Here is a 57,303-nt window from a genome sequence, read left to right on the forward strand (position 1 = left end):
TTAAGAGGCAGGTAACTACGCTTCACACCCTCAAAGGTTCGCTGCAGTTTTTCCGCTCCTGGATCCACCACCACTCGCGACGCATCGTCAAAGACAAACTCCTCGACTTCAATAAAGCCCCAGAGTTCGCTCTGAAAGATCTCTCTGACGTATAAATCCCAAATTTCACCCTGCTGGTGAACCACCACACGGTAGATCGGCTTGGCCGCCATCTTGGCCTATTCCTCTTGCCACTTGAACGTAATGTTAAGCAGCAAGCCTACCATACTCGCGGGTTGCCCTTTAGCAGACATCGCCAAACGGCGCTAATTCCCTGCCATTTTCGCTTCAGAGTGTGCTAATTAGCCGATGATACCCCTGGTCGTGTATGGTGAAGTGAGTGGTTGGCAAGAAAATTCATCTACCCATAGGAGTCACCATCATGCAAAAGGATCCCAATAAGGGCTATATCGCCCTCTTAGGCTGGAGCCTCAATGCGATCGAAGCTGCGGAGAATTTTGACCGCCGCTACATCGTGGTTGCACCCGACTGGGCGGAAGAGTACTGCCAAAAGCACGATATCCCCTACGTACCCTGGAATTTCGAGCGTCTGAATGACCGCTCCATGGAGATCGCGGAAACGCTGAAAGATAAAGGCGTCGACGTTGCCATCCCCTTATTCGAGGAAACCGTTGAGTGGGCAGGTGCCATTAACTCGGTGCTGCTGGACAACCCACGCCTTTACGGCCAGTCACTGCTGCTGCGTGACAAAGCGCTAATGAAGCGCCGCGCCCAGCTTGGCGGCATTCGCGTGGGTATTTTTGAAGAAGCCCACGATAAAGAGGACGTGATTCGCTTCCTCAAGCGGGTCAACCAGACGCTGCTGAAACTCGATGGCGACCCCAACGATCCCATCCACCTAAAAGCGTTTGATAAAGCGGGCTGCCTGGGCCACCGGGTCATTCGTACCCCCGATGAAGTCGATACCATCCCGGATGAAGAGTTTCCGGTACTGATGGAGTCGCACCTGGATGGCTGGGAATTTGCGGTAGAAGCGTGGATTCACGATGGCAAAATCGCCTTCCTGAACATTTCAGAGTACGTCACGCTGGGCTACTCGGTGTTTGTGCCTGCCTCTCCGGAGCTGGAAAAATACCGTGAGCAGATCACCGCACAGATCGAAAAACTGATCAAGGCGTTTGATATTGAGTTTGGCCTGATCCACCCAGAGTACTTCGTCACCAGCGACGGCGAAATGTACTTTGGCGAAGTGGCCTATCGTCCGCCGGGCTTCAAAGTGTTTGAGCTACTGGAGCGGGTCTACGGCTTCAATGCTTATCAAGCCTCCATGCTGGTCTTCGATCCGAAAAGCACCAAAGAAGAGGTGGCTGCGTTCTTCCCGAAAGAGATCGTCGATGCCGACGGCTTCGCGGGCTGCTTTGGCGTTTATCCGCGCCGTCGGGTAGTGAGCCGCTTAGAGATTCCAGAAGAGACAGAAGATCACCCTTACTTCGAGTCTCACGAACTGACCTCGCCGGTGGAAGAGACCGTCACGAAACGCACCGCCTTTGGCACTCACTGGGGGTTGATCTATTTTAAAGGCGAGGATGCGCATACGATTCGCGATCTGCTAAAACGCCAAGAAGATCTCGACTTCTATGTATAATCCTTGCCAAGGCTGGGATAAGGAGTCACCGTGACGACCAAGCAAGAGGCCTCTTCCACTGAAGATGGCAAGCTCAATGGATTGCTGAGCAAATTTGATGATGCGGTGCGCCTGCTTTCGCAGGCGCCTGCCTTTTCTAAACCGGCAAAGCTGCCACGCGTACTTGATACTGCCCGTCGCGTACTCATGCAAGCGGGCGGCTGCGCCGCTCTTGAGCAGCGCGCGGCGGATTTTGAATCCGCTGGCATTTTTGCCGGGTCGGATTGGGAAACCCCACAGTACCTAATCCCCACATTGACGACCTACTCGCTTAAAAGCGCCGATGCCAATGTGGTGGTGATTGAAGCGCTGAGCGAACTGCGGCTGTTGGCCGTGGCAAAAGACAATTACGCCCACACCTTAATTTCTCAAGAGCATGCCCACCACTACCTGACCCAGGTAATGGCGATCAACCTATGGCTGCTTTTCAATGCGCCCAGCGAAGCCGAGCGGGAAACCCAAGGGCGCTTGGCGAATATCTCCCGCCAACTGTTTCAGCACTTAGCCGAGCGCATCGGCTATGAGCACGTTATCGACCAGCTGATTGATGAGATCTGGCGCATTCTCAAGCAGCGCCCCATCCAGGTCGATGCGATTAAACAAATGATCACCCAGATCGCGCTGTGCCAGGCCAACCCGGAGATTGACCTGGGAGCCAGCGGACAAGGAGCTGACAGGTTAGTTAGCTCGCTGTATGGCCCCACCCAGGCCTGCCGCGAAGATCCAGGCCTTGAGGTGTATCGCGCCCGCTTAGAGCGCATGGATAGCGCCACGCTCCAGGCGGAATCCACCGGCTTTGCCCGTGCCATGCACGACACCGGCTTAGTATCCCCCTACCATGCCGTGCTCTTACGCTACCTGCTGGAAGAGGGCGACCATCTGCTCTCAGAGGCGCTGGGGCTCTCCTCTACTGGCCGCGACTGCCTGCTGTGCTACCGCGAGTTGGTGCATGCGCTGATTCGCAGCGGCGTCTACCCGGCGACGGCACAAGCGGTGTATGGGCTGGCCTTATTGTTAGAACGCGGCATTCTTTATCAGCCACCTGTGGCACCGGCCATGTGGCGTCAGCTCAACCTTCAGCTCTCTGAGTGGGCAGAAGGACGCCTGACGCTTGCCTATGGCGAGGTTGCCTCACCCCGCGCCCGACTCATCGAAGGAGTGCTGTGCATGCTGGGCCTGCCGCTGGGCGTGGGCCAGGGCAACAACCCGACCTGCCAATCAGCCCGGGCGCTCTCCACGTGGGCGTATAACGACCCCGACTATCTGTTACAGATGGTCACCTGGGCGGCGCGGGATGATGAAATCATCATGCATTTTGAAGGCCAGCCGATCTCCTCTAACGAGAGCGTATCTGGCGTGGCTGCCCAGTTGCCGATGGATCTTGATCCGGTATCGCTTATCGTCGTGCCTCATCTGGACCGTATTTATGCAGAAATGGGCAGACGCTGCATCGGCCGTGAAGGCGATCCCCACCGCTGGGTGAATCCCGAATTTCACGGCTGGTGGTCTGGCCGCGGGTTCAGTATTAACGTCGATGTCGCCACCGGTAAGCTCTGTGAAGTGGATACATTCATTCGTCACTTCTACGCCAGCTACCACCCCTACTACAACGGCAACCAGCCGCTGATTCATCCGCAGCCTGCCGGTATCGCAGTCACCGATAGCGCTGCGCGGTTTATCGGCTGGCATGCCATTACGATTTTGCGGGCCTCCCTCGACCCCAACAACGTGATGCGGGTCTACTTCTACAACCCCAATAACGACAGCGGTCAGGATTGGGGCGACGGCGTTAAGGTCAGCACGTCCGGCAACGGCGAGCGCTTTGGCGAAGCCTCTCTTCCATTTGAGCAGTTCACTTCGCGTCTCTATATCTACCACTACGACCCGTTGGAAAGAGGCGAGCTAGCCACAGTGACCGATGAAGAGCTAGCGCGCGTAAAAGGGTTTCTGCACCGCAGCTGGGGGGCGACCCGCATTCCACCGACCGACCTGCAAGCCGACCAAGGGCCCCGTTAACACGGGGCCTTCCAAACACTACAGACACGACCAAGATGATACGACTCGATCAACTGCTGGTCAGCCAAAGGCTGGCCAGTTCTCGTACCCGTGCCCAGCGGCTGATCAAAAACGGGCGCGTTTTTTTAAGCGACGGCACCTTGCTGAGCAAACCCTCTGAAAAATGGCCGACCGATGCCCCGCTCCGCGTGGAAGAGGACCCAGAAGAGCGCTACGCCTCACGCGCAGGGCTAAAGCTAGAAGGCGTTCTACAGGCGTTAGCCATGCGCTTAGAGGATAAAGGCGTGCTGGATATTGGCCAGTCCACGGGCGGGTTTACCGACTGCGCCCTGCATTTTGGCGCACGCCACGTAATAGGCGTGGAAGTCGGCCACGACCAGCTGGCAAGCCACTTACGCAGCGACCCACGAGTAACCTGCCTGGAAGGACTCAATGCCCGTCATATGAGCACCTCAGAGGCACTTTTGAGCACGCTTGCCGAACGGCCGATTGATCTTGCGGTGATGGATGTATCGTTTATATCCCAGACGCTGATTCTGCCTGAGATTGCCGCCCTACTGCCGCCTAGCGGGCAGCTGCTTTCGCTGGTAAAACCACAGTTTGAGCTAGACCCCGGTGCGCTGGATAAACGCGGCGTCGTGCGCGACCCTCGTCGCTACGCGGAGGTGGAGCAAAAAATACGCACCGCCTGCGAGCAGTGCGGGCTCGCCATCAGCCACTGGCAAGAGAGCCCGATTACCGGCAGCGACGGCAATCGGGAGTTTCTTCTTCTCGCCAGCAAGCCCTAGCGGTTAGCTCAACGTAGCAGGCGGGAGGGTCGGCTTGGACTGCACTTTCACCGACTCCCCTTGCTCACGATGCAGCCATACATCGAGCTGTTCAAAGGCGATCTTCACTCCCGCCTCCTTGAACAGCTCATCCACCCGGCAATTCACCTCATCGGCCGCAAACAGGCGGTCTAACAAGTCATTGACGAAAATACGCAGTTCGAAATTGAGGCTGTGAGGGCCGTAACTTAGGCAGAACACCTGCGGCTCAGGGTCATCCAGCACGCGGGCATTTTCATCGGCCGCTTGACGCAAAAGCTTATGCACCAGAGGCAAATCTGAACCGTGTGAGACCCCGTAAGTGAGCACCACGCGGGTCACATTGTCGGAGAGCGACCAGTTAATGAGCTGATCCGTGACGAAAGTCTTGTTGGGAATAATGATCTCTTTGCGGTCGAAATCGGTCACCGTGGTGGCCCGAATACGAATCTGACTCACCGTGCCGTGCAGGTTGCCTATGGTAATGGTGTCACCAATACGAATAGGGCGCTCAAACAGAATAATTAGGCCGGAAATAAAATTGGCAAAAATTTCCTGTAAACCAAAGCCTAACCCGACGCTCAACGCTGCCACCAGCCACTGCAACTTATCCCAGGACACACCTAAGGTCGCCAGCGACATCACGATGCCGGTTCCCACAATGGTGTAAGAGAGCAGCGAGCTGATGGCATAAGCGCTCCCCTGCTTGAGCGCCAGGCGCGATAACACCATCACCTCCAGCAGGCCAGGAAGATTGCGAGCCGAAATAAAGGTGATGGCCACCACCAATAGCGCCGTGACAAAGTCCGAGATCGATAGCGCGTTGTCGACCAAATCTCCTTCAGCCGCATTCCAAAGCGATACCTGATCTAAATACCCCAAGACAGCGAGCAGGTCCGACCACACCAGATAGAGCAGCGCGCTAAAACCTATTAATAAAATAAGCTTAGAGAGCCGCAGCGACTGGGCGTTGATTTTTTCCATATCCAACGGCGGCTCTTCAACCACCTCTAACCCACCTTCAGCACCCTCTTGTACCTGCGCACGGCGGCGGGCTAACGCACGGCGATAAGCTAACCGACGGGCGGCCACTGCCAAACTGCGCACCACCGTCGCCTCAACAACCACCCAAAGCCCCAATAAATAGAGCGTAATGGCAAAGCGTGCCACTAATCTGAGCGCCGTATACTCATATCCCCACGCCACTAACCCAAGCAGCACCAAGGGCACAGCCGCCATCGCCAGACCCAATATCAGCCTGAAAAGCCGCACACCAAAAATCGGCACATGGGCAAGAATAAGCTGCGCCAGCCACCAGGCCATCGCAAGCAGCCCGCTCATGAACAGCGCCATCGCCACCGGGCGCTGAGCCAGCGGTGTTTCCATCTGCTCGGACATGGCAGCAATGGCAACCACCGGCACCAGAGCAATCCCCAGGCCGATCAACAGTCGGCGCAGCCGCACATTGTAAGCGGGTGCCCAGGTGAAGTGACGCTCTGCGACACCATCAGGCACCAGTAACCGCCGCCCGAGCGCAACAACGAACCAGCTCAGCCCAAGCTGCAACAGGGCGGGCGCAAGCCCCAGTGCAAGGCCGCCTTCCGCAGTACGCAGGGCTACCCCCGTCCCTGCCAGCGCCAGCGGCCCAGGCAGCGCCAGCAGCGCATTGTGCAGTACCGCTTTGGGGGTGTGTAGCTGGGTATCGCTCTTCAAGCGGCCAATTTGTGAATGAATCAGCGCCAGTCGCTTTTTGATACGCCCGCGCAGCGCAATCAATACCACGCTCAGCAACAGCAGCGGCGCGCCTACTAGCATTTCCCAAGAGAGCCCCCGCCAGCGGGTAGGCAGTACCGCGCGCCACTCCCCTTCATGCCACTCCTGCGTGAGATAACTGGGCAGTTGACGTAGCCAGTTCACATCCAACGGGCGGCTGTTGGCTACCCAAAACAGCTGCTCATCAATGGTGGCGCGCAGATCATGAGTAGTGGAGAGCAGCTGCTGCTGATTGAGCTGTAGCTCGATGGCTGAACTCAACAGGCTGCCGTAGGCCTGCTCGAGCTGCTCCACCAGCTCACGGCGGGACTGATAAAGCCGCGTCAACGAGTCCACCAGCCCTGGAGTTACCTCAACCCCCGCCTCTTCAAGGCGCTGGGCGGCCAACCGCTCCCCTTGGCGGAGCTGGTCGCGCTGGCGAATAAGATCGAACTGTTTCAAGCGCAGGTCAGCAATCTCATCCTGCAAATCGCGCCGGGGCACTACGGCAGGCAGCGACTGGCGCTGCTCGCGGAGAATACGAGAGAGCAACTGGCTGCCGCGAATGGCTTCCATCTGCTCATTAAGGCTGCGCTGCAGCTGGCGAACATGCTCTAACTGACGCTGCGCCTCGATGTTTTCACGCACGATGCCATTGGCACGGTCCGTCGCCCGCAGCAGCTCAAGGCTTAGCGTTTGATTGACCTGCTGAGCATTCAGCACGACGGGATGACCTTCCGCGATGAGCGGGTCATTTTTGGCGGCGTCGGCGATGGCCTGCTCAGACTGAAGGCGTCGCTGGCGGTCGATCACGCCCTGCAGCAGGCTAAGCTGCTGCTCTTGCTGATCGATCTGCAGGGCCAGCAGGTCACGGCGCTGTTGAGCCAGTTCACGCAGGCGGCTGTTGGCACTTAATTCACGCTGGTTCAGGCTGACCTCTTGCTCTGCCAGCGCTCGCTCTAAGCGCCACTGGATGAGCTGTGCATCCTCGCGAGCCGAAAGCTGACGATCCGCCAGCAGCGCAGCCCGAGTATCATGCTCACGGCGTAGCGTTTCCGCGCGCTGTAGCGCATCGGAAATGGCCTGCTGTGCCCGTTCGGGTAGCGTTTGAGCAGCTAACAGCTGGGAGTTCACCTCTGCCATCTGGCTCTGCAGTTGCTGCAGCTCCATCACGGCGTCAGCCTGCTCGGCTTCTAATGCCTCTAACGGCATATCACTGAGGTTATTGACCGAAAGCTGTTGGCTCTCCTCTTCGGCATCATTAAGCTCGCGCTCTAAACGCAGCAATAATTCTGGTGCCTGATTCACCCGCTGCTCTAGCGCCTGCTGGCGCTCTTCGATGGCCTTGAGGCGCTCATAGGCCTGCAGTGCTGCGGTCAGCGCCGCCTGGTCACGCTTTTGGTCGGCGGTTAATTCGGCATCTAGCGACTCAATGGCCGCCAAGCGCTCAGTTAGCTCTGCTTCAGGAGGGACGCGCTCAACCGCAATAGTTTGAGCGGTTGCGGGACCAGCCAGCATCGCTACCATGTATAGGCAGCAAATGACGGCTTTCATGGCATTTCTCACCACGTTACTTATGCCTCATTGACATGTAAGCCCGCCGAATCGGGCAAGATTCCCATTGTCGGGGGTTAGCAGTCGTTGCGCAATCCAGTTAGCTAGCGGGATATCGACAGTTGACTTGCACGAGCGGCATGTATAGAAACGACGCTGGCACCTCTTTCCTTAATTTGTGAGCCACGTTGATGGTTATCCAAAAACTGTTGTTAACCGGCCTAGTGGTGGTGGTAAGTGCTGATATGCTCAGCCAGAGCGCCCAGGCCGACACCCAAGAAGAGATTGAAGCGCGTATTCGTGCACTGAATACCGAGCTTTATCAACTGCGCCAGCAACTGCAGCAAATTGACGCACCTGAGGAAGCAGCCCAAGGCGTTCCTCCCAAGCAGTTGCCGGAAGAAGTTGCTCTGGAGGACCTGAGTGATCGTCGCCAGTTGGAGCAGGAGTCGTCGCGTAACCCGTTTGCAATCACCACACACCGAACCAACTATCTTTTTCCTGTCAGCTATAACACCAATAAGAATGCTGAGGACTTCCGCAGCATTTCTGAAGACGTAAGGCCTAATAGCGGAGAGGTGAAGTTCCAATTTAGCGCCAAATTTAATATGGCTGAAAATGTGTTTGGTGATATCGGCGATGTCTATTTTGCCTACACTCAGCGCAGTTGGTGGCAAGCGTACAATACCGATGCTTCCTCCCCCTTCCGGGAAACCAACTACGAGCCCGAAATATTTATCGACTTTGATAACGCTTGGAGCGCGCTGGGCTGGGTAAATACTCGCAACCGGATCTCTTTTATTCACCAATCCAATGGTCGTTCCGACCCGCTTTCGCGTAGCTGGAATCGTGTCTATCTGGAGAGCACCTTCCAGAGCGGTGACTGGGCGCTAACGCTGGCTCCTCACTGGCGCGTACCTGAGTCTGAAAGCGATGACGACAACCCGGATATCGAGCGTTTTGTCGGCTATGGGGATATTCGTCTTGCCAAGCGTTTACAAAATAACCATGAATTCGCTGGGCAACTGCGTGGCAATCCAAGCACGGGTAACTACGGCACCCAGGTTGACTATAGTTGGCCAGCGTTTAACGGTGTGCGCGCCCATGTACAGTACTACTATGGCTACGGTGAAAGCATGATTGATTACGATAATCGCGTGCACCGTTTAAGCCTTGGTTTTAGTCTTAACCCACTATTTAGCGCCACCGGGCTGAACCGTTAAACGACAAGGGTTGTCTATCAGGTGGCGGCTGCTATGCTGAAGTCGTCACTCATTTACTCGTCAAAGGAAGACATCATGGCAAAACGTAATACAGATACCTCCGCACGCGCTGACCAGCTGAAAGAAGACCTGCGTCACCTCAGCGAAACAGTCGAAGAGCTGATGAACGCAACCTCCAAAGACGCCAGCAGCGAAATGCGCGATCTGCGTGAGCGTGCCGAGCGACGTTTAAAAGATACTCGTACTCGCCTAGAAGCCCGCGGAGAACGTTTCTACGAAGACACCCGCGAAACGCTCTCCGAACAGGCAGAGTGTTGTGACCGTTATGTCCATGAAAACCCCTGGACCAGCATCGGTATTGGCGCCGCTGCTGGCCTTGTCGTTGGTATGCTGCTCGGGCGTCGCTAATGGCTTTGGGTCCCACCCAACGCGTCTTTTCTGCCGCCAAACGCCTGCTGAAATCACTGGTAGCTAACAGTGAAACGCGCCTGCGTTTGGCGGTTTTAGAGCTAGAAGAGGAGCGCGCGCGTTTACTGGTTTTGCTGTTACTTGCGGGTGCCAGTCTACTGCTCCTGCTATTAGGCGTTGCCACGCTTACGGCGCTGGTGGTGGTTCTCTTCTGGGATACTTATCGATTAACGGCAATTAGCGTCAGTGCTGGTGTGCTCATCGCGTTAAGCATACTGCTAGCGATGATTGCTATGCGTCAGGCCAAGCGCCATACACTGCTAAAAGAGACGTTAAAGCAGCTTGCCGCCGACCGTGCACTGCTGGAGGTGAATGAGGATGACTCGTCACAACAGCGTCGTTAAACCACCTAGCCGGGCAGAACGCAAAGCAGCTCTACTGGCGGAACTGGAGCAACAGCGTATCGATATCTTAGTCGATAGCGATACGCTACAGCGGGCATCATCGCCGCTGGACAGAAACTGGAAAAGCCTCAAGCTTCCCCTGTACGCCATTGGCGGCATTGCGGCCCTGCGCATTATGCGCCACCCGGGCGGCGCCATGGTCGTAGGCCGAAAAGCCCTAGCAGGCTATATGCTGCTGCGTAAGTTCAAGCTGCTGGCTAAAATAGCTACCTAGCGTCTCACTGCTCTATCTTTAAGAACCATTTTAAGAACTACTAGGTTAAGAACTACTAGGGCCTTAAGTACTTCTAAAAGCCGTTACGGCATCACCGTAGCGGCTTTTTTAGTGGCTCCATTTTAGCAAGTTAGCACGCCTGGCCGCAGGCCACACCGCTTGCCCAGGCCCACTGAAAGTTATAACCGCCTAGTTGGCCCGTCACATCCAGCACTTCCCCAATAAAGCGCAGTTGAGGTAGATCCTTTACTTCAAAGGTTTTGGATGAAATGGCGTCGGTGCTGACACCACCCATCGTCACCTCGGCCGTGCGCCACCCTTCGGTGCCTGCAGGTTTTAGCTGCCACTGATTTAGCCGCTGGGCCCAAATATCTAGCGCTTCGTTGCTATATTGCGCCAGCGGGCTAGTTAAATGCTGATCGGGATACCACTCTAATAGCGCCTGAGCAAAGCGCTTGGGGAAACGCTCGCCTAGCCAGGTCGACAGCAGCCGCTTAGGGGTTTCCTGGCGCGCATGGCGCAACGCGCCAGCCGCGTCTTCACCCGGCAAGAGGTCGATGGAGATTGCGCTACCCGGCTCCCATACGCTGGAAATTTGTAGCATAGAAGGGCCGGATAGCCCTCGATGGGTAAACAGCATCGGCTCGACAAAGCGCTTCTCTTTGCAGCTCACCGCCGTGGGTACGCTAACCCCGGAAAGCCCGGCGGCCCGCTCTTTCCAGCTATCGCTTAGGGTAAACGGCACCAAACCTGGGCGGGTAGGCAGCACCTCTAAGCCAAACTGGCGGGCAATATCGTAACCAAACCCTGTGGCCCCCATAGTGGGAATGGAAAGCCCTCCGGTCGCCACGACCACCACCCCTGCATCAATCGTGCCCAGGGACGTGGTCAACCGCATCCCCTCACCCTGACGCTCCAGCCGAGAAACGGATGTGCTCAGTTTAATCGCCGCCCCGGCCCACTCACATTCGGTCAAGAGTACCCGCACGATCTCTTTGGCGGAATCTGCGCAAAATAGCTGCCCTGGCGCTTTTTCCACATATTCAACGCCATGGGTTTCTACCAGCGATACAAAGTGTTCTGGGCGATAACGTTTTAATGCAGAAATGCAAAAATAAGGATTTTCAGAGTAAAAGTGTCCAGGCGCTGTATCAAGATTGGTAAAGTTACAGCGGCCTCCCCCAGACATAAGAATTTTTTTACCCGCTTTGTTCGCATGGTCGACCACCAAAACGCGTCGCCCGGCATAGCCAGCCTGTGCCGCGCACATTAAACCAGCGGCACCTGCGCCAATGACTACGACGTCATAGACCATAACTGAGGCTCCCAGAGTGAAAAGGCGGGCATTTTAACAGGTAAGAAGCGCCAAACTACTGTACATTTTAAAAACTCATGTATAAGAAATGCACAAGATACTGCCTATTCGCCTCAACAATGTTGCAGGCAATGACTTACTATCATCGCCGATTGCGGAATATTTCAATAATACTGAGACACTTATGATCGCTTTTAAACGCTCCTTTTGCTGCCTCTTGCTACTCCTTGGATGGGCTTCTATTGCCAGCGCACAATCAAAGCCGCCTGTGATTGGTTATTACGTTGAGACAGAGACCTGGTCCGACCCGCTGGAAGCACTAGGCACCTTACGTGCTGATGAAAGCGTGACCTTATCGGCCACCGTAACCGACACCATTGCAGAGATTAACTTCGATGATGGCGAGCAGGTAGAGCGCGGGCGTTTACTGGTTCGTTTGGAAGACGCCGAAGAGCAAGCACTGCTAAGAGCCGCCCAGGCCATTACCGATGAGCGGCGAAACGCTTCTGGCCGTGCTTCGCAGCTGCAGCAGCGCAACTTAGCGGCTAGAGCAGACGTAGAAGACACTCAATCCCAGCTGCGCCAAGCACAAGCCGATGCCCAAGCCCTGGAAGCTAGACTGGAAAATTACCGGATACACGCGCCGTTTAGCGGCCGCGTAGGATTTCGTGACGTCAGTGTAGGCACCCTCGTCACCCCCGGCATGGCGTTGGTGACGCTAGATAAGCTAGATGTAATGAAACTCGATTTTACCGTACCAGCGGTATTTTTGGAGCGGCTATCCGCCGGGTTAAGTCTTAGTGCCACCACGGCGGCGTACCCAGACGAGGTATTTCGCGGCGACGTTGCCAGCATTGGCACAAGGATTGACCCGGTATCCCGTAGCGTTAGCGTGCGTGCCGAGTTGGCCAATCCAGACTTAAAGCTGCGGCCCGGCATGCTGATGGAGGTCATTGTTCAGCAGCGCGTACGCAACACGCTGGTGCTGCCTGAAGCCGCGATTCAGCCTAGCGGCAACCGCCACTTTGTGATGGTGATTCAACAGCAGGAGAATGCGCCACGCTTAGAGCGCCGAGAAGTAGCTATCGGCGAGCGCCGCAGCGGGGAAGTAGAAGTACTAGAGGGCATTAGCGAAGGCGATTTGGTGGTGATTCATGGCCTGCAGCTAGCCCGCGAAGGCCAGGAAGTACGCATATTAGGCATTGCCGATGACAGCACGGACATTCGCTCGCTGCTGGAGGCTGACCGCTAATGCGTTTATCCGATATTTCCGTTCAGCGGCCAGTGCTGGCCATGGTAATTGCCGCACTGATTATTGCTTTTGGCTTGCTGGCCCTTAACCGCTTGCCGCTGCAAGAGTACCCCACGGTTGACCCGCCTATTGTCAGTATTGACACCCGCTACCCCGGTGCTTCTGCCAGCGTAGTAGAAACACGCATTACCCAAGTATTAGAAGACCGCATTGCCGGGGTAGAAGGCATCGAGCTGATCACTTCGCAAAGCGAAGATGGCCGCTCGCGCATCGAGATCGAGTTTGCCATCACCATGGATATCAACGCCGCCGCGAACGATATCCGCGACCGCATTTCAGGCGCGCTGCGCAACCTGCCGGACGACGCCGACAACCCGGAAGTCACCAAAGCCGACAGCAGCGAAGAGATTGTTGTTTGGCTAAGCCTGTCCGGCGCAGATTACTCGATTGCCGAACTCACCGACTACGCCAACCGCTTCCTGGTCGATAGCCTCTCAGTACAGCCGGGCGTTGCCCGCGTAAGGGTGGGCGGCGGCCAAGATTACGCCATGCGCGTCTGGCTCGACCGTAACGCCTTAGCGGCCCGTGGCCTCACCGTGGGCGATGTGGAAGATGCCCTACGTGCTGAAAACGTTGAGCTACCGGCAGGCTCGATTGAATCCGATGACCGCCAGTTTATCGTCCGCCTACCCCGCAGCTTCGCCACCGCCGATGATTTTCAGCGCCTAGCCCTCACTCAAAGCGACAACGGCTACCTGACTCGTCTCTCCGATGTTGCTCGGGTGGAAGTTGGCTCTGTGGAAGACCGCTCCGTTTTCCGTGCCAACGGCGTGCCTATGGTGGGGCTAGGGATGATTATGCAGTCCACCGCCAACGTGATTGAGCTTTCTGAGGCGGTTCAAGAAGAGTTGGGGCGGCTTCAAGGCACTCTGCCTGAAGGCATGTCGCTTGCCCTGAATTACGATGCCTCGGTGTTCGTTTCCGGTGCCATTGAGCAGGTGGTGATGACCCTCTTTATCGCCATGGGGCTCGTAGTGGTGGTGATTTTCCTGTTCCTCGGCAATCTGCGCACCACCATTGTGCCCGCCGTCACGGTGCCGATTGCCGTCATCGGTGCGTTTACAGCGCTGGCAGCCATGAATTTCTCCATCAACCTGCTCACCCTGCTCGCACTGGTACTGGCCATCGGGTTGATTGTTGATGATGCCATTGTGGTGCTCGAAAACATCAACCGACGCATGCACGACTACGGCGAAACGCCGCTAGTCGCCGCCTTTCGCGGCACGCGGCAAATCGCCTTTGCGGTGATTGCCACCACCCTAGTGTTAGTCGCCGTCTTTGTGCCACTGAGCATGCTGCAAGGCGATATTGGTCGGCTGTTCTCGGAGTTCGCCCTCACCATGGCAGCAGCAGTGGTCGTCTCTACCCTGCTCGCATTGACCCTAACGCCAATGATGGCCTCCAAAATACTCAAGCCCGGCATGCACGATAGCCGCATTGGGAAAGGCGTGCAGTGGCTGCTGGACGGCACCAAACGCCGCTACCAGCGAGCCTTAGAAGCCGTACTAACGGCCAAATGGCTGGTCGTGGCCCTGTTTGCCCTACTCATTGCCGGAACGGCGTGGCTCGCCACAGCGCTGCCCAATGAATACACCCCGCAAGAAGATCGCGGTAACTTTATCGTGCTGGTCAACGGCCCGGAAGGAGCCACGTTCGACTACATGATGGATTACATGGATGAGATCGAAGCGCGGCTGACGCCCTTTGTAGAGAGCGGCGAGCTGGAGCGCGTGGTGGTTCGTGCCCCGCGTGGCTTCGGTAATATCGAAAACTTCAATAGCGGCTTTATCATCGTCAATATGGCGGACTGGGGCAGCCGCCGCAGCGCCTGGGAGATTATGGCCGACGTGCGCCATCAGCTACGCTCACTGCCTGGGGTTCAGGCCTTTCCGGTGATGCGGCAAGGCTTCGGCCAACGTACCCAAAAACCGGTGCAGTTTGTGCTGGGCGGCGGCACTTATGAAGAGCTGGCCCGCTGGCGTGACCGGCTGATTAATCATGTGCGGGAAAACAACCCACGTCTAACCGCCATCGAAAGCAATTACGATGAAACCCAGCCTCAGCTGCGTGTCGATATTAACTATGAGCGCGCCGCTGCGTTAGGCGTCACCGTGACGGAGATTGGCCGCACGCTGGAAGTGTTGCTAGGTGGCCGTAACGTAACGCGCTATGTGGATGATGGCGAAGAGTACGATGTGTTTGTGGAAGGTGACCGCAGCCGCCAAAACAGCCCGCGCTCACTGGATAATATCCAGGTGCGCTCGGCGCGTTCCGGCGAACTCATCCCACTGGCAAGTCTGGTCACGCTGTCAGATTTTGCCGGTGCCAGCACGCTGAACCGCTTCGACCGCGTGCGCGCGATTACCATTGAAGCGAACCTCGCCGATGGCTACCCGCTGGGCGAAGCGCTGGCATACCTGCAAGACACCGCCGACACCATTCTGCCGGAAGAGGTACAAACTAACGTGGCGGGGCCATCGCGGGATTTCCAGCAGGCAAGCGGCGCGACGATGTTCCTACTGGTGCTAGGTGCCGTGGTGGTGTTCCTGGTACTGGCCGCCCAGTTCGAAAGCCTCATCCACCCGTTTGTGATTATGCTCACGGTGCCGCTGGCCATGAGCGGTGCCCTGCTGGCTCTACTGCTGAGCGGCCAGTCACTGAATATTTACAGTCAGGTGGGCTTGGTGCTGCTGATTGGCTTGGCGGCTAAAAACGGCATTCTCATTGTCGAATTCGCTAACCAGTTGCGGGATGAAGGGCAGGCATTTCGCTCGGCGCTGATTGAGGCCTCGGTGACCCGCCTACGACCCATCTTGATGACCGCCGTGACCACCATGGCCGGTGCTATTCCGCTGATTATCTCCAGCGGGCCAGGGGCGGAGTCGCGGTTGGTGATTGGCACGGTCATCATGGCCGGGGTTGGGGCTGCCACCGTCTTCACGCTGTTTGTGGTGCCCGTGGCGTACGACCTGCTGGCCCGCCACTCTGGCTCGCCTGGAGCAGTGAAGCGCCAGCTCGAAGAGGAGATCGCCAACGCGCCTACGGCTCAACACACGCCGCTTGAGTCGCCAGAGCGATAACGCATCCCCAAAAACACTAAGGGCGCCAACGAGGCGCCCTTAGTGTTTAAACGTCACAGCGGCTGTGCTTATTCGCAGTCGCCGATACGCTCGCCTTCAATCGTGGTGTTCATGGTCAGCTCTCCCATGGGAGACTGAGTCAGAATATCCACGGTGCCTTCAATTTGCTCGCCCATAAAGCGCATTTCGCCGTCGATCGTGGCTTCGCCACCTTCAGCGCGGCATACCATGCTGTAGGAGAGGCCGTCGGCACTCATATCCTGGTTGAGCAGCTCGCAGCCCTCTTCCTCTTCGATGAAGCCAAAGTCAGCGCCTTCCAGCTCTTCCTGAGTGATGCACTGACGCTCGGTTTCCGTTTGATCGGGAATCTGCATATCGCCGCTGACGCTAGTCACGCTGACAAACTCCCACTCGCCGGGCGTAACATTAGGTGTTTCCGCCTGGGCAACCATCGGGAAGGCCGCTAAGGCCGCAACTGCCATGTACCGTTTCATCATCGTTATCTCGCTAGGTGGTTCGGGAAAACTCGTCATTATCCTACCTGATTCGTTGATCAGGTGCCTGCTTGCAAACAGCACTGCTACACTAAGCTGTCAATGACATTGAGTGTAACGCTGAAAAGGGCAACAACCATGCACGACGACGCACTAATTAATCATGATTTCCACTGCCCTTACTGTGATACGCCGCTCACCTTTGTGATCGATACCTCTCAGGGTAGCCACGACACCTGGGAAGATTGCCATCAGTGCTGCGCGCCCATCCAGCTACAGGTCATTGTGTCACCAATGACCGGAGAGCTAGACGCCGTCATCACTGGACGTGACGACGACGTGCTGTAGCGTTGGGTTAAAAAGCTTAAGCCCCCTCCCCTTGCTGTATCACTGACTGGCGCTTGGCCTCGCTGCGGCGCATGAAGTACCACGCCAGAAGTGTCGCCAACGATACGGTCAGAATAATCAGCGTCGCCAGCGCGTTGATCTTCGGCGACACGCCCATCCGCACCGAGGAAAACACCACCATCGGTAGCGTATTGGCCCCCGGCCCAGAGACAAAGCTGGCAATCACCAAGTCATCCAACGACAGCGTAAAGGCCAGCAGCCAGCCTGCAGCGAGGGCGGGTGCAATGACCGGTAGCGTAACGAAGAAGAAAGTTTTGACCGGCGGTGAGCCTAAATCCATCGCCGCCTCTTCAATAGAGCGGTCCACTTCCCGCAACCTAGCCGCCACCACCACCGCCACGTAGGCGCTACAGAACGTAGTGTGGGCAATCCAAATAGTGGCCATGCCACGGTCGGCGGGCCAGCCGATCAGCTGCGCCATTTGCACAAACAGCAGTAGCAGCGAAAGGCCGGTAATCACTTCCGGCATCACCAGCGGTGCGGTCACCATGCTGGAAAGCGCCGTTTTGCCACGAAAATGGCCATAGCGCGTCATCACGAACGCGGCGACCGTGCCCAGGCACACCGCCATACTGGCCGCAAAGAAGGCAATCTCAAGGCTGGTCCATACCGCCGACAGAATCTGCTGGTCGCGAAACAGCTCGCCATACCATTGGGTTGAGAAACCGGCCCATACGGTTACTAGGCGCGACTCATTAAACGAATACACCACCAGCACCATCATGGGCAGGTACAAAAACAGCAGGCCCAACACCAGCATCACGGTGGTAAAACTTGGGCGCCGACGCGATCTCATCATTCTTCAAGCTCCCGTGACTGGTAGCGGTGGAACCACACAATGGGAATGAGCAATAGCAGCAGCATCACCATGGCGAGCGCTGACGCGACCGGCCAGTCGCGGTTAAGGAAGAACTCTTCCCACAGCACCTTACCAATCATCAACGTATCGGGGCCGCCCAGTAGCTCAGGAATCACAAACTCCCCAACGGCAGGAATAAACACCAGCATTGAGCCTGCGATAATGCCCCCCATCGAGAGCGGCAGCGTCACCTTTAAAAAGGTATTGAGCTTACGCGACCCAAGATCCGAGGCCGCTTCCAGCAGCGAGTTATCCAAACGCGTCAGGTGGGCATACAGCGGCAGTACCATAAACGGTAGGTAGGCGTAGACAATGCCCACAATTACCGAAAACTGGGTATTCATCATCCGCAGCGGTGAATCAATCACCCCCAACCCCATCAATAGGTTATTGATGAGGCCACTATTGCTAAGAATACCCATCCAGGCGTATACCCGAATCAGAAACGATGTCCAGGATGGCAACATCACTAACAGCAGCAGAATCAGCTGCAAGCGCCCTGGGGCACGGGCCATGGCGTAGGCCATCGGATAGCCAATCAGCAAACACACCACTGTCGCCACAAATGCGGTTTTAATCGACCCCCAGTACGCGGCGACATAGAGCGAATCCGACAACAAAAACAGATAGTTGCCTAGGTTCAAAAAGATGTTCAGCGTTTGATCGGCATACTCTACCAGCGGCCCGTAGGGAGGAATGGCAATAGCCGATTCAGAAAGGCTGATCTTAAGCACCAGCGCAAAGGGCAGTAGGAAAAATAGCGTCAGCCACACCAGCGGGAAAGCAATCACGGCGCGTCGGCCTAAATGCAACCGCTTGATAAAGCCTGCAATGCGAGATGGCATCATAATAGGCAATCTCCTGTCAGCCACCTGGGCATTAGCGGTTCAGCACGATAGCGCTATGATTTTCCCAATAAACGTACACGCTATCCTCCCAGGTTGGGCGGTCACCGCGCCGCTCGGTGTTGGCCATGCTCACTTTAATCATCTGCCCGGAAGCAGTGCGCACGTAGTAAAGTGAATAGCCGCCCAAGTAGGCGATATCATCCACCTTGCCCGCTTCCCAGTTGTACTCTGACGACGGCTGCTCACGGGTTAGCCAGATTTTCTCAGGGCGCAGCGCCGCCCACACCCGGCGGTCTACTGCCTGGGTGGTAATGCCGTGGTCGATATAGATCGGCCGTGAGAGCGCAGGTGACTCAATGCGGCAGTGGTCAGCGGCGTCCTCAATGATCTCACCCTCAAACAAGTTCACTGTACCGACGAACTCGGCCACCATCCGGCTGGCAGGGCTTTCATAAATATCCACCGGCGAGCCAACCTGCTCAATCCAGCCATCCGCCATGATCGCCACACGGTCGGCCATGGTCATGGCCTCTTCCTGGTCGTGGGTCACCATGATGCAGGTCACACCCACCTGCTCAATGATCTCGACCACTTCCAGCTGCATTTCGGTGCGCAGCTTTTTATCCAGCGCGCCCATAGGCTCATCTAGCAGCAGCAGCTTGGGCCGTTTGGCAAGCGAGCGCGCCAAGGCGACCCGCTGGCGCTGACCGCCAGAAAGCTGGTGGGGTTTACGCTTAGCGAAGCGCTCCATATGCACCAGCTTGAGCATCTGGGCAACCCGCGCTTCAATTTCAGCTTTAGGCAGCTTGTCCTGCTTTAATCCAAAGGCAATATTCTGCGCCACGGTCATATGCGGAAATAGCGCATAGGACTGGAACATCATATTGATGGGCCGCTTGTGTGGCGGCATCTCAGTGATGTTTTCGCCACTCAGCAAAATGCGCCCTTCGCTGGGCGTCTCAAAACCGGCAAGCATGCGCAGCAGGGTAGATTTACCCGAGCCAGACCCACCTAGCAGGGCAAAAATCTCGCCGCGCTTTACCTGCAAATTCACATCATCTACGGCAAGCGCATCATCAAACCGCTTGCTCAAGCGCTTAACCTCTAAAACGATATCCTCGGCAAATCGAGGTGCTTTCCCCTGAGCGCGCACAGGCGGGGGAATGGCAGACGAAGAGGATGAAGAATCGTTCGACAGGGGCGTAGTGACCATTCGCCACTCCCATCAAAAGGCCCGGTTAACCGGGCGATAAAAGACAAACAGCGAGCCGAGCAACTGCCCGGCTCGCCGTCAGGCGATGATTAGAATTAACGGCCAGACTTAACGCGGTTCCAGGTGCGCGTACGGGCACGCAGGATATCCTGGGGTTTTTCTACCTGGACATACAGGTTCTGCATGACGTCGGTTTCCGGGTAGATGGCCGGATCGTTAATCAGCTCATCTGAGAGGTACTCGTTCGCCGCCAGGTTGGGGTTGGCATAGCGCACGTACTCGCTGATCTCAGCAGCAATTTCAGGGTCGAGGATGAAATTAATAAACGCGTGGGCGTTTTCGGGATTCGGAGCATCTGCCGGAATCGCCATCATATCAAACCACAGCGCAGCGCCCTCTTTCGGGATGCTGTAGCCAATGGTGAAATCACGGCCCGCTTCTTCCGCACGCGCGGCAGCCTGGAAGATATCACCAGAGTAGCCTGCCGCCACGCAGATATCACCGTTGGCAAGGTCAGACACATAGCGCGAAGAGTGGAAGTAGGTAATGTTATCGCGCACTTTGGAGATTAGCTCACCGGCAGCCTCAATGTCCTCAACGCTTTCATTGAGCGGATCAAGGCCAAGATAGACCATCGCAGGTGACAGCATTTCATCACCAGAATCCAGCATCGCAAGGCCACAGCCTGCTTCACTAAGCTTGGTGGTAATTCCCGGGTCAAATAGCAGTGCCCAGCTATCTAACGGTGCGTCGTCACCCAAAATTTCGGTGACGCGCTCAACGTTATAGCCAATGCCGTTGGTGCCCCACATATAAGGAACCGAGTATTCGCTACCTTGATCGATGGTTTCCAAGTTAGCCATCAGTTCAGGATCAAGGTTATCTAAATTGGGCAGCAGCTCATGGTTAAGCGGCTGAAAAACGCCTGCTTTCAACTGGCGGGTGAAGTAGTAGGTCGAAGGCACGACCACATCGTAGCCGGAACGGCCGGAGAGCAGGGCCGCATCAAGAATTTCGTTACTATCGTACACGTCGTAGGTTATTTCAATACCGGTACGCTCGGTAAACTTCTCCAGCGTTTCCGGGGCAATATAGTCAGACCAGTTATATACCCGCACTTCTTCAGCATGGGCAGCAGCGGCCGCTACGGCAAAAGAGATGGCCGTAACGGCCCCTGAAAGTTTTTTAATGTTCCCCATTTACCTGCTCCTTATCTCGAAAGTCTTCATCACCAATGGCCATGTACTGCAACCGGCTGTCGCTGGCTGATTCGCCACCCTATGCAACTAGCTTCAACTGAAAACAGCTTAGGCGATTATCGCAACCGTGCGAATTTTGCGGTGCAGTGCCGTCTATCGCAAGAGTATGTGAAAAATTCTTGTATTCAGCTCCCTATGCCCCCACTTTCCACCTGCGCGAAAGGTAGCAAGAAAGGTTCATAGCCAACACCTATTGGAAAGATTCAGTTTTCCAATTTTAGCTATTAGTCGTAGTCCGCTACCATAAGCAACAACTTTTTCTACTGCCACTCACCTATTATGGAGACGTTCTGAATGTCTTTGATTAACACTGAAGTAAAACCGTTTAAAGCCACTGCTTACCTGAACGGCGAATTTGTTGACGTTACTGAAGCCGACATGAAAGGCCAGTGGTCCATTTTCTTCTTCTACCCGGCCGACTTCACCTTCGTTTGCCCGACTGAGCTGGGCGACCTGGCTGACAACTACGAAGCCTTCAAGAAGCTGGGCGTTGAAATTTACAGCGTGTCTACCGACACCCACTTCACACATAAAGCATGGCACGACAGCTCTGAAACCATCGGTAAACTGCAGTACCCGATGATTGCTGACCCGACCCTGCAAATTTCTCGCAACTTCGAAGTTCTGATCGAAGAAGCAGGTCTGGCTGAGCGCGGTACTTTCGTCGTTGACCCGGATGGCAAAATCCAGATCGTCGAAATCAACGCTGGTAACATCGGCCGTAACGCTGAAGAGCTGCTGCGTAAAGTGAAGGCTGCTCAGTACGTTCGTGAAAACCCGAACGAAGTATGCCCGGCTAAATGGAAAGAAGGCGAAGAGACCCTAGCTCCGTCTCTGGACCTCGTAGGCAAAATCTAAATTGCCTACCGCTGCCGCTTAGGATTCGAATCGCATTAAGTTGAATCCCTACAGGCAGCACAGCACCCGGGCACTTGGCCCGGGTGTTTCGTTTAAGCACCCGTGTAACCGCATCCCCTGTTTTCCCTAGCGCTTTTTCCGACTGCCCTACTGATCCGGCAGCGGGCGTTTTAGGTTGAGAACAACTTACTGCTGACTGCGAGGAAGCCACTGTCATGCTGGACGCCAATTTAAAAAATCAGTTGAAAGCTTACCTGGAAAAAGTGACTCAACCGTTCGAGATCGTTGCGTCCCTCGATGACGGTGCCAAGTCACGCGAATTACTGGGCCTGTTGGAAGATATCAGCAGCCTCACCGATAAAATTACCCTGCATACCGACGGGCAAGATAGCCGTACCCCGTCGTTTGCGATTAACCGCCCCGGCGAAGAGACCGGCGTGGTGTTTGCAGGCATCCCCATGGGCCACGAGTTCACCTCGCTGGTACTGGCACTGCTGCAAGTCGGTGGTCACCCACCGAAGACCTCTCAAGAGCTGTTAGATCAAATCAAGGATCTCGACGGCGAGATGCTGTTTGAGACCTACTACTCGCTCTCCTGCCAGAACTGCCCGGATGTAGTTCAGGCGCTGAACCTGATGGCGATCTTCAACCCGAACGTGCGTCATGTCGCTATCGACGGTGCGCTGTTCCAGGATGAAGTCGAATCGCGCGAAATCATGTCCGTGCCCAGCATCTACTTAAACGGCAAGCCGTTTGACCAGGGCCGCATGACCCTTGAGCAGATTCTGGCCAAAGTGGACACTGGCGCTGCCGAGCGTGAAGCCAAGAAGCTGAGTGAAAAAGCTGCCTTCGATACGCTGGTGATTGGCGGCGGCCCAGCAGGTGCAGCGGCAGCCATCTACTCCGCACGTAAAGGCATTAACACCGGTGTTGCCGCCGAGCGCTTTGGTGGCCAGGTATCCGACACCATGGGTATTGAGAACTTTATCTCTGTTACCCACACCGAAGGCCCCAAGCTGGTCAGCGCACTTGAAGAGCACGTTAAAGAATACGAAGTCGACGTGATGAATCTGCAACGTGCTACGTCGTTCAAAGCAGCAGAAGCCGAAGGCGGCCTGCATGAGGTCACGTTTGAGTCTGGCGCGAAGCTGAAGAGCAAAACTCTGGTACTGGCCACCGGTGCCCGCTGGCGTGAAATGAACGTGCCCGGCGAGCAAGAGTACCGCAACAAAGGTGTTGCCTACTGCCCCCACTGCGACGGCCCGCTGTTCAAAGGCAAGCGGGTGGCGGTCATCGGTGGCGGTAACTCCGGCGTTGAAGCGGCTATCGACTTGGCTGGCATCGTCGGCCACGTAACGCTGGTTGAGTTTATGGGTGAAATGCGCGCCGACGCGGTACTGCAGAAGAAGCTGAAGAGCCTGCCTAACGTCGACATCGTGCTAAATGCCCAAACCACCGAAGTGACCGGCGACGGCAGCCGCGTCAATGGCCTGACCTACAAAGACCGCAACACCGATGAAGTGAAGAGCATCGCGCTGGAAGGCATCTTTGTGCAAATCGGCCTAGTGCCTAACACCGAGTGGCTGAAAGGCTCGCCAATTGAAATGTCACCCCGTGGCGAGATCATCGTCGATGCCCACGGTATGACCTCGGTGCCCGGCGTGTTCGCCGCTGGCGATGTCACCACCGTGCCCTACAAGCAGATCATTATTGCGATGGGTGAAGGTGCCAAAGCGTCACTGGGTGCCTTCGATTATCTGATTCGTAACTAATCTGCTAGATGACTGGCTGATAGGGCGGCAGCGCCGCCCTACTGAGTTCGTTCCCTTTGACGTGAAGACCGTGACGTCGCGCCCGCCTCCCTGCGGGCTTTTTTTATGCGCGAGCGTTGCACACCGGGCACGCCGGGTCTCTAGGCACCTGAAAATGGCGCCACTGGCCGCTCAAGCCATCAAAGGTAGATAAGCCCTGATGCGCCGTCCCCGCGCCACTTAAAAGCTTAAACGCCTCCACCGCCTGGAAGCAGCCAATCAGCCCCACCAGCGGGGCCATGACACCGCTCTCTGCACAGCTCAGCGCTTCATCTTCGCTATCCCCTGGTGGGTATAAACAGGCGTAGCAGGGGCACGCCTCATCACGCGGGTCAAACACAGCCAGCTGGCCCGAAAAGCGAATCGCCGCGCCGGAAATCAGCGGCACGCCTGCCTGCTGGGAGGCGGCATTGATGGCATAGCGGCTGGAAAAACGGTCAGTGCAGTCCAACACCACATCGGCCGAGGCCACCAGGGCGGTGAGCACTTCGCCTTCTGCATGCTGCTCAAGGGCCACAACGTGGCACTCTGGGTTGAGCGCCTGCATGCGCTCCTTGGCTGAACGCGCTTTGTTCACCCCCAGGCTTGCCTGCTGATGGGCAATTTGGCGCTGCAAATTGGTTAGCTCGACATGGTCAGCATCGGCGATAGTGATGGTGCCTACGCCCGCCGCCGCCAGATAGAGCGCCACCGGCGAGCCCAGCCCACCGGCACCGATAATCAGCGCATGGGCAGCACGCAAGCGCTCCTGCCCGTCAATATCGACCTCGGGCAGCATGATTTGGCGGCTATAGCGCAGCAGCGCCTGATCGTCCATCATCGCGTTACTTATCCTCAAATTCCTCGAAGTCGGGGATGTGCAGGCTAAAGCTCTCCTTCACCTCCTCCATCACCACGTAGCTTTTCGACTCTTTCACACCCGGCAATGTCAGCACCACATCGCCTAACAGCTGCCGGTAAGCGGCCATTTCAGGAATACGGCACTTCAAGATGTAGTCAAACTGGCCGGAGACCAGATGGCACTCCTGAATCTGCGGCAGTTTCTCCACCGCACGCCGAAATTCGTCAAAGACAGCAGGCGACTGGGTTTCCAGGCTGATCTCAACAAATACCAGTAAGTTAGCTTTTAATGCTCTGGGGTCGAGAATGGCTTGATAGCCGCGGATAATGCCCGCGCGCTCCAAGCGCTTCACTCGCTCTAAGCAAGGGGTTGTGGATAAACCAACTTCAGAGGCAAGGTCTACATAGGAAATGCGCGCGTTCTCTTGCAGGCAGCGCAAAATTTTCAGGTCGATACGGTCCAGCGTTCTATTTTTTGGTTTCATGGCAGGATCCAATACTGATGAATCAGGCAGTTATTCGAGGTGCCCCAGGGTAACCCGTTCATGGCCGCCCATGTCTTGCACGCTTTCAACGCTTTGATAGCCCGCCAGCTTTAGCGCTTGGCGCACACTGGGAGCCTGCTGATAGCCGTGCTCCAGCGCCAGCCAGCCGCCGGGCGAGAGAAACGCCTGCGCGGTGGTAATCAAGTGCAGCAGGTCAGCCATGCCGTCGGCCTCGGCCACCAGCGCCGAGCGTGGCTCAAAGCGCACATCGCCCTGGCCCAAATGCGGGTCATCGGCAGCAATATAGGGCGGATTACTAACAATGATCTCAAACGTTGAACCAGGCGAAGGTGAACCAGGTGAAGACGCACTAGGAGACGAAAGCCTCAAGGCGCTGAACCAATCGCTGACCAGGAACGTGGCGTTAGTGATATTAAGCGTGCGGGCATTGTGAGCCGCCAGCGCCACCGCCTCTGGGCGAACATCCACCCCGACCACTTGCCAATCCGGTTTCTCACTGGCAAAGGCTAGCGCGATAGCCCCGGTGCCCGTACCAAGGTCAAGCAGCCTGCCTGTTGGCGTGCCTGCACGCGCTAATGCGGCCTCTACTAGGGTTTCGGTATCGGGTCGAGGAATCAGCGTGGTAGGCGAGGTAGCCAGCGGCAGCTCCCAAAACTCACGCTCTCCGGTTAAATAGGCCACCGGCTGGCCCTGGGCGCGGGCGGCAATTAGCGCGTCAAAGCGGGCATGCTCCCAAGTCGGGCATTCGCTATCGCCCCAGGTATAGAGCCATGTGCGGCTGCGGCCAGTAGCGAACTCCATCAGCACCTCGGCATCTATTCGAGGCGATGGCGAACCTGCCAGCTGCAGCCGCTGGGCGGCGCTCTTCAGCAAAGCGTCGAACGTCATTAAGCGTCCTGCAGCGCCGAAAGCTGTTCCGCTTGGTACTCGTGAATCAGCGGCTCGATCACGTCGTCCAACTGCTCGCCGCTCACCACTTCGGTCAGCTTATATAGCGTGAGGTTAATGCGGTGATCGGTAATGCGCCCCTGAGGGAAGTTGTAAGTGCGGATACGCTCACTGCGGTCACCAGACCCTACCAGCGAGCGGCGGGCATCGGCCTGCTCCTGGCGCTGGGAATCCACCGCGTTACGCTTGAGCTTGGCGGCCAGCAGCGACATCGCTTTGGCGCGGTTCTTATGCTGGCTACGCTCTTCCTGACACTCCACCACCACGCCGGTAGGCAGGTGGGTAATCCGAATCGCGGAATCGGTGGTGTTAACGTGCTGGCCACCGGCACCACTGGAGCGGTAGGTATCAACCCGCAAATCCGCCGGATTGATATCAATATCCCCCACTTCATCCACTTCAGGCATCACCGCGACGGTGCACGCTGACGTGTGGATACGCCCCTGGGATTCGGTCGCCGGTACGCGCTGCACCCGGTGAGCGCCCGATTCGAACTTGAGCCGTGCATAAACGCCATCGCCCTTCACCCGGGAGATCACTTCTTTATAACCGCCCTGCTCGCCGTGGCTAGCGCTAACAATTTCGACGCGCCAGCCGCGCTTTTCCGCATAGCGGGAGTACATACGAAACAGGTCGCCCGCAAAAATCGCCGCTTCATCGCCCCCGGTGCCCGCGCGCACTTCCAAGAAGACGCCGCGACCATCGTCCGGATCTTTCGGAATCAGCAGGCGCTTGAGTTCTGCATCGAGCGTTTCCAACTGCTCGCGGCCATCGAGAATCTCCATCTCGGCCAGCTCGCGCATCTCGGGGTCGCTATCGCGGCTGAGCTGCTCGGCCTCGGCAATGCCCTGTTCCACGTCGAGGTAGCGTTTCCACGCGGCGACCAGCTCTTCGAGTTCGGCGTACTCACGGGAGTAGTCGCGAAAGCGCTGCTGATGGTTGATCACCTCAGGATCGGACAGCAGCATGGCCAGCTCTTCAAACCGGTCGGAGAAGCTGTCTAAACGTTGGCGCAAAGTCTCTTTCATGCGGGCGTATCATCCTTCTGGCGTTTTGCCGGGGGCGCAGGCTGCTCAAAGGCGGGCTTCGGAGGCAGTAACAGGCGCGGCGCGGCGCTAAGCAAATCGTGGTTTTCCTGGGAGGCCGCTTCGCGGATGGTGAGCGTTGGCTGATGCATTAGGCGGCTGGCCAGCTGATGCGCTAGGCGCTCAACCACTTTGGCCGGGTCTTCGCCTTTTGCCAAACGCTCAAGCGCCTGATCCCGCGCCTGATCGCGCAGCGCCTCACCGTGGCGGCGATAGTCACGAATCACCTCACCGCCGTTACGAATACGCCGCTCATGCTGCCAGCTACCCACGCCGTGCTCAATGAGCGACTCGGCCTGGTCGGCCGCCACTTGGCGGTGGCGACGGTTCTCTTCGATCACCTCTTCCAGGTCATCGACGGTATACAGGAACACATCCGCCAGCTCACCCACTTCCGGCTCGATATCTCGCGGTACGGCGATATCGACCATAAACACGGGGCGATGGCGACGCTTCTTCAGCGCCCGTTCGACCATCCCTTTGCCCAAGATAGGCAGCGGCGATGCGGTAGAGGAGATAACGATATCGGCATGCTCTAAGGCATCAGGAATCTCCGGCAGCGTAATCGCCGTACCGCCCAGCGACGATGAAACCTGCTCGGCCCGCTCCCGGGTACGGTTCGCCACGGTGAGCTGACGGACACCAGCTTCATGAAGATGGCGCGCCACTAGTTCGATGGTCTCACCTGCGCCAATCAGTAACGCGTTGGCGCGGCTGAAATCATCGAAAATGCGGCTGGCCATGCTGACGGCAGCATAGGCAACGGACACCGGGTTTTTACCGATGCCGGTTTCGGTGCGTACCTGCTTGGCCACGGCGAAGGTGTGCTGAAAAAGACGCTCCAGCTCGCCACCCAGGCCCTTGGCCTGACGCGCTTGCTGATAAGCATCTTTTAACTGGCCCAGTATTTGCGGCTCACCCAACACCATGGAGTCCAGCCCCACAGCCACGCGCATCAAATGACGAGCAGCGTCGTTGTCGTGGTAGTGGTAGGCGCAGCGGGAGAGCTCTTCAACGCGTAAATTATGAAAACGACCCAGCCAGTCCAGCACAGTCTGCTCACCGGCGGTATCCGTCACACAGTAGAGTTCCGTGCGATTACACGTCGAAAGCACCGCCGCTTCGCTAATGTGTGGCAGGCTACGCAGTTCAGCCAACGCGCTTTCCAGCTGCGTCGGCGTAAAGGCCACCTGCTCACGCACAGCCACGGTGGCAGTACGATGATTGATTCCCAGGGCAAGAAGCGTCATGGGTTATGCGTCTTCGCTAGTGGATCGGTCGTCACGTCACTGTCGGTCATGGTTTCTTGGCTTGCTGATACAAGTCTAAGAGAGCAGCTCATCAAGTGAATTGCGCTGGCTCGGCTCTTTTTCAAGGTGGAACATTCTATCACAGCCGAGCATCTTCTGGCGCACACCACTTTGCCGCAGGCAGCCAAGCCGCTATGCTGAACACTCGGCCACTTGATCGAGATACGCATGCCCCATCGCGCAATACTACTGGGTATTCCCCGTTCGTTTTCGGGTTTTCCACTTTTGCCCTTGGCCGCCACGCTGATACTGAGCGGCTGCCAGCTGTCACCCTCTCTTTTTGACGGTGAAACCAACGCTCATGTTGAAGACCCAATGGTGACAGCACCGCCTATTACCAGCGGGCTAGATGCCGCTGGGTTACGCACCCTGCTAACCGCAGAGCTGGCCGGACAACGCGGCGATTACCGCTATGCGGGCCAGGGATATCTTGAGGCCGCCCAGCGCTACACGTCACCAGGGCTGGCCGAACGGGCCACGTTCGCCGCGCGCTTTGGTAATGATGCCGCACTAATGGAAGCCGCCGCGCTGCGCTGGCGTGAATTAGACCCTCGGGCAGAAACACCCAACCGCCTGCTTGCCTCACTATCACTCCAACGGGGTGACTGGCTGGATAGTTTAGAGCAGCGGCTAGCCATTGCTGAATCAGGCGGCAATGGTGAAATTGCCCCCTTCGCTGAAATCGCCGTCGCCGAAGAGGCACCGCTTAACCTGCTAGCACAGCAGCTACGCAGCTATCTTTCACAGCCGGAGGTTTCCCAGCGCGAGTTTCACAGCGATGTGCTGCTGGGTACCGCTCTGATCGAAGCTGCCCTGGGAGAAATGCAAACCGCCCAGCGCTATTTAGATGAAGTAGAACAGCAAGAGCCAGAGTCCGCCGCCCTGTGGTTAGCTAAAGCACGCCTTGCGCTGGAAACTGGCGACCACCGCGGCGCACAGCAGGCGGCCCAGCAAGGCCTTAGCCTAGCGCCTGACGACGTGCGCTTTATCTTAATGCTGGCCCAAGCAGAAATACGCCTCAACAACATTACCGCCGCCGAAGTGCAAACCAATGCCCTATTAGAGAGCCACGGCGGCAACCAGGATTTACGCATTGCCTTGGCGCAGCTCTATTTAGAAGAAGGGCACAGCGAGCCTGCCTATCGGCTGCTACAGCCGCTAATTGGTCAAGAGAACATACCCAACATTGCCTACTTCTTATTAGGTGCTATTGCCCAATCCCAAGGAGAGGTCGATAACGCCCTCCTCTATTACCGCCAAGTGTATGAAGGTGATGAATTTTTAGCCGCCAGGTCGGCGGCGGCTCGCATGCTCATTGAGGATGGTCGTTTACTCGACGCCCGCGCTTTTCTACGCATTGAGCGCATGCGCCACGACGCCTATTTCGGTGACCTAGTAAGGTTAGAAGTGCAACTGCTGGACGAGTTGTCGCTTCAAGAAGATGCCACCGCCCTGCTGGATCGGGAAATTACCCGCACCCCAGATGACACTAGCCTGCTGTACCTTCGCGCCATGCGCGCCTGGGAGATGGGCGACTTAACAGGCATGGAGCGGGACTTACGGCAAATCTTACGCACCGAGCCCAACAATGCTGACGCGCTAAATGCCCTAGGTTACACGCTCGCTGACCTTAACTTACCCGGAAGACTGGAAGAAGCTCGTGAGCTTATTGAGCGTGCCTACGAAGCGGACCCAGATAATCCGGCGGTATTAGACAGCATGGGCTGGGTGTATTTCCGCCTCGGCAAACCCGACGATGCGCTGGCATGGCTAGAAAGCGCCTACGCGCAGATGCCCGACCAAGAAATTGCCGCGCACTTAGCCGAGGTGCTTCATTCACTAGGACGCAGTGACGAAGCGCGCCAGCTGATTGCACGCATTCTGCAACGAGCCACCTACCATCCTCAAATTGATGATTTACTTGAGCGTTACCCTGAACTTACACCACCCAGCGCGCCCTAAGGCTTACTTCTTTACCGTTGCTAGTTTTTACCCTTAATAGACAGCACTGACATGGAGCCAGTTATGTTGACCTCTTGTTTGAACAGCGCGCCAGTGAGCACCTCTTCCGCATCACTCTATCGTTCTGCCCGCCTATGGGTGGCCGCCCTGGCGGTGGCTGCCCTTGCCGGGTGCGCCAGCCAAGCGCCGATCGATGAAGGCGGCCGCCAAGCCGGCCAGTGGGAGCGCCAACAGGCAGATGTGGAAGCGTTCGAGAGCTGGACCCTGGTCGGCAAAGCGGGCCTACGCACTCCAGAAGAGAACACCAGCGCCAACCTGGACTGGAACCAAACCCCCTACTACTTCCGCATGCTGATTAGCGGCCCCTTTGGCGGCGGTCGCAGCGTCCTGGAAGGCCGCGAGGGTCGCTTTTCGCTGACCACTAGCGAAGGCCGTTTTGAAGCGGAAACTCCTGAAGCCTTGATGGAAGAGCAGCTGGGCTGGTCGTTGCCTGTACGCGCCATGCCCGACTGGGTGCGTGGCCTACCCGGCGACCACGCCAGCTACCAGCTTGAAACTGATGAACTCGGTTTCCCGAGCCACCTTCAACAGGATGGCTGGGAAATTGACTACCGCGACTGGGAGCAGGCTGAAGGTATGTGGCTACCGCGCCGCTTGGTCATGAACTACGGCGATGTACGCATTACCCTGGTAGTTAATCAGTGGCAGGCCTCCGAATAGAGCGCTCGGGCTGGCAAGCGCCAGCCCTCTTTCATACGTTTACGTACGTTTAGCCAGTAGAGAGACGGCATGCCCGCAACACCCCGCACACTCACCCTACCCGCCCCGGCCAAGTTAAACCGCATGCTGCATATTGTGGGCCGCCGTCAAGACGGCTACCACGAACTGCAGACGCTGTTTCAGATTATCGACCTCTGCGATTATCTAAGCTTCAACCTGCGCCAAGACGGCGTTATCGAACTGACCACATCGATGGATGGCGTAGCGCACGATGACAACCTTATTGTGCGTGCAGCAAAGCGGTTGCAGCAGGCCAGTGGCACCCACCTTGGCGCTTCTATATCAATTGAGAAGCACCTGCCCATGGGCGGCGGCCTGGGTGGCGGCAGCTCCAACGCGGCCACCGTACTTAAAGGGCTCAATCAGCTCTGGCAGCTTGGGCTCAGCGATGCCACCCTGGCAGAGCTGGGCTTAGCGCTAGGTGCCGATGTACCCGTCTTCGTTTTAGGCAAAAGCGCCTGGGCCGAAGGCGTGGGCGAGAAATTAACGCCCGCGACCCTCGACACCCCGTGGTTTGTGGTCATCCACCCAGGCATTAGCGTCTCAACCCCCGCAATCTTCCAAGACCCGGAATTGACACGCGACAGCCTCCCCATTACTATGGCGCGCGCACTGCAGGGGGGAGTGGCCGAGTGGCGTAATGACTGCGAAGCTACCGTCAAAAAACGCTATCCGCGTATCGCGGAAGCACTTGACTGGCTCGCGCAGCACGCACCTAGTCGGCTGACGGGCACTGGCGCCTGTTTGTTTGCAGCTTTTGAGTCACAAGAGGCTGCGCAAACGGTGGCTGAACTGGCTAATCAGCGCTGGCAAGTATGGGTCGCGCGCGGACTTAACACCTCTCCCCTACAAGATGCTCTGGGCTGCTGAAAGCGCCCGGTCATCGCATTAGGTTATTGCTGGGGTATCGCCAAGTGGTAAGGCACCGGTTTTTGGTATCGGCATTCCCAGGTTCGAATCCTGGTACCCCAGCCAATTCTAATGTTGATCTGCGTTTTCTCCCCTGATCCCCAACACTGCAAAGGTGGCTGCGCGTGTCAAAATTGATGGTTTTCACCGGGAACGCCAATCCCGAACTCGCTCAAAAGATTGCCGAGAGCTTAGACAGCCGTATGGGTAACGCAACGGTTGGTCAATTTAGCGACGGCGAAATCGCGGTCGAGATCAATGAGAACGTGCGTGGTAAGGATGTGTTCATCCTGCAATCCACCTGTGCCCCCACGAACGACAACCTGATGGAACTGATCCTGATGGTCGACGCTCTGCGTCGCGCCTCGGCTGCCCGTATTACGGCAGTGGTTCCTTACTTTGGTTATGCCCGCCAGGACCGTCGTGTACGCTCCGCCCGCGTTCCCATCTCAGCAAAAGTTGTGGCTGATATGATGGTGAAAGCAGGCGTTGACCGCGTTATGACCATGGACCTGCACGCCGACCAAATTCAAGGTTTCTTCGACGTACCGGTTGATAACGTTTACGGCTCCCCGATCCTGCTGGACGACATCGAGCGTCAAAACTACGACGACCTCGTGGTTGTTTCCCCCGATGTTGGCGGCGTTGTGCGTGCCCGTGCCATCGCCAAACAGCTGAATGCAGACTTGGCTATCATTGATAAGCGTCGCCCCCAGGCTAACCAAGCCCAGGTGATGCACATTATCGGTGAAATCGAAGGCCGCACTTGTGTGGTGGTCGATGACATGATTGATACCGCGGGCACGCTGTGTAAAGCCGGTGAAGCGCTGAAAGACCACGGTGCTGCGCGCGTTGTTGCGTATGCTACCCACCCGATCTTGTCTGGCCCTGCGGTCGACAACATCACCAACTCTGTACTGGACGAGGTTGTCGTGACCGACACCATTCCGCTCGCCGACCATGCGCGTCGTAGCGGAAAGATTCGCCAGTTGAGCGTTGCTGGCTTGATTGCGGAAGCGATTCGCCGCGTCAGCAACGAAGAATCCGTCAGCGCGATGTTCCACTAACGCCTGACGTTATAAGCCCCCAACTGGGGCCCTGGAAACGTCGTCGTCTGGTCGCGGACGGCGGCGTTTCCTTACTTAAACCAAGAGGCAAATTCCATGTCTGATTTTATCCTGCAAGCCAGCGTTCGTAACGACCTGGGGAAAGGTGCGAGCCGCCGCCTGCGTCGTGCGAACCAACAAGTACCGGCCGTTGTATACGGCGGTGAGAAAGGCGCTCAGTCTATCTCTGTAGAAAAAACTGCTTTCTACAAAGCGATTGAAGACGAGGCCTTCTTCTCCTCTGTCATCAAACTGGTGATCGACGGTAAAGAAGAGCAAGTGGTTGTTCGTGACCTGCAGCGTCACCCGTTCAAGCCGCTGCTGACCCACGCTGACTTCCTGCGTGTTGATGCTACTCACGAAATCACCATGAACGTGCCGCTGCACGTGGTGAACGAAGAGAAGTGTGTAGGTATCAAAGACCAAGGCGGCGAACTGCACGTCCTGGCTAACGAAGTCGCCATCAGCTGCTTGCCGAAAGACCTTCCGGACTTCCTGGAAGTGGACATCAGCAACGTTGAGCTGGGTACTACCCTGCACCTGTCTGACCTGACCCTGCCGACTGGCGTCACTTCTGTTGACCTGTCCCACGGTGAAGAGCACGACAACGCCATTCTGAGCATCACCAAAGTGAAAGTACGTGGCGGTGACGAAGAAGAAGGCGAAGGTGAAGGCGACGCAGAAGCCAGCGCCGAGTAAGCCTTGCTAAAGGTGCTGCCAGCGTATGCTGACCAGTGCCGCCTGGGCCATGCCCGCATGGCCCAAGGATGTTAAAATCAAGCGCTTCGGCGCTTGATTTTTTTTTGCAGCGTGGCGCTACCCTGCTTATCTGCAAAGCAGCTGCCAGTGAGTCAACGACATATCTTCCAGAACCGTTGGAGGTGGGAAAATGAGCCAGGTAACGGCCATTATAGGACTGGGCAACCCAGGCGCAGAATACGACGCCACCCGCCATAATGCGGGCTTTTGGCTAGTGGACGCCATTGCACGCAGCGCCCACACCGAACTGCGTCCTGAGAAAAAGTTTTTAGGGCTATACGCCAAAGCCCGCGTGGGTGACCATGAGCTGCACCTGCTCAACCCCACCACCTTTATGAACCGCAGCGGTGCGGCTGTGGCAGCGCTAACCCAGTTTTTTAAGCTTACCCCAGACAACCTGCTGGTCGCTCACGATGAGCTTGACCTCCCCCCTGGGCAGTCACGCTATAAAACCGGCGGCGGGCACGGCGGCCACAACGGGCTGCGGGATATTATTAGCGCGCTGGGCAACCAAAAAGAGTTCCACCGCGTACGGATTGGCATCGGCCACCCCGGCGAGGCGCGCCAAGTAGTGAACTATGTACTAGGCCGCCCTGGCAAAGCCGAACAAGAAGCCATTGAGCGCTCGTTGGATGAGTGCCTAGCCACGCTTCCGCTTGCGCTTTCCGGCGACTGGGCTAAAGCCATGAACCGCCTACATAGCGTAAAATAGCAGCACGTTTTCAGCACACATTCTCTACGCGTTACGCACGCGCTTTTTTCACACTTGGCAGGCGCTTTATTGGTAGCGCCGCCCTAGCGGCCAGGAAGTTATTTATGGGCTTTAACTGCGGTATTGTCGGCCTACCCAACGTAGGCAAATCCACGCTGTTCAATGCGTTGACGAAGTCAGGGATTGATGCAGAGAACTTTCCGTTCTGCACCATCGAACCCAACGTTGGCATCGTCCCGATGCCAGACCCACGCCTGGATGCGCTAGCGGACATCGTAAAGCCTGAGAAAGTGCTGCCCACCACCATGGAGTTTGTGGATATCGCAGGCCTCGTGGCGGGTGCCTCCAAAGGTGAAGGCCTGGGCAATAAGTTCCTGGCCAACATTCGTGAAACCCAGGCCATTGCCCACGTGGTGCGCTGCTTCGATAACGACAACGTGATTCACGTCGCCAACCAAGTAGATCCCCGCGCCGACATCGAGACCATCAATCTTGAGCTCGCCCTGGCCGATCTAGACACCGTCGAGAAAGCCAGCCAGCGCCTGCTGCGCTCGGTAAAAGGCGGTGATAAAGACGCCATTGCCACCAAAGCCGTGCTGGACAAAATCCTGCCGCATCTTGCCGAAGGCCAGCCGCTGCGCAGCTTTGGCCTGGATGACGACGAAAAACGTCAGGTAAAAAGCTTTGGCTTTTTGACCCTCAAGCCCACCATGTACATTGCTAACGTCAATGAAGATGGCTTTGAGAACAACCCCTACCTGGATATCGTCAACGAGATCGCCGCAGAAGAAGGCGCGATTGTGGTGCCGGTGTGCAATCAGCTAGAAGCGGAAATTGCCGAACTCGAAGATGAAGAACGCAGCATGTTCCTCTCCGAAATGGGCATGGAAGAGCCGGGGCTAGATCGTGTGATTCGCGCGGGCTACTCACTGCTGGGCCTGCAAACCTACTTCACCGCTGGCGTGAAAGAAGTACGCGCCTGGACGGTAAGAGAAGGCGCCAGCGCTCCAGAAGCCGCCGGTGTGATTCACACCGACTTCCAGAAAGGCTTTATTCGCGCCGAAGTGATCGCCTATGACGACTACGTCACGCTGGGCGGCGAGCAAGGTGCCAAAGATAACGGCAAATGGCGCTTGGAAGGTAAAGACTACATCGTCAAAGATGGCGACGTGATTCACTTCCGCTTTAATGTCTAACGCCTAAAACAAATAAATGCTTGACGGGTGGCGTCTCTCTGAGTAATATTCGCCCCCGTTGAACGGCTACGTAGCTCAGCTGGTTAGAGCACATCACTCATAATGATGGGGTCCCCTGTTCAAATCAGGGCGTAGCCACCAACACCGAATACCGCTAGCAATAGCAGAAGCCCGCTGACTCAGTCAGCGGGCTTTTTCGTTTCTAGACTTTTCTTGGTTAGTTCAGGAGAGCGTCGGGCGATTCAGGAACACCGTCAGCGCCCGCGTCAGGTAATCCACATCTCGCGTACCGGACGTTTCACGAATCGAGTGCATCGCCCACTGGGGCAATCCTACGTCGATGGTCGGCACGCCTACTTCTGTGGCGGTAATCGGCCCGATGGTACTACCACAGCCCATATCTGCCCGCGTGACGAACGACTGCACCGGCACATCTGCCTCGCGGCACACATCCCGGAACAGCGCGCCGGTGACGCTACTGGTCGCGTAGCGCTGGCTGGCATTGACCTTGATCACCGGGCCGCCGTTAATCGCCGGGCCATGGCGCTCATCGTGCTTATCACGGAAGTTCGGGTGCAGCGCGTGGGCGTTATCACACGAGATCATCAGCGACGACTGAATCAGTTGAATCAAAGACTCCTCGCTACCACCGCCTACCTGGGCATTCAAACGCTTCAGCACATCGCCTAAAAACGGCCCTTGGGCACCACAGGCGCTGGCACTACCTACCTCTTCATGGTCGTTCGCCACCAGCAGCGCACCCTGGCTAGCATCACACTCCAGCAGCGCCTCAAGGCCCACAAAGCACGACAGCAAGTTATCCAGCCGTGCGCTGGCCACCAGCTCTTTACGCAGCCCAATCAGTGAAGGCGGCTGAACGTCGTAGAAGCCCAGCTCAAAATCCACCACTTCCACGGCACGCAGGCCGTGCTGCTCTTCTAGCCACTGGGCTAGCAGATCATTCAGCTTGGCCGTATCACTCTGCATTAATACCGGCGCCATCTGCGTTTGCGGATTGATGGGCCGCCCTGCATTCACGTCGCGGTCCATATGGATCGCGAGGCTAGGAATCATCGCTACCGGGCGGTCCACGTTAAGCAGCACGCTCTCTAAGCGGCCATCGGCATGGCGTACGTGTACCCGGCCTGCCAAGCCTAAATCGCGGTCAAACCAGGGCGCTAACAGCACGCCGCCATATACCTGCACGCCAAGTTGTAGCCAGCCGGCTGAATATTGCGTGGCGTTGGGCTTTAAGCGTAGCCCTGGGCTATCGGTATGAGCACCCAGCATGCGCAGGCTGGTTAACTTACCAGCGGGCAGCTGAAAAGCGATCACAGACGAATCGTTACGCGTCACGTAGTAGCGCTTTCCTGGCACCAACTGCCAGTTCGCGGTCTCTTCCAGGCGCGTAAAGCCCGCCTGTTCCAAACGCTGGGCCATGCTGTGGGTGGCATGCCATGGCGTAGGCGACTGCTGTAAAAAATCGCACAGTCGCGTTAAACGTTCCGCGTTGAAAGCCTCGGACATGGAATTCCTCATAACAGTAATGATTGAGTCTCACAGGGGAAATGACCTGCTACAATGCTCCCTCGGCCTACGCAACTCATAGGCTAACTGCGTGTCTAGGGAAGAATGAGTGTACACAAATCCGGGAGAGCTTGACTGATGAGCTTGTTTGCAACGCTTTCGCGCTCGGTCGCCCTTGCCGTAATGCTGGTGATCACCAGCCCGGCAGCGCTGGCGCAACTCGCGCCGACCGACGAACAACGCCAAGCGGCAGTAGAAATTGCGGACTCGCTCCGCTACGGCCACTATGCTGATATCAATTTTAACGAGCAGTGGTCACAGGAAGCTTTCCAGCGCTATCTGGATATTCTAGATGGTCAGCGCGCCTACCTGCTCAGCCGTGATATTGACCCCTATCGCCATCTTGAAAAAGACATGGCCGAAGCGCTCTTCAATGGCGAGCTAGACGACGCTTTTGCGCTCTACAACCGCCTGAGCGAGCGTCATACCGCACGCCTTGAGTGGCTGCTGGCACGCCTGGACGAAGGGCTCTCGCTTGAATTTAATAGCGACGAGCGCTTAGAAGTTGATCGCGAAGATGCCTCCTGGGCTACCCGCGAAAGCGAGCTGGACGAACTGTGGCACAAGCGGCTGAAAAACGATGCCCTGACCCTCGCCATTACCGACCAGGACAGCGAGCAGATCGAAGACAACCTGCGCCAGCGCTACGAAGGCCAACTTTCACGCTTACGCCAAGCGGAATCAGAAGATGTCTTTGGCCTGCTGATGGCGGCCGTGTCAGGCACTATCGACCCCCACACCGGCTACCTCTCCCCTCGCCAAGGTGAATCCTTCGATATCCAGATGAGCCTCTCACTGGAAGGCATCGGCGCACTGCTACAAGCAGACGGTGAGTACGTTAAGGTTTCCAGCCTAGTGCCCGGCGGCCCAGCAGAGCGCGCAGGCGTGCTAGAGCCCGCCGACCGCATTATCGCCGTCGGCCAGGAAGAGGGTGAAATGGTCAACGTCGTGGGTATGCGCCTGGACAACGTGGTTGACCTGATTCGCGGCCCCAAAGGCTCCGTGGTGCGCCTGGACGTAGTGCCTGCCCAAGCCGTGGATATGACCCGCTCGCAAATCGTCGAAATCACCCGCGACACGGTGAGCTTGGAAGATCAGGCAGCTGACAGCGAAGTAATTGAAGTTAAACGCGACGGCGCTCCTCACCGCATTGGCGTGATTAACGTTCCCACGTTCTACGTTGATTTTGATGCGTGGCAAGCCGGTGAAGAGGAGTATCGCAGCACCACCCGCGATGTTGCCCGCGAAATAGAGAGCCTCAAAAAAGAGGGTGTTGAAGGCATCGTGCTGGACCTGCGCAACAACGGCGGCGGCGCACTTCAAGAAGCCAACTCGCTGATCGGCCTGTTTATTGACCGTGGCCCCACCGTGCAAGTACGCGATGCCCAGGGCCGCATTCAGCTGTATGGCGATGCCGAAGCAGGCACCGTATACGACGGCCCGCTGACCGTGCTGGTGAACCGCTTATCAGCCTCGGCGTCTGAAATCTTCGCCGGTGCCATTCAGGATTACGGCCGCGGCATTGTGGTGGGCGCGTCTACCTTTGGCAAAGGCACCGTTCAAACCCTGAACGAGCTTAGCCACGGCCAGATCAAACTCACCCGCGCCAAGTTCTACCGTATCTCTGGCGACAGCACCCAGAATCGCGGCGTCGAGCCAGACATCACCTTCCCCAGCCTGATTGACCCAGAGCGGATTGGTGAGAGCAGCCTGGATAACGCCCTGGCCTGGGACACCGTACAAAACGTTCAGTACCGCCGCTACGGCGAGCCGGAACGTGTACTGCCGACGCTGATTACTCGCCATGAAGAGCGCGCCAAAGAGAACCCCAACTTCCGCTACCTGGAGCGCCAATCCACGCTTGCTCGCCAGCTGCGTGAGCAGCACACCAGCGTGAGCCTGAACCGGGAACAGCGCCAACGCGAGCTAGAAGCCCAAGAGGCCGAACAGCTCTCACTGGAAAACCAGCGCCGCCGCGCCCTGGGCCTGCCGGAACTGGAAGAGTGGATGGATGCGCGTAGCGACGGCACAGCCGCTACCGAAGAGGCAGAAACAGACGCAGAGAACGAAAGCGACGAAGAAGAGATGCCCGTGGACCGCGCCCACGTGCTGGAAGCCGCTGAAATCCTGCTCGACTATGTTCACCTTCAAGATACCCAGCGGATGGCCAAGCGCTAAGTAATGGCTTGACCAGCACTAGGTAAGAAGACGCCAGCCCTCGGGCTGGCGTTTTTTTGTGGGTGCTTGCTTGAACCGTACCGCTGCTAGCAGAGGGCAGCGCGCCGCGCCGGGCGGTCGCCCATACGCGCCAAGCGCTGTGTCAGCGCCTCCAGCTGCACCGCACTCCCCTCTGCACCCGACTCGATAATCGACTGCGCCCAAGCAGGCAGCTGCGGCGCTAAACGGTAGTAAACCCACTGCCCTTCCCGCTGATCCATCAGCAAGCCACACTGACGCAGCTGCGCCAAATGGCGAGACACCTTCGGCTGAGACTCTTCCAGCGCATAGGTCATCTCACACACGCACAGCGACTGCTCCTGGGCAATCAGCAGCACCAGCATCAGCCGCGTTTCATCGCTCAAACACTTAAAGACCTGCAGCGCCTGCAGGCTAGCCGCTTTTCCCACGACACCTTCCTACGCCATCAATTGAGGAGGCTAGTTTACGCCAAGCGACAGGGCAACGCTAAGGAATTGGATAAGAATCAGAAACTAGATACTTCGCTTGGTAAAGCGCTCATATTACAGATTAGCTACGGGTGCAGGGGTAATTCGAAATAGAAAATCGACCGCACAGTGTTAAAGCTGTCAAAGTAGAATAGCTTTAGGTACGAAATGTATAAACATGCTAGAACCCACAACAACTCTTAATAGCGACTGCTCTAAATCAACCAAGTCAAAACAAACACCATGTGCATATTCATAATAATTAATCCTATGTAAATAATAAAAAAGATAAACAACTGTCCGGATAAAATAAAACAAAGACGATAAAACTTCAGTCTAGCTGCATCAAAAAGAATATTTAATATTTATAGAAAACTTCTTAACTCCTGATGATACAGCTAGCTGCACTGCAATTTAAATCAGTTAATTTCAAATAAAACTCACTCAATTAAGCAATTTCTCATTTTTTCAAGTTTAGAAATATCGCACATCCTTGCTAGCCTTTGTTTAAAATTAATATTAGAGACCTTAGTATCCACAGCCTGTTTGGCCCTTAACTTCAGCAAAGGAAACAGATAGTCTTTTCCTGAAATCACATCAATTTTATCAAAACCGCTTTGCGTGAACATCATTTCCACTTCTTTTTTAAAATCTTCATAAGTAGACTCGCCTACTTTTGCGATAGTACTTTCTTTTACCTCATTTATTCTATCTCTAACTTTGACATGACATACATCGCCCGTATTCGAAGACAAAACATCACTTACTTTAAAAGAAACCGTAGGACAAGAGGGGTTTAATTTAAAAGAAAGAGCGTACTCAACGAAAAGTTCAAACAGCAAATCTATATTTAGACTTTCCCAAGCCTCATAATTAAACCTATCTGAAATTTCATCTTTTTTCCTAACAACTTCCTCATGGTCTAAAAACTCGATTATGGCTTCAGAGTCACATAAAACATTTTCGATGCAATAAAACGGAAGTTTAAACAAGCCCTCACCACTTTCAACTGTATCACCAGCTAACATATACAGATCGTGATCAATTATATAGACAGATGGCCTTCCATTAGCGACATGAGTCCTGTGGCGCCTTATTACAGCATCTCTGTTACCTAAAGGAAAAACTTTTCGCACTTCATAATCATTCTCAAAAACACGAGAACAAATAATTGTAAAAAGCTTAATGTAACCAATGTCTGTGTCTTCTATATAAATATCAATATCATTTATTTCTTGAAAAAAAACACTTTTTGCTGATCTTGCGGCTTCACTTCTTTCAGGGATCATATTAATTACACTCTAGCGCTTTATGTTTCAACTCACCTATTATTTCAGGAGAATGTGTTGCTAAAATAAATTGTGAGCCAGGACTAGTAGAGAAAATTGTTTCAGAAAATTTCTCTTGCCAGCCTAAATGCAATGAAAGCTCTGGCTCATCGATGATAAAAACTTTCTTTTTGCTAGAGTGCCTATTAAAAAATGAATGTGCAAAAATAACTAAGAGCTGTCTTTCACCAGAAGAAAGACCCTCAATTGTGCAGCTACTACCGTCTGGCCTTAAAACTAGAAGCTGTCCAACTGTATCAACTTCTAGTTTCTTACCAGAATCTTTATAAAAAGAATTTACAGTGTTCAAAAAAGTACTTAATGGCTTAAACAACTTATCAAGCTTTGATTTATGGTCATCTATTATTTCCACAATACGAGACATTCTTTCGACTTGAGCCTTGTTAAGCAACCACTCAACTGAAATACCTTCTTTTGTTCTTTGAAGGTCTTTAAACAAATCAGTTAGTTGATTGAAAAAAATTATCTACTTCTTGACTTAAACTAGAATCATTAAGACCTATGTTAGCTAGAGCTTCTGCAATTTCTTTTTTTCTCTCTAGCACACGAGATCTCTCTTTCCACACAATTCCTTCTTGGCGAAAGTCTTCAGACTCAAAATTAGTATACTGAAATACTGACAAAAGTATTTTGTCTCTTAGCCTAGATGAATGACGCTCCTCAGCCTCTCTTAACCTTCTATAAGCTTGCTGTATCAATAGCTCGGTCTCCATAAGACTAACGCCTATGGAACCTTTAATTAAACGCCTTGCTCTTACAGAACGTTTATTCTTCTCAGTTAAATAACCCCCCCTTTCGTAATAATAATCATTCTTGCTAGAAATAATTTCTTCTCTTCTACGATCCAAACCTAGAAAAATAGGAGAATCTATTTTAGATATCTCTTTAACAATAGGATGATCTGCATATTTTCTGGTTACTTCATCTATCAACTCATTAATTTTATCTTCACGGTGCGCAAAATATTCGAACTCACCGCTAGAATATGAGGGAAGTATTAACTCACCTTCTACGGTATTTACTCTTAAAACAATGTTACCATTCTCCTCACAAGCATAGATCATTACATGCTCGCCCTCTTGCTCTAAAAACAAATAAGCATCATCAAAAGGCGTTTCTAAAAGCTCTTTAAAGTTCGGAGTAACTAAAGCATTCACCAATTTAAGAGCGGTTGTTTTACCTGACCCGTTACTTCCGACCAAAAAACTTATATCCTTATTAAAATTAATGTTAAAGTTTAAATAACCATAAACATTATTTGCCACCAAAGATGTTATAACCACAGAAACCTCCCATATTGGCCCAGCCAAAAATGAATACTAATATTATACAAAGACGATAATACAAATACGAAAAATAATTAATCACTTTTTCTTCTTATAAGCTCAACTAAAGATTTTTCAGGATGCCCCTTAGCGCACCATTCTTCCTTTTGGAGGATCGTAAGGCGCTCTGGCACGCCAAGTCTGAGAGCTTCGACTCCAAACGACATCGTCAGGTGTTATTTTTCTAAATGCTTCAAGTATTCCTTTATTTATAGCCCAGTTCCTGTGTTTGTTTTTGTAAACATATTGCTCACCGAACTCAACTAAGATCCCTCTTGCAGCCATTGATTGAGACAATCGCTTATACTTTGTGTATTGTTCCAGCATCCATTGTGCAATTTTAATTTCCTCGTCAGTAGATGCCATCTCCTCTCCTCCCTACCATCAATAACTAAAATTTAAAAATATTATATTTAACATGAATACTTAGGATTTGCTAGGGCTTGTGAGCATCAATTCTTACTGCATTTAACAATACATAGACTCTCTATAGTCCTTCACCAGCCCAGCCAAAAAATTGCATACCTCCATGCAGCAAAACTCGCCCACCTCCTATCAATAGAGGGCTTTAGCTCATTTTTCAGGCGCATTAAGAATTACCCTACAAACGAGCACCGCAGGTGGCAGGTGAATGAGGGGCGGCGTGCCGTAGGGTGTGACGATCTAGACCGTGCCATATAGCCGCCGTGTTCCGCTGCAAGCCGCATTAAGCCCTTGGAACGAAAAAGCCTCGCTCAATGGCGAGGCTTAGGCAGTGTAAAGATTAACGCTTAGGCTTTAGCAATCCAGACAAGTCAGAGATAACAGATATAAATTTCAAATACTTAAAAGAGGGATCATGCTCTGCAAGATGCGTTGCAGCCAACGCAAAAGCATCAAACAAGCGACGATAGACAAACAGCCACGCACAAAAAAACACCCAAAATGCCATATGGCAGCGGGCGATGGAATCATTCAAATGGGGAAGGTGTTACGCTAGATGGCTCCCTGAGCAGGACTCGAACCTGCGACCCAATGATTAACAGTCATTTGCTCTACCAACTGAGCTATCAGGGAACAACAGAACAATCTTTAGCAGAACAGCAGCTTGGCTCCTCGAGCAGGACTCGAACCTGCGACCCAATGATTAACAGTCATTTGCTCTACCAACTGAGCTATCGAGGAACATCATTTGCTGTTGCGTTTGAACCAGAGCCTATCACTTATTAACCTCTACTTAAAGTCATCTAAGTAGCTGTCCTAACAAGTGTTTTGGCTCCTCGAGCAGGACTCGAACCTGCGACCCAATGATTAACAGTCATTTGCTCTACCAACTGAGCTATCGAGGAACTGCTCAAACACGGTGCGTAGTATACTGATTGAAACGCTCGGGTCAAGTATCGATTACGGGGGAATGCCTAGCCCCTGGTTTCGTGTATCCGTATAATGCACGCATTCAACGGCCGCACCAATCGCTGCCCAACCGTTATTTCATTCATCCCTCGTCTCCCCGACGACCCATAGATGACAGGTACCGATGGCGAAGAAGCTCTTCATCAAAACGCACGGCTGCCAAATGAACGAGTACGACTCCTCGCGTATGGCGGACCTACTCGGCGAATCTCACCAGCTGGAGCTAACCGATAACGAGAAGGAAGCAGATGTGATTCTGCTGAACACCTGCTCGATTCGTGAAAAAGCTCAGGATAAGGTCTACCACCAGTTAGGCCGCTGGAAAAAGCTCAAAGACGCCAATCCGGACCTCGTGATTGGCGTAGGCGGCTGCGTGGCCAGCCAAGAAGGTGAAGCGCTGCGTAAACGCGCTCCTTTCGTAGATATGATTTTTGGCCCACAAACCCTGCACCGGGTGCCGAAGATGCTCGATGCCCGCGCCAATAACCAAATTGCGGCGGTGGATGTCACCTTCCCCGAGATCGAGAAGTTCGACCACCTGCCGCAGCCCAAATCCGATGGTGCCACGGCGTTTGTGTCGATCATGGAAGGCTGCTCGAAGTACTGCACCTTCTGCGTGGTGCCCTACACCCGCGGTGAAGAAGTCTCCCGCCCGTTTGAAGCGGTGATGGATGAAGTCATGCACCTAGCCGACCAGGGCGTGCGTGAAATCAACCTGCTGGGCCAGAACGTAAACGCCTACCGTGGCGACAACGAAGACGGCGACGAGATTGATCTTGCCGAGCTGATCGCCTGCATCGCGGCGGTGGATGGCATCGACCGTATTCGCTTCACCACTTCTCACCCGGTGGAGTTTACGGATAGCTTGGTAGACGCCTATGCGGATATTCCAGAGCTGGTGAGCCACCTGCACCTGCCGGTACAGTCTGGCTCTGACCGTATTCTGAGCGCCATGAAGCGCGGCCACACGGCGGAAGAGTACATCGAGAAGATGGAGCGTATCCGCGCTAACCGCCCGGATATCAGCTTCTCCTCTGACTTTATTATCGGCTTCCCCGGTGAAACAGAAGAGGATTTCGAGGCCACGATGGATCTGATCCACCGTATCGGTTTCGATCACTCGTTCAGCTTTGTTTATTCAGCGCGCCCCGGCACCCCGGCTTCCGGCTTGCCAGACGACACCCCTGAAAGCGTGAAGAAGCAGCGCTTAGCTATTCTGCAAGAGCGCATTCTTCAGCAGGCCGCGCAGATTAGCCGCCGCATGGTGGGCACTACTCAGCGCATTCTGGTGACCGGGTTTTCTCCGAAAGACCCCGGCCAGCTCTCTGGGCGTACCGAGAACAACCGCGTGGTGAACTTCCGCGCCGCTAACCCCACCGAGCTAATCGGCTACTTTGTCGATGTAGAGATCACCGAAGCGCTGCCCAATTCGCTGCGCGCTGAACTCGCCTCTGCCGAGCGTTATTGATCGCTTGCTTATCGTAGGTAATTGCCCCGGCACCGCCGGGGCAGTAAGCTGAGACTCACACACATCAACTAACGGGTTTCTTACTCTTGAGCCAGCCATCACCTCAGGCCAATCGCATTATCACCCTAAGCCTTGAACCCAATGATCCGCAGCGTCTTGCAAGCCTATGCGGCCAACAGGACGAGCATCTAAAGCTGATTGAAAGCCGCCTGGACGTGACGTTGCGCAACCGGGGCAATGTATTTCAGCTGGCCGGTGCCGCTAACCGTATAAAAGCGGCAGCTAACGTGCTGGAGCACCTCTACCGTGAAACCGCTGCTGACGAGCTTTCGGCAGATACCGTGCATCTGTTCCTCCAAGAATCCGGGCTTGAAGCCCTGGAAGAGGAAGACGATGGCGAAGGCGGTAGCGATGAAGTCATCATGCGCACGCCGCGCACCATGATTAAGCCACGCGGGCTGAATCAGCAGCGCTACGTGCAGAGCATTCGCGAGCACGATATCAACTTCGGCATTGGGCCAGCGGGTACCGGTAAAACCTACCTGGCTGTAGCGGCTGCGGTAGAAGCGCTCAATCAGCAAGAAGTGCGCCGCATTCTGCTGGTGCGCCCAGCGGTAGAAGCCGGTGAGAAACTGGGCTTCTTGCCGGGCGACCTTGCGCAAAAAATCGACCCCTACCTGCGCCCGCTGTACGACGCGCTGTATGAAATGATCGGTTTTGAGCAGGTGGCGAAGCTGATCGAGCGTCAGGTGATCGAGATTGCCCCGCTGGCCTATATGCGTGGCCGTACGCTGAACAACTCCTACATCATTCTGGATGAGAGCCAGAACACCACGCCGGAGCAGATGAAAATGTTCCTGACGCGGATTGGTTTTGGTTCCACCGCCGTGATTACCGGGGATATTACCCAGGTCGACTTGCCGCGTGGGCAGCGTTCTGGCCTCTCGCAGGTGCTTGACGTACTCAAAGAGACCCCTGGGATCGGCGTGACGCACTTTGCCGCGAAAGACGTGGTGCGCCACCCGCTGGTTCAGCGCATCATCGAGGCTTACGACGAGTTTGAATCGGAGCAGGAAGTGCAAGAGCGCGCTCGTCGTGAAGCACGCCAGCAGGAGCGCGAAGCGCGTATGCAGGCGTTAGAGCGCAATAGCGAACGTTCGGGAGAAGCCTACCGATGAGCGACATCATAATCGACCGGCAAGCGGCGATTGATGAGCCACTGCTACCCTCGCTTGAACAGCTCACCCATTGGGTGGGCTGTGTCTTTTCTCGCCACCCGGATGATGACCGCCTAGAGCTCACCATTCGTTTTGTGGATGAAGAGGAGAGCCAGGCGCTTAACCGCGACTATCGGGAAAAAGATAAACCCACCAACGTGCTCTCTTTCCCGTTTGAAAACCCACCCGGCATTACCCTGCCGCTGCTGGGCGACCTGATTATTTGCCATGCCGTAGTCGCCCGTGAAGCCGAAGAGCAACAGAAGCCGCTGGCCCACCACTATGCCCACATGGTTGTACACGGCACCCTGCACCTGATGGGTTACGACCATATCGAAGAGCAGGAAGCCGAAGAGATGGAGCAGCTAGAACGCGAGCTGCTGGCCACCCTTAATATTCCTGATCCTTATCACGTGTAAGCTGCTACCTTGAGCCAAACGTACGTTTAGGGTGGTGTCTGCTGCCACTCAGTGATAAAACGGTCACTTGAAGCGTGGTCACCCATTCGTGACTGCTTCTCCGTACGATATTTTCCGAACTACCTTTTCCGTAACATTCTGTCCGTAACTGAGAGAGATTTGACGCAATGAGCGAAGACCGATCGAGCAACCCTAATCAAAAATCATGGCTCGAGAAACTCTTTGGCGCCCTTTCCGGAGACAACGACGAACCCAGCTCGCGGGACGAGCTGATGACGTTTTTACGCCACACCGCAGGGAAACTGAAGCTGGATCAAGACGCCATCATGATTATTGAGGGCGCGCTTGAGATCAGCGATCAGCAAGTGCGTGAAATCTTGATCCCACGCTCTCAGGTATCGGCGATTACCCTCGACCAAACCCGGGATGACTACCTACCGTTGATCCAAGAGACCGGCCATTCACGCTACCCGGTGGTGGGCGAAAACCTAGACGACGTAAAAGGCATCCTGCTGGTCAAAGACCTGCTGCCGCTACTGTCGCAATCGCAAGAGAGCCGCGATGCGTTCAAGCTGGAAGACGTGCTGCGCCCTGCCATGTTTATTCCTGAGTCAAAGCGTTTGAACACGCTGCTCAAAGAGTTCCGCGAAACCCATAACCATATGGCGATCGTGGTGGATGAGTACGGCGGCACGGCGGGCATCATCACCATTGAAGATATTCTTGAGCAAATTGTCGGGGATATCGAAGATGAGCACGATACCGATGAAGAGGACGATATCCGCACGCTGGAGAACGGCCACTTCGCGATCCGCGCCCTCACCCCGATTGAAGACTTCAACGAGCGCTTTGGCACCGAATTCTCTGATGACGAATTCGATACGGTGGGCGGCCTTGTGATGCAGCAGTTTGGTCATCTGCCCGGCCGTGGCGAGCACACCAGCTTAGGCGGCTGGCGGTTTGTGATTCTGAACGCCGATAACCGCCGGATACGCCTACTTGAGGCCTATCGCGACAGCGAAGCCGACGACGAAGAAAGCCAAGACGACTAGCCTGTCGCCCCCACACTGCCAACACCACCCTGCTGATAGGATATCTCCATGGGGTTTACACCCACGTTGACGCTACAGCTGCTAGCCGCTTTAGTGGCTGGCGGCTTTACAACGCTTACCGCCTCCCCGTTTGAACTATGGTGGCTTGGCCCCGTGGCCATCGGCCTGCTGTATGCAGGTTTGCACACCTTAAGCCCTGCCCAGGCGGCCTTAAAAGGCTGGCTGTATGGCGTGGCGCTGTTTGCCAGCGGCACCTCATGGGTCTACGTCTCGATTCACGACTACGGCTATACCGGCGTGCCACTCGCGGTCTTTTTAACCGCGCTGTTTGTGAGCGTACTGGCGCTGTTCTTCGCAGGCACGTTCTGGCTCTATCGGCGCTTTATCGGCCCCCGCTGGGCACTGCTGACTTTTGCAGGTACCTGGGTGCTGGGTGAAGTGCTGCGCACTTACTTGTTTACCGGCTTTCCCTGGCTGTTGGTGGGGTCCAGCTATGTGGATTCTCCGCTGGCCAGCTGGGCACCCGTTGGGGGGGTGTACTTACTCTCGCTGCTGGTGGTGCTTACCGGCACTCTGGGGGCGGAACTGCTGCGCCGCCAGTGGTGGGCGGCGCTACCGCTGGCCGCTATCTGGCTGGCCCCTTTCGTACTGCCAAGCCAGTGGACAACGCCGGTAAGCGAACCCACTCGCGTCGCGCTTCTGCAGGGCAACCTGCCCCAGCTATTAAAATGGACGCCTGAAGGCCAGCGCACCGCCGCGAATACTTACAGCGACTTAACCCGCGAAGTGGCGGATGAGGCGGATCTGATCTTATGGCCTGAAACGGCGCTACCCATGATTGATAGCCAAGCGCGCCCGGTGCTTGAGCGCGTGCAGGCCAACCTGCCGCCAGAAGCCGCCCTGCTGACCGGCATCGTTCAGCAGGATGAAAACAACCGCTACTTCAACAGCGTGATTGGCGTAGGCAACGTGGAAGGCAGCTACCAAAAAGAGCACTTGGTTCCGTTTGGGGAGTACCTGCCGCTAGAGAGCGTGCTGCGGGGCGCGATCGACTTCTTCAACCTGCCGATGTCCAGCTTTAGCAAAGGTGCGTCGGAGCAGGTGCCTATGCAGGCAGCAGGCGTCGCTATTGGTAACGCTATTTGCTACGAAATTATTTACCCACAGCTCGTGGCACAGCGGGCAGCCGATAGCGGTGTGATCGTGACGGTTTCCAACGATACTTGGTTTGGTGCCTCCATTGGCCCGCACCAGCACCTGCAAATGGCCCGCCTGCGCGCTCTGGAAAATGGCCGCTACGTGGTTCGCGCTACCAGCAACGGCATCACCGCCATTATTAACCCCCGTGGCGAACTGGTAGACCGCGCTCCGCAGTTTGAAACTACCTATCTCACTGGCGAGTTCTACGCTATGGAAGGGCTAACCCCCTTCAACCGCATGGGCAGCCTGCCCATCTGGCTACTCGCCGGGCTGTTCCTGCTGCCGGGGTTTGTGCGTCGGCGTTGATGCCAATAGCACCTCGGCCATGAAAAAGCCCCCTGCCACATTCGTGGCAGGGGGCTTCGTTTTAGGCGGCTTCTTAAAAAGCCGTCTGCTGAGTGCCGGTTAGGTGCTGCTGGGGATTTCCCCTAGCACCTCGGGAATCGTCATCCGCACATAGCGGCCCGGCGCGGGTTCGATCACTGTTAGCTCCCCTTCCCCAGGCTGGCGGGCAGGTACCATTTTCTTCGGGTCTGTATCCACGTAGCCGTTGTCGGTCATCCACGCTTGCCAATGGGGCCACCAGGAGCCTTCGTTAAACGTGGCGCTTTCCATCCACTCCTCGTGGGTCTCGGGCAGCGTGTCGTTGGTCCAGTAGCCGTACTTGTTTTTATGGGGCGGGTTCACGATACCGGCAATATGCCCAGAGCCGCCCAGCACGAAGGTTACCGGGCCTTTGGGCAGCAGCGCACCGTAGTAAGTGCTGTTCCACTTGGCGATATGATCTTCTTTAGTGGAGACAAAGTAACTAGGTGTTGAGACTTTGCGCAGGTCGATTTTGACCCCGTCTAGCTCGATACCACCGGGCTCTACCAAGCGGTTTTCCAGATACATATGGCGCAGGTACCAAGCGTGGGTGCCTGCCGTCAGGTTGGTGCCATCAGTATTCCAGTAGAGCAAATCGAAGGCGGCAGGAATCTCGCCCTTCAGGTAGTTATTGATATAGAACGACCAGAACAGGTCATTTTCCCGCAGCAGGTTGAAGGTGTAGGCCATGGAGCGGCCATCCAGATAGCCCTTCATCTGCATGGTTTGCTCAATACCCTGCACCACGCGCTCGTTCAGGAACACGCCGATATCGCCCGGATCGCGGAAGTCCTGCAGCGTGGCCATGTAAGTGACCGACTTCACCTTGCGGCCACGGCGCGTGCTGGTGAGATACGCCACGGTGGAGGCGGTCAGCGTGCCGCCTACGCAGTAGCTCAGCAGGTTGACTGACTTCTCGCCGCAGGCCTGCTCAATCGCTTCCATCGCACTGATGGGGCCCATCTGCATATAGTCGGCCCAGGTAATATCGCTCTGCTCGGGGCCAGGGTTACGCCAGGAGATCAGAAATACCATGTGGCCTTGATCGACCAACCACTTTACCAGCGAGTTATCTTGCCGCAGGTCTAGGATGTAGTACTTATTGATCCAGGGCGGCACAATCAGCAACGGCGTTTTAAAGGTGTTTTCGGTGGTTGGCGTGTACTGAATCAGCTGAATCAGCCCGTTTTCATACACCACGGAGCCAGGCGTTACCGCAATGTTCTCGCCCACGCCAAAGGCGCTGCGGTCGGTCATGCGTACGTTGATGCCTTCCGCTGAGTTGGCTAAATCTTCACGCAGCCGAGTAAGGCCATCGACCAGATTCTGGCCTTTGGTTTCCAGGGTGCGGCGCATCACTTCCGGGTTGGTGGAGACGAAGTTGGTAGGCGACATCGCATTCACCAACTGGCGCGCGTAGAACGTTAAGTTGCGCTTGAGGGTAGGGTCTACATCCAGATCGTTAATCAGCTCTTCGACCATCTGCGAAAACAGCAAATACTGCTGCATGATCGCCATGTAGTAGGGGTCTGTGGTCCAGGCCTCATCTTTAAAACGGCGGTCGTTCTTGGGCGGCGTTACCAGGGGTGCCACCTGCTCACCGGCCATGGCGCGTACGCCCTGCTGCCACAGCAACCACTGGTCTTGCATCAAGCGCGATTGGGTTTGCCACAGCAAATTCGGGTTACTCATCAGCGAACGAGCAGCGGCTTCAAAGCTTTCGCGCATATCGCTATAAACGGAGTCAGCGGCTTCGCTGGGCGCCATACGTGACAGCAGGTCCTCTAGCAGACCTTTGTACTGTTCACCTACGTCGTCAAGCTGTGCCTTCCATGCCTCCATATCTTGCTGGGACAACGGTTGAGACGGCATTTTCCACCCTGACTGCATACGACTTTCCCCCTCACCAACTGGGCAATGGTTGCCCTGGCAACACGCTTAAGAACGCTGTAAAAGAACGCGGCGCCTCAAAGGCGCCGCGGACACTACTGACGATTAGCTTTTACGAGACGACTGGCTTGAGGCCTTCGCGGGCTGTTCACCCTTGGCGGTAGCGCTCGCTTGTTCGCTCATTTTTTGTCCGGCTTCGCTAAACAGCTTTTCCATTTCAGATTTGAACTGCAGGCTCATCTCGCTCATCACCCGCGCGTCTTCCTGCATCTGCTGAGAAAGCTCGTTCATCATTTCCGCTTGCTTGGTACCGAAATCGCGCAGGCTCTCGGCATCATTAATTTCTGTCGCGCTGCGGATGCGCTCGGTGCCCATCTGGCTGTAGCGTTTCATCGCTTCCAGCTGGTACTGGGTCATTTTTTCCATGTTATTGAGCATCAGCGAGTTCATCTTGCGCATCGGCTCAAACATCTGGCGAGTTTGGGCGTTAAAGGCGTCCATCATTTTGTCTTGCATTGTGGTTGCTCCTGTCTCTCATTCCTTGGCATGAGCCTGGAGTGGCTCATCACATCGCAAATTGCTGCACTGCAAAAAGAGTAATGCTTAGCATGCTGCTTTGCAACAAGGAGCTTCCTACGGCCCCTCTGCATACCCTACAGCCGCCTCTGACTCAGCCTCACAGTGCCACGTATTTGATAGCGCCTTTATCGCCTACTCTTTGGCGCGAGAGCGAGAAGAAGCCGTGGCTTTCGCCTTGGTACTTTTCTCGTTTGCCGCTGACGATGGTTCGCTATCTTGGGTGCCGTTACTGGCACCACCCGTATGGGCACTACCGGCCTGACGCAGCATATCCAGCATCATTTGCTGATAGGTGCCAAAGTTAGCAAGCCCCTGTGAAAGCCCCTGCTGCATCATGGGTTGCTGCAGGAAAGGGCGCATTAAGCTCATGGGGTCATAACCTTCTACCCCCGATTCCATCTGCCGCTGAATATTATCCAGCAGGCTCTGCTGAAAGGCCTCCACATCGGGCAACCCCAGCGACTGCCGAAACTCATCCGGCGTCAGGTCAAACTCAACGTTAATTTTCATAGGCGACTCCTTAACCGTCTTCCTTGAGTGTAGCAGCGAACCACTCAGCACACCTTGGCGTTATCGCTGACCTAATCGCGGTGTATCAACGCTAACATCAGCGTTTTGGCCCCGGTGGCGCAACCAGTGATCAAGCAGCGTGATCGCCATCATGGCTTCCGCAATCGGCGTTGCCCGAATGCCGACACAAGGGTCGTGACGCCCTTTGGTAATCACTTCGACTGGTTCACCATGGACATCAATGGAGCGGCCCGGCGTGGTAATGCTGGAGGTAGGTTTCAGTGCCAACCGAGCCACAATGGGCTGCCCGCTGGAAATACCACCCAGCACGCCGCCCGCGTGGTTGGAGAGAAAGCCTTCCGGCGTCATCTCGTCGCGGTGTTCGCTGCCGCGCTGGGCAATACAGCCAAAGCCCGCGCCAATCTCGATCCCTTTTACCGCATTAATGCTCATCAAACCGTGCGCCAAGTCAGCATCCAAGCGGTCGAATACCGGCTCGCCTAGGCCTACGGGCACGCCATCGGCAATTACGGTAATTTCCGCGCCCACGGAGTCTTGATCCCGGCGCAACTGGTCCATGTAGCTTTCCAGCTCAGGGACTTTATCGGGGTCGGGACAGAAGAAGGCGTTCTGGTCGACGGCTTCCCAGGTTTTGAAGTCAATCTTGATCGGACCAAGCTGGCTCATATAGCCGCGAATTTGAATGCCCTGTGCCGCCAGCACCTTTTTGGCAATGGCACCCGCCGCCACGCGCATGGCGGTTTCACGGGCGCTGGAGCGGCCGCCACCCCGGTAGTCCCGGTGGCCATACTTGTGGTGGTAGGTGTAGTCCGCGTGGGCGGGGCGGAACTGGTCTTTGATCTTGGAGTAATCTTTCGAGCGCTGGTCAGTGTTCTCGATCAGCAGGCCAATCGAGGTGCCGGTGGTTTTGCCTTCAAACACGCCGGAAAGAATGCGCACCTGATCCGGCTCTTTGCGCTGGGTAGTGTGGCGCGAGCTGCCGGGGCGGCGACGGTCTAAGTCGCCCTGCAGGTCCTCTTCGCTAATCGCAATGCCAGGAGGGCAACCATCCACAATGGCCCCTAGTGCGGGGCCGTGGCTTTCACCAAAGGTGGTAACGGTAAACAGTTTGCCAAACGTATTGCCAGACATGGGCGTTAATTCCTCACGCAAAAGACGCCGCATGGGCGTCGAGTTCAGCGGCGCTCAGGGCAAACACGCCCTGGCCGCCACGCTCGAATTCAAGCCAGATAAAGGGCACCTCGGGGAAGGCAGCCTCCACATGGCGGTCAGAGTTGCCAACTTCAACAATCAGCCAGCCCTCTGAAGTTAGGTGCTCGCGGGCCTCGCGCAGAATACGCCGCACGATATCAAGACCGTCGCTGCCCGCTCCCAGCGCCAACGAAGGCTCGTGGCGGAACTCGGCGGGCATGGTGGCCAGGTCACGCTCATCCACATAGGGAGGGTTGGAAACGATCAGGTCGAAGCGCTGGCCTTCCAGACCATTGAACACGTCCGATTCCACGGCGCGCACGCGATCGCCGACATCGTGGCGAGTGATGTTCTGCCGCGCCACGGCCAGGGCATCCTGGCTGATATCCGCCAGGGCCACTTCGCAGGTCGGCAGCACCAGCACCGTGGCGATGCCAATGCAGCCGGAGCCGGTGCATAAATCCAGCACGCGGGCGGGTGGCTCTTCGGGGAACCACGCCGCAAAGCCATCTTCGATCAGCTCGGCAATCGGCGAGCGGGGAATCAGCACGCGCTCATCCACGTTAAACGGGTAGCCTGCAAAGAAGGCCTCCCCCAGCAGGTAAGGCAACGGGCGGCGCGTGGTGACGCGCTCGCGGGCGAGGCGAATAATCCGCTCGCGCTCAACCGGCAGCAGCCGCGCATCCAACACGGCGGGGTCGACGTTCCAAGGCAGGTGCAGCGCGCCTAAGCAGAGCGCGACCGCCTCATCCCAGGGTGACTGCGTGCCGTGCCCATAGTGCAACCCCGCCAGATAGAACTCGCTGGATACCCAGCGCAAATAGTCCCGCAGTGTGTAAAGATCGCTTATCAGCGCCGTATCAGGCAGTGATAGCGTTGAGGGGGAGGACTCATCAGAGAGATGCGTGGTCACAAGGGCTCCTGGCGTCAAAAGTTCATTGGGGGATTGTACCTTTGCCGCCGCCCGGTTCACAGCAGCGCCAAGCTCGCTATACTGTCTCGCCTTAGCATTTTCTATCCACCGCCCCTTTTTTCACCACTACTTAGTTGATTCGAGCCGACCATGACGCGACACCTGCCCAACGATGACGATATCAGTGCCTTTCGCCAAGCGCTGCAGGCGGCAGGCGTACGCCGTATTGCCACGAACCAAGCCGACCCCGGTAAGCCCAAACGCCAGTCAGACGCCAGCGAAGCGCGCCGCCGAGCGGCGGTAGAGAGCAATACACTGCAAACCAGCGGGCGCACGTCTGATGGCCGTGTAGAAGCCGTACGGCCATCGGAGTATTTAGAGTTCAGCGTGCCCGACCTGCCCTGGCGCACGTTCAGCCAGCTTAAGCGCGGCCAAACGGCCTGGCAGGCAGGGCTAGACCTTCACGGCTATACCCTGGAAGAGGCGCGGTTAGAGCTAGAGAGCTTTCTGCGCGATGCCGCAGGCCAGGGGTTGCGCTGTGTGCTGGTGGTGCATGGCAAAGCCTGGGGCACCACCTCTGATTTCCCGGTGCTGAAAAGCCACACCAATGCATGGCTGCGCGAGTGGCCCGGCGTGCTGGCGTTCTGCTCCGCCACTGATATCGATGGCGGCACCGGGGCGGTGTATATTCTGCTGCGCAAACGCGGCCAGTAATTCATGTTGTTTATTTAGTAGCGTCAGAGGCAATGCTAGGCATGCGCCGCTCCAAGGCTTCATCGGCCAAGTGGCGGCCTAAGCGGATGAGCTCCTTCGCCCGGTGAAACTCGTAGGTGCTGCATACCGTTTTAGGAATTTCGATCAGCACATCCGGTGGGTAGCCGGCTACCTTATATTTCGCCAGCGCTGCCTGGGTAATATCAAACGATTCCAGAATCATATCCAGCTTGCCCCACTCGCGCTTGCCGCGCAGGTCTACTGTTTCATCGTCGTCGCTCTCTTCACTGCTGCCGCCTAGGCCACCCCATAGCCGCCGCGTGGTCGCGCGCACCTCCTCCATCCAGCCGCCAATATTGGCGTCGCGGTCCCGCTCCAGGGCGGTGCGGCTGTCGCTACTCTCTTCTTGTGGCAGCAGCTCCTCTAGCGTGACCGGCTGCGGGCTGTGAGCGGTGACGTTCACCGCCACCACGAAATCCGCCTCATGGGCTGCCAACACTGGCATCATTGGCAGCGGGTTGAGTAACCCGCCATCCACCAATACCTGTTCGCCAATGTGCACGGGAGTAATCACCCCAGGCACCGCAATCGAGGCGCGAATGGCGCGTAGCAGCGGGCCGTTTTGAAACCATACTTCCCGCTGGCGCACGAGGTCGGTGGCCACGGTGGTCACTGGAATGGGCAGGTCTTCAATCAGCCGGTCGCCCACTAGCTCCTCCAGCTTGCTCATCACTTTGTTGGCACGCATCGCCCCCATGGGGCTCCAGGTCACATCGACCAGTTTGAGCACGTCCAAGTAATCAAGGTTACACACCCACTCCCGGTACTCCGGCAGCTTGCCCGAGGCGTAAATGCCGCCGATCAGCGCCCCCATGGAGCATCCGGCAATCGAAATAATCTCGAAACCACGCGCCTCTAGCGCTTCAATAACGCCAATATGCGCATAGCCCCTAGCACCGCCGCTACCGAGCACCAGCGCTACTTTATTGCCACCGCCCAACGTCCTCCCCGTTAATTGGCTGACCACGTTCTGCCCCTCCTTTGTGGCATGGCGTCTCATACGCACGCGCTTTTCTTTTGATGCGACGTTAACTGGTCGTGCATCTTTCTAAGCAAATCACCTCGGCCACACGCTCAACGGCCTGTGGCTCCAAATGCAGATGGTGGCCACCTGCCAGCACGTGCCGGGTGAGCCGCGGCACCGCCTGCCTTGCCTGGGCTGCCCAGGCGCGCTCGCCCAAAATCCCTTGCTCTCCTTCTATTAATAGCACGGGGGCTTGGATCTCAGCCAAAACGGCCAGCACCTGCTGCGGTGTAAAGCGCACCAGCGAGGGCTTGAGCAGGCGGCTATCGGTACGCATTTGTACTTTGCCATCGGCGGTGGCCTGGGTATTACGCTCCACTAACGGTGTAGCAGTGAGACTATCCAGCGGCGTGACACCACCTGCGACGCGGGCCGCCACGGCGCTCTCAATATCTAGGTAGCGGGGCGCGCGGGAAGGCGGCCGCCGGTGGGCGATAATGCCTTTGCGTAGCTGGCCTGCCGTCTCTTCAGCGGGTGTATTCAACGCGCCTAAACCATCTATCAAAATTAAGCGGGCTACTTTTTCAGGCAGCGCTGCGGCCAGCAGGCAGGAAACCGCTGCCCCCATCGAGTGCGCCAGCAGCGTGGTCTGCTCAAGGCCTAGCGCCTCCATGGCATCCAGCACATCATGGGTGTAATCCCATAGCGCGTAGTCGTTGCCAGCAGGGG

52 protein-coding genes and 5 tRNA genes (2 of these 57 cut by a window edge) are annotated in these 57,303 nt (G+C 55.9%); 28 read left to right on the forward strand and 29 right to left on the reverse strand.

The features are described 5' to 3' along the window. Positions 1–212, reverse strand: partial view of a DUF1820 family protein gene (locus ACIGG6_RS04245; RefSeq protein WP_009100748.1) — the 5' portion only. It extends 118 nt beyond the left edge of the window; 212 of the gene's 330 nt are visible here — the first part of the coding sequence; it begins with the start codon at positions 210–212; the stop codon falls past the left edge of the window. Positions 213–421: 209 nt separating this feature from the next. Here ACIGG6_RS04245 and ACIGG6_RS04250 point away from each other — a divergent pair, with 209 nt between their 5' ends. The 3 genes from ACIGG6_RS04250 to ACIGG6_RS04260 are packed head-to-tail and all read left to right on the forward strand — an operon-like array spanning position 422 to position 4,488. Further along, positions 422–1,645: an acetyl-CoA carboxylase biotin carboxylase subunit family protein gene (locus tag ACIGG6_RS04250; protein WP_399842536.1), complete on the forward strand. Its 1,224-nt coding sequence runs from the start codon at positions 422–424 to the stop codon at positions 1,643–1,645. A 30-nt stretch (positions 1,646–1,675) separates the two neighbouring features. After that, positions 1,676–3,700: a hypothetical protein gene (locus tag ACIGG6_RS04255; RefSeq protein ID WP_399842537.1), complete on the forward strand. Its 2,025-nt coding sequence runs from the start codon at positions 1,676–1,678 to the stop codon at positions 3,698–3,700. 35 nt (positions 3,701–3,735) lie between these two features. Beyond that, positions 3,736–4,488, forward strand: coding sequence for a TlyA family RNA methyltransferase (locus ACIGG6_RS04260; RefSeq protein ID WP_399842539.1), 753 nt, complete (start codon positions 3,736–3,738; stop codon positions 4,486–4,488). 3 nt (positions 4,489–4,491) lie between these two features. Here the strand turns inward: ACIGG6_RS04260 and mscK are convergent, their stop codons facing one another. Then, on the reverse strand, positions 4,492–7,812 hold the full coding sequence (gene mscK / locus ACIGG6_RS04265; protein WP_399842541.1) for a mechanosensitive channel MscK: 3,321 nt from the start codon (positions 7,810–7,812) through the stop codon (positions 4,492–4,494). Positions 7,813–8,003: 191 nt separating this feature from the next. Between mscK and ACIGG6_RS04270 the strand changes: the two genes are divergently transcribed. The 4 genes from ACIGG6_RS04270 (at position 8,004) to ACIGG6_RS04285 (ending at position 10,121) form a co-directional block, all read left to right on the forward strand. Continuing rightward, positions 8,004–9,035: a phospholipase A gene (locus tag ACIGG6_RS04270; RefSeq protein ID WP_083024615.1), complete on the forward strand. Its 1,032-nt coding sequence runs from the start codon at positions 8,004–8,006 to the stop codon at positions 9,033–9,035. A 75-nt stretch (positions 9,036–9,110) separates the two neighbouring features. After that, complete coding sequence (locus tag ACIGG6_RS04275) at positions 9,111–9,443, forward strand: DUF883 family protein (protein ID WP_083024616.1); 333 nt, start codon at positions 9,111–9,113, stop codon at positions 9,441–9,443. Next, on the forward strand, positions 9,443–9,847 hold the full coding sequence (locus ACIGG6_RS04280) for a phage holin family protein (RefSeq protein ID WP_399842545.1): 405 nt from the start codon (positions 9,443–9,445) through the stop codon (positions 9,845–9,847). Before ACIGG6_RS04275 ends, ACIGG6_RS04280 begins: the two co-directional genes overlap by 1 nt. After that, positions 9,822–10,121 carry a YqjK family protein gene (locus tag ACIGG6_RS04285; protein WP_399842548.1) on the forward strand — a complete coding sequence of 100 codons (300 nt, stop codon included), beginning with the start codon at positions 9,822–9,824 and terminating at the stop codon, positions 10,119–10,121. The genes ACIGG6_RS04280 and ACIGG6_RS04285 overlap by 26 nt, the downstream gene beginning before the upstream one ends. A 130-nt stretch (positions 10,122–10,251) precedes the next feature. Here the strand turns inward: ACIGG6_RS04285 and ACIGG6_RS04290 are convergent, their stop codons facing one another. After that, on the reverse strand, positions 10,252–11,436 hold the full coding sequence (locus ACIGG6_RS04290) for an NAD(P)/FAD-dependent oxidoreductase (RefSeq protein WP_399842551.1): 1,185 nt from the start codon (positions 11,434–11,436) through the stop codon (positions 10,252–10,254). A 184-nt stretch (positions 11,437–11,620) separates the two neighbouring features. Between ACIGG6_RS04290 and ACIGG6_RS04295 the strand changes: the two genes are divergently transcribed. Further along, positions 11,621–12,688 carry an efflux RND transporter periplasmic adaptor subunit gene (locus tag ACIGG6_RS04295; RefSeq protein ID WP_399842552.1) on the forward strand — a complete coding sequence of 356 codons (1,068 nt, stop codon included), beginning with the start codon at positions 11,621–11,623 and terminating at the stop codon, positions 12,686–12,688. Next, on the forward strand, positions 12,688–15,828 hold the full coding sequence (locus ACIGG6_RS04300; RefSeq protein ID WP_399842554.1) for an efflux RND transporter permease subunit: 3,141 nt from the start codon (positions 12,688–12,690) through the stop codon (positions 15,826–15,828). Before ACIGG6_RS04295 ends, ACIGG6_RS04300 begins: the two co-directional genes overlap by 1 nt. Before the next feature lie 68 nt (positions 15,829–15,896). Here ACIGG6_RS04300 and ACIGG6_RS04305 read toward each other — a convergent pair whose 3' ends face one another. Further along, positions 15,897–16,310, reverse strand: coding sequence for a DUF3617 domain-containing protein (locus ACIGG6_RS04305; protein WP_399842556.1), 414 nt, complete (start codon positions 16,308–16,310; stop codon positions 15,897–15,899). A 150-nt stretch (positions 16,311–16,460) separates the two neighbouring features. Between ACIGG6_RS04305 and ACIGG6_RS04310 the strand changes: the two genes are divergently transcribed. After that, positions 16,461–16,670, forward strand: a complete 210-nt coding sequence (locus ACIGG6_RS04310) for a CPXCG motif-containing cysteine-rich protein (protein ID WP_054644977.1) — start codon at positions 16,461–16,463, stop codon at positions 16,668–16,670. A 16-nt stretch (positions 16,671–16,686) separates the two neighbouring features. On the opposite strand, the gene ACIGG6_RS04315 is transcribed toward ACIGG6_RS04310, so the two are convergent. The 4 genes from ACIGG6_RS04315 to ACIGG6_RS04330 all read right to left on the reverse strand — a co-directional run bounded on the left by ACIGG6_RS04315 (position 16,687) and on the right by ACIGG6_RS04330 (position 20,849). Next, complete coding sequence (locus ACIGG6_RS04315; RefSeq protein WP_399842559.1) at positions 16,687–17,529, reverse strand: ABC transporter permease subunit; 843 nt, start codon at positions 17,527–17,529, stop codon at positions 16,687–16,689. Further along, positions 17,526–18,437, reverse strand: a complete 912-nt coding sequence (locus tag ACIGG6_RS04320) for an ABC transporter permease subunit (protein ID WP_399842561.1) — start codon at positions 18,435–18,437, stop codon at positions 17,526–17,528. Before ACIGG6_RS04320 ends, ACIGG6_RS04315 begins: the two co-directional genes overlap by 4 nt. A 31-nt stretch (positions 18,438–18,468) precedes the next feature. Then, positions 18,469–19,650, reverse strand: a complete 1,182-nt coding sequence (locus ACIGG6_RS04325) for an ABC transporter ATP-binding protein (RefSeq protein ID WP_253506001.1) — start codon at positions 19,648–19,650, stop codon at positions 18,469–18,471. 95 nt (positions 19,651–19,745) lie between these two features. Next, a complete protein-coding gene (locus ACIGG6_RS04330; protein WP_399842565.1) occupies positions 19,746–20,849 on the reverse strand; it encodes a polyamine ABC transporter substrate-binding protein in 1,104 nt (367 codons plus the stop codon). Between the two features lie 354 nt (positions 20,850–21,203). Between ACIGG6_RS04330 and ahpC the strand changes: the two genes are divergently transcribed. Continuing rightward, positions 21,204–21,767 carry an alkyl hydroperoxide reductase subunit C gene (ahpC, locus tag ACIGG6_RS04335; RefSeq protein WP_083024625.1) on the forward strand — a complete coding sequence of 188 codons (564 nt, stop codon included), beginning with the start codon at positions 21,204–21,206 and terminating at the stop codon, positions 21,765–21,767. Positions 21,768–21,982: 215 nt separating this feature from the next. After that, positions 21,983–23,539: an alkyl hydroperoxide reductase subunit F gene (gene ahpF, locus ACIGG6_RS04340; protein ID WP_062359154.1), complete on the forward strand. Its 1,557-nt coding sequence runs from the start codon at positions 21,983–21,985 to the stop codon at positions 23,537–23,539. A 103-nt stretch (positions 23,540–23,642) separates the two neighbouring features. Here the strand turns inward: ahpF and ACIGG6_RS04345 are convergent, their stop codons facing one another. From ACIGG6_RS04345 to hemA, 5 genes are read right to left on the reverse strand one after another with little or no spacing between them, the layout of a single operon-like run. Further along, a complete protein-coding gene (locus tag ACIGG6_RS04345; protein WP_399842567.1) occupies positions 23,643–24,398 on the reverse strand; it encodes a HesA/MoeB/ThiF family protein in 756 nt (251 codons plus the stop codon). Positions 24,399–24,402: 4 nt separating this feature from the next. Beyond that, entirely contained in the window at positions 24,403–24,903 is a 501-nt protein-coding gene (locus tag ACIGG6_RS04350; RefSeq protein ID WP_044628221.1) for an Lrp/AsnC ligand binding domain-containing protein, read from the reverse strand. Between the two features lie 30 nt (positions 24,904–24,933). Then, on the reverse strand, positions 24,934–25,812 hold the full coding sequence (gene prmC / locus ACIGG6_RS04355; RefSeq protein WP_399842569.1) for a peptide chain release factor N(5)-glutamine methyltransferase: 879 nt from the start codon (positions 25,810–25,812) through the stop codon (positions 24,934–24,936). Further along, positions 25,812–26,900, reverse strand: a complete 1,089-nt coding sequence (gene prfA, locus ACIGG6_RS04360; RefSeq protein WP_253017234.1) for a peptide chain release factor 1 — start codon at positions 26,898–26,900, stop codon at positions 25,812–25,814. The genes prmC and prfA overlap by 1 nt, the downstream gene beginning before the upstream one ends. Further along, on the reverse strand, positions 26,897–28,207 hold the full coding sequence (gene hemA / locus ACIGG6_RS04365; protein WP_083024633.1) for a glutamyl-tRNA reductase: 1,311 nt from the start codon (positions 28,205–28,207) through the stop codon (positions 26,897–26,899). Before hemA ends, prfA begins: the two co-directional genes overlap by 4 nt. 228 nt (positions 28,208–28,435) lie before the next feature. Between hemA and ACIGG6_RS04370 the strand changes: the two genes are divergently transcribed. The 9 genes from ACIGG6_RS04370 (at position 28,436) to ACIGG6_RS04410 (ending at position 35,832) form a co-directional block, all read left to right on the forward strand. Then, on the forward strand, positions 28,436–30,229 hold the full coding sequence (locus ACIGG6_RS04370; protein ID WP_399842572.1) for a tetratricopeptide repeat protein: 1,794 nt from the start codon (positions 28,436–28,438) through the stop codon (positions 30,227–30,229). Between the two features lie 63 nt (positions 30,230–30,292). After that, positions 30,293–30,949: a lipoprotein insertase outer membrane protein LolB gene (lolB, locus tag ACIGG6_RS04375; RefSeq protein ID WP_399842573.1), complete on the forward strand. Its 657-nt coding sequence runs from the start codon at positions 30,293–30,295 to the stop codon at positions 30,947–30,949. Between the two features lie 69 nt (positions 30,950–31,018). Further along, positions 31,019–31,879, forward strand: coding sequence for a 4-(cytidine 5'-diphospho)-2-C-methyl-D-erythritol kinase (gene ispE, locus ACIGG6_RS04380; protein ID WP_399842575.1), 861 nt, complete (start codon positions 31,019–31,021; stop codon positions 31,877–31,879). Between the two features lie 30 nt (positions 31,880–31,909). Then, a tRNA-Gln gene (locus ACIGG6_RS04385) sits at positions 31,910–31,984 on the forward strand. A gap of 59 nt (positions 31,985–32,043) precedes the next feature. Continuing rightward, on the forward strand, positions 32,044–32,985 hold the full coding sequence (locus tag ACIGG6_RS04390; RefSeq protein WP_172416021.1) for a ribose-phosphate pyrophosphokinase: 942 nt from the start codon (positions 32,044–32,046) through the stop codon (positions 32,983–32,985). Between the two features lie 96 nt (positions 32,986–33,081). Continuing rightward, positions 33,082–33,723: a 50S ribosomal protein L25/general stress protein Ctc gene (locus ACIGG6_RS04395; RefSeq protein WP_399842578.1), complete on the forward strand. Its 642-nt coding sequence runs from the start codon at positions 33,082–33,084 to the stop codon at positions 33,721–33,723. 190 nt (positions 33,724–33,913) lie between these two features. Beyond that, positions 33,914–34,495: an aminoacyl-tRNA hydrolase gene (gene pth, locus ACIGG6_RS04400; protein ID WP_083024638.1), complete on the forward strand. Its 582-nt coding sequence runs from the start codon at positions 33,914–33,916 to the stop codon at positions 34,493–34,495. A 104-nt stretch (positions 34,496–34,599) separates the two neighbouring features. Continuing rightward, positions 34,600–35,691 (forward strand): redox-regulated ATPase YchF, encoded by a 1,092-nt coding sequence (gene ychF, locus ACIGG6_RS04405; RefSeq protein WP_399842580.1) that lies wholly within the window; start codon positions 34,600–34,602, stop codon positions 35,689–35,691. 64 nt (positions 35,692–35,755) lie between these two features. Beyond that, a tRNA-Met gene (locus ACIGG6_RS04410) sits at positions 35,756–35,832 on the forward strand. Between the two features lie 81 nt (positions 35,833–35,913). On the opposite strand, the gene ACIGG6_RS04415 is transcribed toward ACIGG6_RS04410, so the two are convergent. Continuing rightward, complete coding sequence (locus tag ACIGG6_RS04415; protein WP_399842583.1) at positions 35,914–37,218, reverse strand: M18 family aminopeptidase; 1,305 nt, start codon at positions 37,216–37,218, stop codon at positions 35,914–35,916. Positions 37,219–37,356: 138 nt separating this feature from the next. On the opposite strand from ACIGG6_RS04415, the gene ACIGG6_RS04420 reads away from it, so the two are divergent. After that, positions 37,357–39,456 (forward strand): carboxy terminal-processing peptidase, encoded by a 2,100-nt coding sequence (locus ACIGG6_RS04420; RefSeq protein ID WP_399842585.1) that lies wholly within the window; start codon positions 37,357–37,359, stop codon positions 39,454–39,456. An 86-nt stretch (positions 39,457–39,542) separates the two neighbouring features. Here the strand turns inward: ACIGG6_RS04420 and ACIGG6_RS04425 are convergent, their stop codons facing one another. The 8 genes from ACIGG6_RS04425 to ACIGG6_RS04460 all read right to left on the reverse strand — a co-directional run bounded on the left by ACIGG6_RS04425 (position 39,543) and on the right by ACIGG6_RS04460 (position 43,946). After that, positions 39,543–39,905, reverse strand: a complete 363-nt coding sequence (locus tag ACIGG6_RS04425; protein WP_399842586.1) for a metalloregulator ArsR/SmtB family transcription factor — start codon at positions 39,903–39,905, stop codon at positions 39,543–39,545. Between the two features lie 479 nt (positions 39,906–40,384). Next, entirely contained in the window at positions 40,385–41,233 is an 849-nt protein-coding gene (locus tag ACIGG6_RS04430) for a DUF4435 domain-containing protein (protein WP_399842589.1), read from the reverse strand. 1 nt (position 41,234) lies between these two features. Continuing rightward, positions 41,235–41,732 carry an AAA family ATPase gene (locus ACIGG6_RS04435; protein WP_399842591.1) on the reverse strand — a complete coding sequence of 166 codons (498 nt, stop codon included), beginning with the start codon at positions 41,730–41,732 and terminating at the stop codon, positions 41,235–41,237. A 1-nt stretch (position 41,733) separates the two neighbouring features. After that, positions 41,734–42,576 (reverse strand): hypothetical protein, encoded by an 843-nt coding sequence (locus ACIGG6_RS04440; RefSeq protein ID WP_399842594.1) that lies wholly within the window; start codon positions 42,574–42,576, stop codon positions 41,734–41,736. A gap of 129 nt (positions 42,577–42,705) precedes the next feature. Beyond that, positions 42,706–42,984: a DUF6953 family protein gene (locus tag ACIGG6_RS04445; RefSeq protein WP_399842596.1), complete on the reverse strand. Its 279-nt coding sequence runs from the start codon at positions 42,982–42,984 to the stop codon at positions 42,706–42,708. A gap of 614 nt (positions 42,985–43,598) precedes the next feature. Next, positions 43,599–43,674: transfer RNA gene (locus ACIGG6_RS04450), tRNA-Asn, on the reverse strand. Between the two features lie 32 nt (positions 43,675–43,706). Further along, positions 43,707–43,782, reverse strand: a tRNA-Asn gene (locus tag ACIGG6_RS04455). Positions 43,783–43,870: 88 nt separating this feature from the next. Then, positions 43,871–43,946, reverse strand: a tRNA-Asn gene (locus tag ACIGG6_RS04460). A 188-nt stretch (positions 43,947–44,134) separates the two neighbouring features. On the opposite strand from ACIGG6_RS04460, the gene miaB reads away from it, so the two are divergent. The 5 genes from miaB to lnt all read left to right on the forward strand — a co-directional run bounded on the left by miaB (position 44,135) and on the right by lnt (position 49,672). Further along, the gene (gene miaB, locus ACIGG6_RS04465; RefSeq protein ID WP_188638129.1) at positions 44,135–45,478 is read left to right on the forward strand and encodes a tRNA (N6-isopentenyl adenosine(37)-C2)-methylthiotransferase MiaB; all 1,344 of its coding nucleotides are present in this window, start codon (positions 44,135–44,137) and stop codon (positions 45,476–45,478) included. A gap of 86 nt (positions 45,479–45,564) precedes the next feature. Continuing rightward, on the forward strand, positions 45,565–46,656 hold the full coding sequence (locus tag ACIGG6_RS04470) for a PhoH family protein (RefSeq protein ID WP_399842599.1): 1,092 nt from the start codon (positions 45,565–45,567) through the stop codon (positions 46,654–46,656). Beyond that, a complete protein-coding gene (gene ybeY / locus ACIGG6_RS04475; RefSeq protein ID WP_062359162.1) occupies positions 46,653–47,114 on the forward strand; it encodes an rRNA maturation RNase YbeY in 462 nt (153 codons plus the stop codon). The genes ACIGG6_RS04470 and ybeY overlap by 4 nt, the downstream gene beginning before the upstream one ends. A gap of 167 nt (positions 47,115–47,281) precedes the next feature. Then, positions 47,282–48,166: an HlyC/CorC family transporter gene (locus ACIGG6_RS04480; RefSeq protein WP_399842601.1), complete on the forward strand. Its 885-nt coding sequence runs from the start codon at positions 47,282–47,284 to the stop codon at positions 48,164–48,166. Positions 48,167–48,214: 48 nt separating this feature from the next. Next, the gene (gene lnt / locus ACIGG6_RS04485; RefSeq protein ID WP_399842603.1) at positions 48,215–49,672 is read left to right on the forward strand and encodes an apolipoprotein N-acyltransferase; all 1,458 of its coding nucleotides are present in this window, start codon (positions 48,215–48,217) and stop codon (positions 49,670–49,672) included. A 99-nt stretch (positions 49,673–49,771) separates the two neighbouring features. On the opposite strand, the gene phaC is transcribed toward lnt, so the two are convergent. The 5 genes from phaC to prmB all read right to left on the reverse strand — a co-directional run bounded on the left by phaC (position 49,772) and on the right by prmB (position 54,836). After that, on the reverse strand, positions 49,772–51,622 hold the full coding sequence (phaC, locus tag ACIGG6_RS04490) for a class I poly(R)-hydroxyalkanoic acid synthase (protein ID WP_399842605.1): 1,851 nt from the start codon (positions 51,620–51,622) through the stop codon (positions 49,772–49,774). 105 nt (positions 51,623–51,727) lie between these two features. Continuing rightward, positions 51,728–52,138 carry a phasin family protein gene (locus tag ACIGG6_RS04495; protein ID WP_253507314.1) on the reverse strand — a complete coding sequence of 137 codons (411 nt, stop codon included), beginning with the start codon at positions 52,136–52,138 and terminating at the stop codon, positions 51,728–51,730. Positions 52,139–52,333: 195 nt separating this feature from the next. Then, entirely contained in the window at positions 52,334–52,711 is a 378-nt protein-coding gene (locus ACIGG6_RS04500) for a hypothetical protein (protein ID WP_083024091.1), read from the reverse strand. Positions 52,712–52,771: 60 nt separating this feature from the next. Continuing rightward, positions 52,772–53,863 (reverse strand): chorismate synthase, encoded by a 1,092-nt coding sequence (aroC, locus tag ACIGG6_RS04505; RefSeq protein ID WP_399842609.1) that lies wholly within the window; start codon positions 53,861–53,863, stop codon positions 52,772–52,774. Positions 53,864–53,876: 13 nt separating this feature from the next. Further along, positions 53,877–54,836, reverse strand: a complete 960-nt coding sequence (prmB, locus tag ACIGG6_RS04510; protein ID WP_399842611.1) for a 50S ribosomal protein L3 N(5)-glutamine methyltransferase — start codon at positions 54,834–54,836, stop codon at positions 53,877–53,879. Between the two features lie 150 nt (positions 54,837–54,986). Between prmB and ACIGG6_RS04515 the strand changes: the two genes are divergently transcribed. After that, a complete protein-coding gene (locus ACIGG6_RS04515; RefSeq protein WP_399842613.1) occupies positions 54,987–55,550 on the forward strand; it encodes a Smr/MutS family protein in 564 nt (187 codons plus the stop codon). 10 nt (positions 55,551–55,560) lie between these two features. Here ACIGG6_RS04515 and ACIGG6_RS04520 read toward each other — a convergent pair whose 3' ends face one another. Both ACIGG6_RS04520 and ACIGG6_RS04525 read right to left on the reverse strand, forming a co-directional pair. Beyond that, entirely contained in the window at positions 55,561–56,577 is a 1,017-nt protein-coding gene (locus ACIGG6_RS04520; protein WP_399842616.1) for a patatin-like phospholipase family protein, read from the reverse strand. Positions 56,578–56,638: 61 nt separating this feature from the next. Beyond that, positions 56,639–57,303, reverse strand: the 3' portion of a protein-coding gene (locus ACIGG6_RS04525) for an alpha/beta fold hydrolase (RefSeq protein ID WP_399842619.1). The gene runs 226 nt beyond the window's last position; 665 of the gene's 891 nt are visible here — the last part of the coding sequence; the start codon falls outside the window, past its right edge; it ends in the stop codon at positions 56,639–56,641.

The sequence above is a fragment of the Vreelandella lionensis genome, from assembly GCF_044543515.1.
Taxonomy (GTDB): Bacteria; Pseudomonadota; Gammaproteobacteria; order Pseudomonadales; family Halomonadaceae; genus Vreelandella; species Vreelandella lionensis.

Excerpts from the sequence above, each read along its gene's own strand:
- ispE (WP_399842575.1), top strand. The coding sequence starts at position 31,019 with ATGCCCGCAACACCCCGCACACTCACCCTACCCGCCCCGGCCAAGTTA.
- ACIGG6_RS04250 (WP_399842536.1), top strand. The coding sequence starts at position 422 with ATGCAAAAGGATCCCAATAAGGGCTATATCGCCCTCTTAGGCTGGAGC.
- prmC (WP_399842569.1), bottom strand. The coding sequence starts at position 25,812 with ATGACGTTCGACGCTTTGCTGAAGAGCGCCGCCCAGCGGCTGCAGCTG.
- ACIGG6_RS04345 (WP_399842567.1), bottom strand. The coding sequence starts at position 24,398 with ATGATGGACGATCAGGCGCTGCTGCGCTATAGCCGCCAAATCATGCTG.
- prfA (WP_253017234.1), bottom strand. The coding sequence starts at position 26,900 with ATGAAAGAGACTTTGCGCCAACGTTTAGACAGCTTCTCCGACCGGTTT.
- ACIGG6_RS04260 (WP_399842539.1), top strand. The coding sequence starts at position 3,736 with ATGATACGACTCGATCAACTGCTGGTCAGCCAAAGGCTGGCCAGTTCT.
- ychF (WP_399842580.1), top strand. The coding sequence starts at position 34,600 with ATGGGCTTTAACTGCGGTATTGTCGGCCTACCCAACGTAGGCAAATCC.
- ACIGG6_RS04280 (WP_399842545.1), top strand. The coding sequence starts at position 9,443 with ATGGCTTTGGGTCCCACCCAACGCGTCTTTTCTGCCGCCAAACGCCTG.
- ACIGG6_RS04480 (WP_399842601.1), top strand. The coding sequence starts at position 47,282 with ATGAGCGAAGACCGATCGAGCAACCCTAATCAAAAATCATGGCTCGAG.
- ahpC (WP_083024625.1), top strand. The coding sequence starts at position 21,204 with ATGTCTTTGATTAACACTGAAGTAAAACCGTTTAAAGCCACTGCTTAC.
- ACIGG6_RS04320 (WP_399842561.1), bottom strand. The coding sequence starts at position 18,437 with ATGATGCCATCTCGCATTGCAGGCTTTATCAAGCGGTTGCATTTAGGC.
- lolB (WP_399842573.1), top strand. The coding sequence starts at position 30,293 with ATGTTGACCTCTTGTTTGAACAGCGCGCCAGTGAGCACCTCTTCCGCA.
- ACIGG6_RS04415 (WP_399842583.1), bottom strand. The coding sequence starts at position 37,218 with ATGTCCGAGGCTTTCAACGCGGAACGTTTAACGCGACTGTGCGATTTT.
- ACIGG6_RS04310 (WP_054644977.1), top strand. The coding sequence starts at position 16,461 with ATGCACGACGACGCACTAATTAATCATGATTTCCACTGCCCTTACTGT.
- pth (WP_083024638.1), top strand. The coding sequence starts at position 33,914 with ATGAGCCAGGTAACGGCCATTATAGGACTGGGCAACCCAGGCGCAGAA.
- ACIGG6_RS04305 (WP_399842556.1), bottom strand. The coding sequence starts at position 16,310 with ATGGCAGTTGCGGCCTTAGCGGCCTTCCCGATGGTTGCCCAGGCGGAA.
- ACIGG6_RS04445 (WP_399842596.1), bottom strand. The coding sequence starts at position 42,984 with ATGGCATCTACTGACGAGGAAATTAAAATTGCACAATGGATGCTGGAA.
- ACIGG6_RS04495 (WP_253507314.1), bottom strand. The coding sequence starts at position 52,138 with ATGCAAGACAAAATGATGGACGCCTTTAACGCCCAAACTCGCCAGATG.
- ACIGG6_RS04270 (WP_083024615.1), top strand. The coding sequence starts at position 8,004 with ATGGTTATCCAAAAACTGTTGTTAACCGGCCTAGTGGTGGTGGTAAGT.
- ACIGG6_RS04430 (WP_399842589.1), bottom strand. The coding sequence starts at position 41,233 with ATGATCCCTGAAAGAAGTGAAGCCGCAAGATCAGCAAAAAGTGTTTTT.
- ybeY (WP_062359162.1), top strand. The coding sequence starts at position 46,653 with ATGAGCGACATCATAATCGACCGGCAAGCGGCGATTGATGAGCCACTG.
- ACIGG6_RS04275 (WP_083024616.1), top strand. The coding sequence starts at position 9,111 with ATGGCAAAACGTAATACAGATACCTCCGCACGCGCTGACCAGCTGAAA.
- mscK (WP_399842541.1), bottom strand. The coding sequence starts at position 7,812 with ATGAAAGCCGTCATTTGCTGCCTATACATGGTAGCGATGCTGGCTGGT.
- phaC (WP_399842605.1), bottom strand. The coding sequence starts at position 51,622 with ATGCAGTCAGGGTGGAAAATGCCGTCTCAACCGTTGTCCCAGCAAGAT.
- lnt (WP_399842603.1), top strand. The coding sequence starts at position 48,215 with ATGGGGTTTACACCCACGTTGACGCTACAGCTGCTAGCCGCTTTAGTG.
- ACIGG6_RS04300 (WP_399842554.1), top strand. The coding sequence starts at position 12,688 with ATGCGTTTATCCGATATTTCCGTTCAGCGGCCAGTGCTGGCCATGGTA.
- ACIGG6_RS04290 (WP_399842551.1), bottom strand. The coding sequence starts at position 11,436 with ATGGTCTATGACGTCGTAGTCATTGGCGCAGGTGCCGCTGGTTTAATG.
- ahpF (WP_062359154.1), top strand. The coding sequence starts at position 21,983 with ATGCTGGACGCCAATTTAAAAAATCAGTTGAAAGCTTACCTGGAAAAA.
- ACIGG6_RS04285 (WP_399842548.1), top strand. The coding sequence starts at position 9,822 with ATGACTCGTCACAACAGCGTCGTTAAACCACCTAGCCGGGCAGAACGC.
- ACIGG6_RS04330 (WP_399842565.1), bottom strand. The coding sequence starts at position 20,849 with ATGGGGAACATTAAAAAACTTTCAGGGGCCGTTACGGCCATCTCTTTT.
- ACIGG6_RS04295 (WP_399842552.1), top strand. The coding sequence starts at position 11,621 with ATGATCGCTTTTAAACGCTCCTTTTGCTGCCTCTTGCTACTCCTTGGA.
- ACIGG6_RS04350 (WP_044628221.1), bottom strand. The coding sequence starts at position 24,903 with ATGAAACCAAAAAATAGAACGCTGGACCGTATCGACCTGAAAATTTTG.
- ACIGG6_RS04370 (WP_399842572.1), top strand. The coding sequence starts at position 28,436 with ATGCCCCATCGCGCAATACTACTGGGTATTCCCCGTTCGTTTTCGGGT.
- ACIGG6_RS04500 (WP_083024091.1), bottom strand. The coding sequence starts at position 52,711 with ATGAAAATTAACGTTGAGTTTGACCTGACGCCGGATGAGTTTCGGCAG.
- ACIGG6_RS04315 (WP_399842559.1), bottom strand. The coding sequence starts at position 17,529 with ATGATGAGATCGCGTCGGCGCCCAAGTTTTACCACCGTGATGCTGGTG.
- ACIGG6_RS04325 (WP_253506001.1), bottom strand. The coding sequence starts at position 19,650 with ATGGTCACTACGCCCCTGTCGAACGATTCTTCATCCTCTTCGTCTGCC.
- miaB (WP_188638129.1), top strand. The coding sequence starts at position 44,135 with ATGGCGAAGAAGCTCTTCATCAAAACGCACGGCTGCCAAATGAACGAG.
- hemA (WP_083024633.1), bottom strand. The coding sequence starts at position 28,207 with ATGACGCTTCTTGCCCTGGGAATCAATCATCGTACTGCCACCGTGGCT.
- ACIGG6_RS04420 (WP_399842585.1), top strand. The coding sequence starts at position 37,357 with ATGAGCTTGTTTGCAACGCTTTCGCGCTCGGTCGCCCTTGCCGTAATG.
- aroC (WP_399842609.1), bottom strand. The coding sequence starts at position 53,863 with ATGTCTGGCAATACGTTTGGCAAACTGTTTACCGTTACCACCTTTGGT.
- ACIGG6_RS04515 (WP_399842613.1), top strand. The coding sequence starts at position 54,987 with ATGACGCGACACCTGCCCAACGATGACGATATCAGTGCCTTTCGCCAA.
- ACIGG6_RS04395 (WP_399842578.1), top strand. The coding sequence starts at position 33,082 with ATGTCTGATTTTATCCTGCAAGCCAGCGTTCGTAACGACCTGGGGAAA.